The organism is Streptomyces sp. NPDC020958 (assembly GCF_055562175.1).
The window spans coordinates 410,439-468,109 of the sequence record NZ_JBVHFU010000001.1; the positions used below are offsets into that span (position 1 = coordinate 410,439).

A 57,671-nucleotide genomic window follows, 5' to 3' on the forward strand; every position below is an offset into this window, starting at 1 on the left:
TTTGCCCCCCCACCAAAAACCCAAAAAAAAAAAAAAAAAAAACCCCCCCCCCCCCCCCCCCGGGGGGGGCCCCCCCCCCGGGGGGGGCGGGCCCCCCCGACGGGGATTGGCTTCACCAGCGATGAGCAGCGTCAGTGTTGTGATCCCCTGCTACAAGTACGGCCACTTCCTCGCCGACTGCGTCAGCAGCGTCCTGGACGAGCAGGACGGCGTCGACGTCCGCGTGCTCATCATCGACGACGCCTCCCCCGACGACTCGGCCGAGGCCGCGCGCAAGCTGGCCGCCGCCGACCCGCGGATCGAGGTCCTCGTCCACGAGACGAACAAGGGACACATCGCCACCTACAACGAGGGCCTGATGGAGTGGGCCGACGGAGACTACGTGGCCCTCCTGTCCGCCGACGACCGGCTGGTGCCTGGTGCGCTGGTCCGCGCCGCCGCCCTCCTGGACGCCCACCCGCAGGCGGGGTTCGCCTACGGGCGCCCGCTGCGCTTCCAACACGGCGGGCCCCTGCCCAAGGCCCGTACACACAGCACCGGTTCGGTCGTCTACCCCGGCCAGTGGTGGCTGGAGCGCCGCTTCCGCGAGGGCACCGGCTGCATCACCTCCCCGGAGGTCGTCGTCCGCACCGACCTCCAGCGCAAGGTCGGCGGCTACGACCCGGCCCTGCCGCACGCCGGTGACATCGAGATGTGGATGCGGCTCGCCGCCCACGCCGACGTCGGCTACATACGCGGCGCCGACCAGGCCTACTACCGCGTGCACGGCAAGAACATGTCCACCGTCGACTTCGGCGGCCAGCTCGACGACCTGCGCCAGCGCCTCGTCGCCTTCGACTCGGTGCTCACCAAGTGCGGGGACCGGCTGCCGCACGCCGACCGCCTGGCCGAGCAGGTCCACACCCGCCTCGCCCGCTACGCCCTGCGCCGTGCCTACCGGGCCTACGACCGGGGCCGTACCGACGTCGTACCGGTCGAGGAGTGCGTGGCCTTCGCCGCGCAGTGCCTGCCGGGATACCGGGCGCTGCCCGAGTACCGCGCGCTGCGGCTGCGCAGACGGATCGGGCCGAAGGCGATGCCGTACCTTCAGCCCCTGGTGTGGTCGGCCGTGGCGGAACGCGGCCGGGAGGCGCTGTGGTGGGAGTCCTGGAAGCGCCGCGGCATCTGATGGACCACCAGCTCCGTTCAGCCCGCGACGGGGACCCGGCCGGCGGGGCGGACCGGCTCCGCGAGACCGCCCTTCCCGGCCCTGCGGCGCAGCGCGTACCGGTCGCACCAGAGGGCCACCACGATCCCGCCGACGCCGCCCAGCAGAGCGGTGCCGGCCAGGGCCCGGGTCCTGGTGCCCTGCACCGGCGTGGCGCTCGCGGCGACCAGGACCGAGGCGCTGATCCGCGCCTCGGGGGCGACGCCCTCGGCGGCCTGAAGAGCCGTCACGTGCCGGGTGTACACGTCGATGACCCGGCTCACCGCGGTGTCGGCGTCGACGGCGGAGGAGCGCTGCGCCTGCACCTGGACCGAGGGGATCAGATAGCGCGGTGTCGCGCTGGTACCGCTGTTGCGCGGGATCAGCTGGTACGTCCCGGCCACCCCGGCGGCGGCCAGCTCCCTGCGCCCGGCGGGCGACTCCAACTGCTGGATCACGCCGTACGACAGGGTGGCCAGCGGCGGTTGGAGGTTCGTCAGCTGGTTGGGCTGGTTGCCGGTCACGGGCGGTTTGAGCACGATCACCGCCGAACTCAGGTACCGCGGTGCGGGATGCAGCACCTGGTAGGCACCGGCCGCCGTCAGCACAAGCGCGAACAGCAGCACGTACCACCGGCGGAGCAGCGCTTCGGCGACCTCACGAGGCGACACGGGGATTCCTTCCGTCGCCACCGATCCTCGCAGGCGCCGGGGCGAACCGCCACCAAAAGGGAGATCTCATGAGCCTCGCCGACCTCCTGGCGATCATGCGCAGGCGCTGGTACTTCATGGTGCCCCTCACCCTGCTCAGCCTGCTCGCCGGCGGTTACCTGTACCGCACCATCCCGGTGTCCTACGCGTCGCAGAGCTCCGTCACACTCCTCGACTCCACGGCCATCGCCGACATGGCCCCCACCTTCGGCAACCCGATCTCGAACGCGGGCGGTTCGCTGGTCGTCACCGCCGACGTGCTGATCAGGACGCTCCAGTCCGGCGACTCCGCGAAGGAACTCCGCTCGCGCGGCGTGACGGACCCGTACACGGTCGGCTTCGCGGCGCAGTCCGACAGCCCGCTGCTCACCCTGGGCGTCACCGGGACCGACCGGGCGAAGGTGCTCCGTGAGACCACCACCCTCACCGACTTCGCCGGGGAGCAGCTCAAAGCCCTGCAGGCCGCCTCCCGGGTGCCGAAGGGGTACGCGGTGCAGACCGCGCCGGTCGTCCTGCCGCAGACCCCGGTCTCCCAGTCGAAGAGCCGCTACCAGAACATCGCGGCGGTCCTCATCGCCGGGATGGTCGGCGCGTTCCTGCTGTCCATCCTGGCCGAGGGCGTCGCGGTGGTACGCCGCCGCGGACGCGCCCTGGCCGGCTACGTGCCCCGGCGCCACCGTGCGAGCCCGCCCGAGCGGCCCAGGGGGCTGCTGGTGCGCAGACTGGACGCCACGACGATCCTCAGCGGCTACCTGGTGCTGGCCTTCTTCGTGCCCTCGAACCTCACCCTGCCCGCGCTCGGCGGCGTCGGCACCCCGGCCAACGTGTTCGCCCTGCTGGGACTCCTCTGGTACCTCGCGACCTGGCTCGGCGGCCGCATCCTGCCGGCCAGGGACACCAGGCTCCCGCGCGTGGCCATGTGCGTGCTCGCGGCGGCGGTCCTGCTGTCGTACCTCGCGGACGCGACCCGCGAGAGCTCGCACGAGGAGGTGCTGGGCGCCGACCGGGGCCTCATCGGACTCGGCGTGTGGACCGCGCTGGTGGTGCTCTCCTCGGCCGGCATCCAGGAGCGCAGCCGCCTGGACACGCTGATGCGCCGGGTCGTCGTGCTGGGCACGGTGGTGGCCCTCATCGGCTACTACGACTTCTTCGCGGCCACCAACATCGCGGACTCCATCCACATCCCGGGCCTGCACTCCAGCACGGCCGGCATCAGCACCATGGACCGCGGCTCGTTCACCCGGCCGCGCTCCACCACGTCCCATCCGCTGGAGTTCGGCGGCATGCTCGCCATCCTGGTCCCCTTCGCCGTCCACCAGGCCTTCGACCCGGTGCGCCGGCACGCGGGCGCGCTGCGCCGGTGGGGTCCGGTCGCGATCATGGCGGGCGCGCTGCCGCTGACGGTGTCCCGCACCTCCATCATCGGCGTCTTCATCGTGATCCTGGTGATGGTCCCGCGCTGGAAGCCGCAGCGCCGCTGGTCCGCGATCGGTCTGATCCTGGGCTCGGTGGCCGTCTTCAAGGTGATCATCCCGGGGCTGATCGGGACCATCACCGGTCTGTTCGCCAGCTTCCTGTCCAACTCCGACAGCAGCACCCAGGCACGCACCGTGAAGTACAGCGCGATCGTCCCCTACCTGAAGGAACACCCCTGGTTCGGGCGCGGGTTCGGCACCTTCACCCCCGACCTGTACTTCTTCACCGACAACCAGTACATGCTGACCCTGGCCGAGATGGGCGTCCTCGGACTGGTCGCGCTGCTCGTGCTGTTCGTCACCGGGATCCACCAGGGCGGTGCCATCCGCAGGCTCGCCCGCACCGAGTCGGACCGGGAACTCGGCCAGGCGTTCCTCGCCTCGGCCCTGGTCGCGCTGGTCATCAGCGCCACCTTCGACGCGCTGAGCTTCCCCATGTACGCCGGGATGTTCTTCCTGACCCTGGGCGCCGGCGGCAGCTACCTCGGTTTCATCCGGCGCGAGGCGGCCGGCGCCGTCCCCGTGCCCCGTGCGGCACCCGCAGGACCCGAAGCCGACCTTCCCCGACTTGTGGAGTCCCGATGAGCAGCGTCGCCGTCATCGTCGTCACCTGGAACAGCGCCCAGGTGCTGCCCGGGTTCCTCGCCGCGCTGCCGCACGGCATGGCCGGCCTCGACTGGCGGCTGGTCGTCGCCGACAACGACTCCGCCGACGACACCGTCGAGGTGCTGCGGACCCTGGCCCCGGACGCCACCGTCGTCGGGACCGGCCGCAACGCCGGGTACGCGGCCGGGGTCAACGCGGCGCTGCGGGCCGCCGGGGAGCACGACGCCGTATTGATCTGCAACCCCGACACCCGGATGCGGCCGGGCTGCGCCGCACGCCTCGTCGGCAGTCTCGGCGCCGGCGTCGGGATCGCCGTACCCCTGCTCTACGAGGAGGGCTCGGACACCCCGCACCGTTCCCTGCGCCGGGAGCCGACCGTGCTGCGGGCGCTCGGCGAGGCGTTGATCGGCAACACCAGGGCGGGGCGCTTCCCGGCCCTGAGCGAGCTGGTCACCGACCCCGGCGCCTACCGGCGTCCGACCCGCGCGGACTGGGCGACCGGCGCGCTGATGGCGGTCTCCGCCGAGTGCCTGGCCGCCTGCGGGCCCTGGGACGAGTCCTTCTTCCTCTACTCGGAGGAGACCGAGTTCTGCCTGCGGGCCCGCGACCTGGGCTACGCCACCCGTCTGGAGCCGACCGCCGACGCCGTCCACCTGGGCGGCGACTCCCGCGTCTCGCCCCGGCTGTGGACCCTGCTCACCCTCAACCGGGTCCGGTTGTACCGGCGCCGGCACGGCCCGCTGGCGACGGCCGCGTTCCGTACCGCGGTGCTGCTCCGCGAGACCTCACGTGCCGCCCTGGGCCGCCCGGCCAGCAGGGCGGCCGCGGCCGAACTGGCCCGCCCGGGCGCGCTGCGCGGGGTGCCGGGACCGTGATCCGGGCGGCGGTGCGCAGGCGCCGCCGTCCCCAGCGGCCCGCCGGACCGTCAGCGCGCCGGCCGCGTCCGCACCGCGATCAGCGACTTCGGCGCCCCGAGCACCCGCTCGCTCAGCAGCTCCGAGCGGGGGAAGAGGTAGCGCATCTCGGCGCGGGTCAGAAGTTCGATGTTGACGACGGCGTCCATCGCGGACTCGGGGCTGTCGGGGCGGCTGTGCACCAGCGGCCAGCGCCGCACCAGACGCGCCCGCGCGGCCAGCGGCAGGAACTGGAAGCCGGGGGCCACGAAGTGCGGCTCGACCGGAAAGTAGCGGTACGGCGTCTGGATCCAGTGCAGCGGGGCCAGCCGCTCCACGGCGGCGACGAACCTCCGCCGCTGGCTGTGGCCGCCGACGTGCTCGATGGTCGAGTTGGAGAACACCAGGTCGTAGCCGCCGTCGGCGCTCAGCGCGGCGGCGGTCTCCGGGTCGGTGACGTCGGCGTTCCCGGCGGTGATCCAGTCGGGCAGTTCGGCGGGGTGCGCCTCCAGGTTGATCAGGTGGACGTGCTTGGCGCGCACGGGGGCGCGCAGCCACATCTCCGCCGTGCCGCCCAGGTCCACCACGCTCATGTTCTCGATGCCGGGGAAGCAGCGCCGGAAGCGTTCCCAGCGGGCGATGCGGAGTTTCTCGCCCAGCGAGCCGGGGGCGTCGACGAACTTGTTCCTGAGGGCGCGGGACGGTGCCACGGGATCAACCACCTGGGATCGGAGGGGACGGAAGAGCGGGCCTCAACTGGGCCGGCGCCATTGGGTGTAGAAGCTGGCCGGGTTCATCAGGTACCGGACGGTGGGGTGCGGCACGTGGCGCACCCGGTGCCTGCGCGCGTACCGGCGGATCAGTTCCCAGTCCTCCCGGGGCAGCACCTCGGGGGTACGGCGCAGCCGGCTGAAGTACAGGGCGCGGGTGCGGCGGGCGACGAAGGCGTTGGTGTCCAGGAAGGCCTCGCGGGCCGCCCGGCGCCGGTCGTACGGGACCGACAGGACGTCGTTCTCGCTGCCGTCGGGCAGCACGCGGCGCAGCGCCGTGTACACGCCGTCGGGTCCGCCGGGGGCCTGAAGGACCGCCAACGCCCGCTCCAGGTGGTCGGGTTCCCACAGGTTGTCGTCGTCGAGGAACGCCACGTACCGGGAGCGGGTGAGGCGGATGCCGACGTTGCGCACCACGCCCGCGACCCCGGTGTTGCGGGCCAGCGAGACGGCGAACAGACGTGGATCGTGCGGCAGTTCGGGCAGCCCGGCGCCGTCGTCGACCACCATGACGACCTGGTCGCCCACCGTCTGGTCCAGGGCCGAGCGGACCGCGGCCCGCAGCGCCTCGGGCCGCCGGTGGGTGGCGATCACCGTGGCGACCAGGGCCGTGGGCGGCGCGGGCAGCGCGGTCGCCAGCCGCCGGGCCTCGGCCTCCTCCGTCCGGCGCAGCCGCACCGCGCCCGGGGCGAGCAGCACCTTGTTCCTGGCCTCGAACAGCACCAGCCAGCCGAACAGCGCCTTCAGCAGTGTCCAGGGCACGCGCGCGACGCGGCGCGCCACGGTCCCGGTCACGGGGACGGCTCCGGCCGCACCGGGCGGCCGTCGGACAGCCGGTTGCCGCGCCACTCGTTCCCGGCGCCGTCCGCGTTCCAGTGGGCGACCGTGCCGTAACCGCCGGACGCGGGGTGGTACTGGGTGGAGAACACGTTGTTCGTGACCTTGATCCCGGTGGCGCCGGTGGCACCGCCGTAGAGGGCGTAGGCGCCGCCCGCGATCCAGTTGCGGTCGACGGTGACGTTGCGGACGACCCCGGTGTCGGCGAACAGGCCGATGCTGCCCGAGGCCCCCTGCTTCAGACCGGTCGGGTTGAGCAGCGTGTTGTGGCGGATGACCAGGTGCCCGGTGTTGCCGCCGCCGCTGATCACCGCGTTGGTGTGCTGCCACTCGCCGCTCTGGTTCACGAACGGCGCGATGTCGTGGACGTAGTTGTCGTGGATGTCGCCCTGGCCCATGGACAGGGCGTCGCCGAACACCGAGACGTCGCACCAGCCGACCTCGACGGAGCTGGTCCCCATGTTCGACACCGCGTAGTCCACGCCGCCGTTGTCCGGTCCCCTGCCGGGGACGGCGGTGATGGTGGTGTGCAGGATCCGCAGCCCCTTGAAGCCGGGGCGCAGGTTGACGCCCCACCAGTTGGCGGAGGTGATCCTCGTGTCGATGACGGTGACGTCGTCGGCGTAGATGTCGAGGGAGCCGGTGATGTCCCAGCCCCGGATGACCGTGCCGTTCTCGCGGACGGACAGGTTGCCGGTCCTGTGCGGGGTGAGCGGGATGCGCGGTCCGGTGCTGCGGGCGTCGGGGAATCCACAGGCGGCGGGGGAGGCGCACGCGGCCTGCGGCGCCGGCGTCCCGGTGGCAGCGGTCGGCGAGGCGGTGCCCGCTGTTGCGGGCGTTCCCGGTGTCCCCGGTGTCCCCGGCGTTCCCGGAGTCCCCGTCGGTCCGCTCGCCGGGCAGGTCAGCGCGGAGTCCGGGCAGCCCGGCGGGGCGGACCCGGCCGATCCCGAGCAGGCGGTCAGGAGGACCGCGAGCAGTCCCGCGAGCAGTGGTCCCGCGACCCTGGCGAGGCCGGTACGTCGTGCCATGGGGTCACCTCGTGCCCTGGGGTGAGGAGCCGACGCGGGCGGCCGCCCGGGGGCGTTCCACCCCGCGCAGGAAGTCCCGGCTGGGCAGCACGCACACCGCGTAGCCGACCAGCGCGACGGTTCCGATGATGAGGAGCGCGAGCCGCCCGTCGCCGAGCGGGGCCCGCAGACCGAGGACGATCACGGTCATCACGGCCCCGCCCAGGAACGGCCAGGCACAGGCCCGTGCGATCCGGCCGAGGCCGATGCCGCCGCGGTGCAGGGCGGCCAGGAACACGGGCACCACCAGGCCGCCCGCGACCAGGACATGACCCTGGGAGACCCCCACGACGCCGTTCAGGTGCGCGGCCACCAGGAGCACCGGGACCAGGGCCGCCAGCCACAGACCCTGCACCAGGAAGAGCGAACGGCGTCGGCCGATCGCGACCAGGCAGTCGTAGGCCAGTTCGCCGCCGATGCGGATCAGGCCGAGCGCCATCAGCCAGGGCAGCGCGGCCGCCGCGGGGACCCACCGGCTGCCGTAGACCAGCCGGATGACCGGCTCCGCGAGGCCGGCCAGCAGCACGCACAGCGGGACGGTGCCGGTGATCAGCACGCCCAGGGCCCGGCTGAAGCCCTTGGCGAGCGCCTGCGGCGAGCCGGCCAGGCGGGAGAACCCGGCGAAGGAGACCCGGCGGGCGGCCTCGGAGATGATGCGCACGGGCCAGCCGGAGATGTTGAAGGCGAGCACGTAGAACCCGAGCGACACGTTGCCGAGGGTCGCGCCCACCACCATCGTGTCGACGTTGACCACCGCCAGGGCCAGCATGCTCGCCCCCGCCAGGGGCAGCCCGAAGCGCAGCAGCGCGCGGGCCTGTCCGGAGTCCCAGCCGAACCTCAGGGTGCCGGGGGCCGCCAGCGCGCAGCCGATCAGCGTGACGACGTTCCCGGCCACCGCGCCCCAGGCGAAGCTCATCGCGCCCCGGCCCGCGAAGGCCAGCAGCAGCGTCACCGCGGTGCTGATCACGAAGTTGAGCGCGTCGATGAGCATCCGCTTGCCCTGGGCGAACTCCCGGGTGAGGAAACCGGCGGGGACCTGGGCCACCCCGTCGATCAGCACGCACAGGCACATCACCCGCAGGACGCCCGCGGCGTGCGGCGAGCCCAGCAGGCCCGCCACCGCCGGCGCCGTCGCGAACAGCACCACGTACAGCAGCCCGCTGGAGAGGGTGCTCAGGGTCAGCACGGTCGGCGCGAACCGCCGGGCGTCCCCCTCCCAGCGCACGATGGCCAGGCCCACGCCCAGTTCGTTCGCGGACAGCAGGACCAGCAGGACGGTCTGGGCGATGCCGTACACGCCCCATTCCGCCGGGCCGAGGGCGAAGCGGGCCAGCAGGATGCCGGTCGCGAAGTTGCCCAGCCGCATCACGACGGTGTTGACCAGGCTCCACCGCGCCGCCGAACGCACCTTGCGGCCGAGGGAGGGAGCGGTGCCGGTCGCGGCGGCCGTCACCGGGTCGGGGGGAGCGGGCGCGTCGCTCGTCTCACCGGTCCCGCTGTCCGGTGCGCGGGCGATGTCCATGAGTCGACTCCTCGTCGAGTGGCTCGGCGGCGGACGCCACGGCCATGGCGGGCCGCGGCGGGTCGGGCTCTGCGGCGGCCGGGGCGGTGCCGGCGGACTGCGACCAGCTGGGCGGCTGCCGGATGGCGAGCGTCTCCTCGACGAGCGACTTCCCGGCCGGCGCCGTCGCGGCGGCCGGCCTCTCGTCGGGTCCGGCGGGTCCGGCGGGTCCGGCCTCCGCGGACGGCCTGTGCGGGCGCTTGCGCGCCTCCGCGTAGAAGGCGGCGGCCAGGGTCAGGACGAGCCCCAGGGCCCCGGCCATGACCATGTACTCCAGCCGCGTCTTGGTCTGGGCCGCCGGGTTCTGCGGCGGCACGATCGTCGTCATCCGGATCATGGCCTTGGGGGCGACCGACTGCTGCTTCTGGAACTGGTCGAGCCGTTCCTTGGCGTACGCGGTCAGGATCCTGTCGGAGGACAGCACCGCGGCCTTGTCGGTGCCGGTGACGGTGAGCCACAGCAGCGGCCCCTGCGCGTTGTCGGCGAGCTTGGCATCGACCGTGCCCTTGGCGCCGCGGGCCTTGAGGTCCCGCAGCGAGTCGTCGGAGTTGAGGTTGCGGGCCAGGCTGTCGGCCATGCCGGTGAGCGAGGTCTGGGTGCTGAGGAAGGGATTGCCGTCGTAGGCCAGCGTCGCCTTCTGGGAGTTCAGCAGCACCACGGTGCTCTGCGACCGGTACGTCACCGGGACCAGCACGGTCACCGCGAAGACCAGGCCGGCGGTCAGCAGCAGTCCCGGCAGCAGGACGTACCAGCGCCTGCGCAGCACCCGGGAGATCTCAGCGAGATCCATGACGGTCCCCCCTCGCGACCAGACGTTCGACGAGCATAGGTGGCAAGCGGATCATATGAGGAGGGTTCGATCCTTGGGTCGGGCCTTGGGTCGGGGCCGATCGGTCGGTCTCGGGCGGGAGTCGGCGGTGCCGCCGGTCAGCAGCACCTCGGCGATACGGTCGCTCGCGCGGCCGTCCCACAGGTCGGGCCTGCGCGGCGCGGGCGGCGCGTCCAGCACCGCGTGCACGGTGGCCGTGATCCGCGCGGGATCCCGGCCGGCCAGCACGTTGGTGCCCTGCTCGACGGTGACCGGCCGCTCGGTGTTGTCCCGCAGCGTCACGCACGGCACGCCCAGCGCGGTGGTCTCCTCCTGCACCCCGCCCGAATCGGTGAGGACGACCCGCGCGGCGTCCTGCAGCGCGATGAAGTCCAGATAGCCGGCGGCCGGTACGAGCCGTACACCCCCCGGCACGCCGATCTCGGCCAGCCGGCCGGCCGCCCGCGGGTGCACGGGCAGTACGAGCGGCAGGCGGTCGGCGATCTCGCCCAGGGCCTTCAGCAGCCCCGTGAGGACCTCCGGGTCGTCCACGTTGGCCGGCCGGTGCAGGGTGACCAGGCCGAATGCGCCCTCGGCCAGCCCGAACCGGTCCAGGACGTCCGAGGCGCGGGCCCGCTCCAGGTTGGCGAGGAGCGTGTCGATCATGACGTTGCCGACCAGGTGGATCTGGTCCTCCCGATAGCCCTCGGCGCGCAGGTTGTCGACGGCGTCGGGGGAGGGGGCCAGCAGGTAGTCGCTGACCCGGTCGGTGGCGACCCGGTTGACCTCCTCCGGCATGCTCCAGTCACGGCTGCGCAGCCCCGCCTCGACATGGGCCAGCAGCGGCCCGGCCTTGGCGGTGACCAGGGCGCAGGCCAGCGTGGAGTTGATGTCGCCGACCACCACGACGACGTCCGGGGCCACCTCGGCGAGCAGCGGCTCGAACGCGGTCATCACGCGGCCCGTCTGCTCGGCGTGGCTGCCGGAGCCGACGCCGAGGAAGCGGTCGGGCGGCCGGATGCCGAGGTCGGCGAAGAACACGTCGTTCATCGCCGGGTCGTAGTGCTGGCCGGTGTGGACGAGGAGCACCTCGGCGCCCCGGGCCTCCAGGGCGTCCATCACCGGTTTGATCTTCATGTAGTTGGGGCGGGCCCCGGCCACACAGACGACTCGCATGGTTCAGAGCACCTCGATGGTGGGTCCGGACGGCAGCCTGCGGCGGCAGTCCAGGACGAAGGGGGCGTGTTCGGCGACGAGTTCGTAGTCGAAGCCGTCGTGGTCGGTGAGGAGCACCACCACGTCGGCGTCCGCCAGCTCCCGCTGGGTCGGTTCGACCCGCACCAGTCGGCTGTCCACCGGCAGGCTCTCCACCACGTGCGGGTCGGCCGCCCTGACCTGCGCGCCCATGTCCAGCAGCAGCTGGGAGATGCGCAGCGCGGGCGACTCGCGGGCGTCGCCGGTGTTCTTCTTGTACGCGAGGCCCAGCAGCAGGATGCGCGAGCCGTTCACCGAGCGGCGCCTGTCGTTGAACAGCTCGCTGATGCGCCGTGTCACGTACTCGGGCATGTGGCTGTTGATGTCGTTGGCCAGCTCCACGAACCGGAAGCTCTGCCCGAGTTCGCGCTGCACCCGCCAGGACAGGTACGAGGGGTCGATCGGCAGGCAGTGCCCGCCGACACCCGGCCCGGGCGTGAACTTCATGAAGCCGAAGGGCTTGGTCGAGGCGGCGTCGATGGCCTGCCAGACGTCGATGCCCAGGTGGTGCGCGAACATCGCGATCTCGTTGACCAGCGCGATGTTCACGTGCCGGAACGTGTTCTCCAGGAGCTTGGCGAGCTCCGCCTCCTTGGGCGAGCCCACCGGCACGGTGGTGTCGACGAGTTGGGCGTAGAAGCCCTGAACGGCCTTCAGCGAGGCCTCGTTGACGCCGGAGACCACCTTCGGGGTCTCCTTAAAGCCCCACACCGTGTTGCCCGGGTCGATCCGCTCGGGGCTGTACCCCAGGTGGAAGTCGGAGCCCGCGGTCAGGCCCGACCCCTCCTCCAGGATCGGGGCGAACAGCTCCTGGGTGGTGCCGGGGTAGGTGGTCGACTCCAGGACGACCGTGGCCCCGGGGCGCAGGTAGCGGGCGAGGGTGACCGCCGACTCCCGGATGTAGCGCAGGTCGGGGGTGCCCTCGTGCAGCGGCGTCGGCACGGTCACCACGGCGATGTCGAAACCGCCGCAGTCCCGGGCCGCGTCGCTCGGGCGGTAGGTGCCGTTGTCCAGGGCCGCCCGGATCCGCTCGGAGGAGACGTCCTCGACGAAGGACTCACCGGCCGCCAGACTCTTGATCCGTCGGGTGTCGACGTCGTAGCCGATCACCTCGTGGCCGACCTCGGCGGCCCGGACGGCCAGCGGGAGGCCGACGTATCCCTGTCCCACCACGACGACACGCATCAGTGACTCCTGTTCGCGGGAGCGGCCGGCGGGGCGGGGCGGAACCGCTCGCGCGCCGTCATGAGGAGGAAGGCCACATTGGTGGTGAGGTAGCGGCGGCCCAGCCGGCGCGGTTCCTGGAGCGCGCGGTAGAGCCATTCCATGCCCAGCCGCTGCCAGGACCGCGGGGCGCGCTTGGTGACCCCGGCCAGGATGTCGAAGGAGCCGCCCACGCCGTGCACCACGCAGGCACCGGTGCGGGCGCCGTAGGCGGCGGTGAAGATCTCCTTCTTCGGCGAGGTCATGCCGAGGAACAGCAACTGGCCGCCGCTGCGGGCGATTCCGTCCGCTATCTGCTCCTGCTGGGAGTCGTCGAAGTAGCCGTTGCGGCTGCCGGCCACCTTCAGGCCGGGGAAGCGGTCGGCCACCCGGAGCAGCATCCGCTCCAGCACCTCCTGCCGCGCGCCGAGGAAGTACACCGAGATGCCCGCGGCCTCCGCCTCCGCCAGCAGCCGCAGGAACAGGTCGATCCCGGCCACCCGCTCCGGCAGCGGGGCGCGCAGCACCCGGCCGGCCCAGACCACGGCCTGTCCGTCGGCCAGCACCAGGTCGCAGCCGGCCACGGCCCTGGCGAGCCGTTCGTCCCGCCGCATGGTGACCAGCTTCGCGGCGTTGACCACGCCGATCTCCAGCTGGGCGCCGTCCCGGACCGCCGCCAGGCAGCGCGCCACGGTCTCGTCCATCGTCAGCGGGTCGAGTTCGACCCCGAACAGCGTTCTTCGCTCGCTCATATCCGGCCCCCCTGCCAGGCGTAGAGCATCCAGCCGAATTCGTACGGCCGGCATTCACGGTCCACGGCGACCGGCCGGTACACCCGGTCCAGGGCCTTCAGCCGAAGGCCCGGGGCGATGCGGGTGGACAGGCCCCGGGCCGCCCGTACGGCCTTCTTCGGGTCCCCCCGGTGGACCTTGCGCCAGGTGGCGCCGAGTTCGTCCAGGATCATCGGTTCCCGGTGCCCGGAGCCGGCCAGTTCGGGAACGTCCGTCATCCAGCGCAGGCCCCTGCGGATCGCCGCGCCGAAGTCGGAGCCGCCCGCGTCGGCCAGGTCGAACAGGGCCGTCGGTGCCATCGCGTGCTGGTGGACGCTGTAGACCGGGTAGCCCTCCACCACACCGCCGGTGCGCGCGTCGTAGTGCCACCACCACTGACCGCCCTCGCCCTGCAGCGCACAGATGCGCGCCGCGCAGGCGTCCGCCGCGGCCAGCGCCTGCGGATCGCCGTCCCCGTCGCCGCTGGCGTGGGCGCGGGCCAGGGCCTGCAACGGGTACGTCTGGTCGGCGAAGCAGCAGACGTGGGCCCGGTACCAGGGCAGCAGGCCGGGTCCGGTGGCGTGCGGGAAGAGCGGGCTGTCGCCGATCCGGGCCCGCAGCAGCCGGTCGCGAGCCGCGCTGAAACGTCTCTCCACATCGACCGTGTCACGCGCCGCCGCGAGGGCGGACAGCACCCAGGCGGCCTCGACGGTGTACTGCGGACGGTCCGGGTCGTCCAGCGCCTCGACCCGGGCCAGGGCGTCGGACAGCTTGGGGTGCCCGGTCTCCGCGGCGGCCCAGGCGATGAGCGCGGAGTCGCCCAGGTTGGTCACCGCGGGCAGCGACTCCACCAGCAGCCCGGCGAACTCCTGGGCGGTACGGCCGGCGAGCACCGCACGCTGGCGGCCCTCGGGCAGGTGCTGGGCGCCGAGCACGGTGATCGCCGCGTACCGGGTGCTGATCCCGCGCCGCTCCAGCGTCCAGCGGCCGTCGGGGTCCTGGTGCCCGGCCATGGTGAAGGCGAAGGCCTCACCGCCCGGCAGCAGCATCGACGGCAGCCCCGACTCGGCAACGGAGAGCAGCCGTTGGGCGAGCGCGAACAGCGGCGGGTCCGCGAGTTCGAGCGCTGCCAGGCGTGTCGTGGTCATGATCTGGGCACACCAACCCCCCTGTGGGTCCTTTATGCGCATGCTTGAGTACGCCTCGGCACAGCCGGCCGGGCGGGACGAAGAAGGCGGACGTCAGTGGTCAGCCGTCAGGATCGTCGTCGCTCCCGATGGGAGGCGTAGCTGTCCCCACCACGTAGTAACCCCCCCTGGGCACTTATGGTTTGTGCGCTCATTGTGCTTTGTCTGCACAGTTCGCGCACATGTTATGCCACTAGATGTTCGAGGAATTGCGTTTTGCGGGAAACAGCTGAAAACAGCCGTCATGCGCGTTCGACGAGCCCGCCGTCCTTCTCGTCGTGCAGCGCGCCCGTCTCGGGACACTCCCAGACGCCCGGCTCCGCGTCCCGCTCGACCAGTCGGGCGCCGGCCCGGCCCACCCAGCCGATCCGGCGCGCCGGAACCCCGGCCACGAGCGCGAAGTCCGGCACGTCCCGGGTCACCACCGCCCCCGCCGCCACCAGCGCCCAGCGGCCCACCCGCACCGGCGCCACACACACCGAACGGGCCCCCAGCGACGCCCCCTCGGCCACCACCACGGCCACGGCCTCCCAGTCGCCCCCGCGCTTGAGCCTGCCCCCGGGGTCCACCGAGCGCGGGAAGTAGTCGTTGGTGAGGACCGCGGCCGGGCCCACGAACACCCCGTCGCCGAGCACCGCGGGTTCGTAGACCAGCGCGTAGTTCTGCAACTTCACGTTGTCGCCGATCCGCACGCCCGGACCGACGTAGGCGCCCCGGCCCACGATGCAGTCGCTGCCCAGCCTCGCGTCCTCCCGGATCTGGGCCAGATCCCAGACCGTCGTTCCGTCGCCGACCGTGGCCCTGTCGTCGACCTGGGCGGTGGGCTGGACCTTGAAGTTCACCTGGTTGAACCTTTCTTCGCAGCGTGTCGCTCCACCGACGGACGGGTGAGGGGTGCAGACAACAGGCAACAGAAGTTGCCTTCATGCGCGTCACCCTACTTACGCCGGACACGCCGAAGGGGCGGAATCCGCACACTGTTGGTCATGTCCGGGACAGTCCGGTCGGCACCTCCCGCGCACCCGTGCGAGTGGCCGGTGCGGGCTCCCGGTGTCAGCCTGGGGTTCTCGGCGTGCGAGGGGCGGAAGCGGATGACCTCTGAGATCGGCGGGCCGGTCGTCGCCCGGGAGGAGTTCGACGCGTTGTTCGCGGCGCTCCGGACCTGGGGGTGCTGGCAGCGTGCCGACCGGGGAGCCTTCAACCGGGTGACCGCCGGACACGCCCGGCGGGCCGCCGCCCAGGTGCGGTCCGGGACGGTCGTGCCGACGGCGCTGCCCTGGAACACCCGCTCGGGACCGGACAACCCCACGCCGGCCCTGCACCACATGACGGACCTCGGCGACGTGGAGAGCCCGGAGCCGGCCACCCACAAGGACTTCCTCGCCGCCGACTACCACGGCAAGGGCGTCACCCACCTCGACGCCCTCAGCCACGTCGCCTACCGCGGGGAGCTGTACGACGGCCGGCGCGCCCGCGACCACATCGACGCCGCAGGCGCCCGCTTCGGCGCGGTGTCGGCGCTCGGGCCGCTCGTCACGACGGGCGTGCTGCTCGACATGCCCGCCGTCCTCGGCGTCGACTGGCTGGAACCGGGGCGGGCGGTCCGCGCGGCCGACGTCCTCACGGCCGAGCGGGCGCTCGGCGTGACCGTCGGCGAGGGCGACGCCGTACTGCTGCGCTCCGGCCACGCCAGGCGCCGCCGGGAACGCGGCGCCTGGGACTCGGCGGCGTCGAGCGCGGGCTTCCACGTGGACGCGCTGCCGCTGCTGGCGGAACGGGGCATCGCGCTGCTCGGCGGGGACGGCGACAGCGACGTGCGGCCCTCACCCGTGCCCGGGGTGCACTCGCCCGTGCACGCCCTGGCGGTGGCCGCGCTGGGGGTGCCGCTGCTCGACAACCTCGACCTGGAAGCGCTGTCCGCCGCTGCCGCCGAGGCCGGCCGGTACACCTTCATGCTGGTCGTGGCGCCGCTGGACATCCCGGGCGGGACCGGGTCGCCCGTCAACCCGGTCGCGGTCCTGTGACCGCCGTGGGCCCCGGGCGGGCGGGAGCCGGCGGGCTGTGACTCTCGCGGTCAATGTACGTATTGTCGTTTATGTCGCTTTCTTTGCGAAAAGCTGATTCTTGCGACGGCGAGCGAGGAGCAGAGTGATGCGGTCCGGCGGGCAACCAGTTTCGGCCAGGCGGCCGACGGGTGATGCGGGTCCCGTGCGTTTCCGTGAGCGGTTCCTGCAGGGCGAGCAGGTCGACAGCGGAGTACGGGCGCCGATCCTGGGCTCCTGGCTGCGCTGCCGGTCCCTCGGTCTCTCGCCCGACCGGGCCGACCTGCCCTTCCGCGAGGACTTCGACCCCGGCGGGCCGATCGTGCGGGCCGCGGTTCCCGTGCTCGACCGGCTCCAGGCCCGGTTCGCGGGCAGCCAGATCAACATCTCGCTCGCCGACGCGAGCGGCACCGTCCTGCTGCGCCGCTTCGGCGACCCGGCGCTGCCCCGCAGCCTGCCCGCGATCCAGGTGGAGCCCGGCTTCGTCTTCGCCGAACGGTTCGCCGGCACCAACGGGATCGGGCTCGCCCTCGCCGAGCGCGGCCTCGTCCGGGTCTTCGGCGCCGAGCACTTCGCGGAACGCGCCCAGGGCAACGCCTGCATCGCCGCGCCCGTCCGGGACCCGCTGAGCGGGCGCCTGGAGGGCGTGCTGTGCTTCGGCTACCACCGCAGCGCCGAGAGCCCGGTCCTGGGCGACATCATCCGCCGGGCGGTACGGGCCGTGGAGGGCGGGCTGCTACGGCAGAGTTCGGCCCGCGAACGGGTCCTGCTCAGGGCGTACGAGGCCGCCGCCGGCCTCCCCCTGGGGCTCTCCGTGGACGAACGGGTTCTGGACCTGCGCCCCGGTGACCGGGCCATCCTCATGGAGAAGGCGGCCGAACTCATCTCCCGCGGCCGGTACGCGGCCACGGGTGTCTCCCTCTCCGACGGCCGTCGCGTCACGCTCGTCAGCCGCCGGGTGACCGGTGCCTCCGGGGTGCAGGGTCTCGCCGTGGAGATGCTGCTGCCGGGCCTCGCGGCGAGGGCGCCCCTGGACGTCTCGCCTCATCACGTGAGGCTGGACGCGGCCTTCGGGGCCGTGGCGGGGGACGGGCTCGACGCCACGGGGGGTGCCCTCACGGCCGGTCTGCTGCGTTCCACCGCAGGTCATGCGGTGGCGGCGGGAAAGCCCGGCGGTGCGACCCGTAGGAACCCGGCCAGGTACCCGGACCGTTCCCCCGCAGGCCGCCCACCCGCCCTCCTCCTCGGCCACGCCCCCGCCCGGCCCGGGTCTCAGGAGGCCTCGGTCGTCGACAGGTCCGGGTCTCCGTGTCCCGCGGAGGCTGCGGTCGCCGCCTCGTCCGGGTCTCCCGCCGAGGGCTCCGGCGCCGCCCCGTCCGGGTCTCCCGCCGAGTCCTCCGTCGCCGTTCCGGCACGGCCGGCCCTGCGCCCCGCGGTCCCGCCGCTGTCGACCGGGCCGGTCCCCGAGGGTGCCGCCCGCACCGGTGCGGCCGTCCCGGGTCCCGAATCTCCCGGTGCCCCGCGGCGGCTCGTCCTCTTCGGTGAGCCCGAGGTCGGCGCCTACGCGCTGGCGGCGCGCCGCAGGCTGGAGTTGTTGTCCGAGGCCAGCACACGGATCGGGACGACGCTCGACGTCCGCCGTACCGCCGAGGAGATGGCGCTGACGGCCGTCCCGAGGCTCGCCGACCACGTGACCGTCGACCTGCCCGACGCGGTACTGCGCGGCGAGGAGGCCGACGACCCGCTCGGCGACCTGCGCCGGACGGTGGTGCACGGCGTCCGGGACGGACTGCCCTTCACCCCGGTCGGCAAGCGGATCGAATTCGGTCCCGCCACCCCCCAGCTGCGCTGTCTCAGCAACGGCCGGGCCGAGCTGGAGCCCGACCTCCAGGCCGCCGCAGGCTGGCTCGCCCAGGATCCCGAGCACACCGAACGGCTGCTCGCCGAGGTGCACTCGCTCATCGCGGTACCGCTGGTGGCCCGGGGCGTCGTCCTGGGCATCGCCAGCTTCTACCGCGGGCGGGGCTCCGCCCCCTTCGGCGACGACGACCGCTCGCTGGCCCTGGAACTGGCCAGCAGGGCCGCCCTCTCCATCGACAACGCCCGCCGGTACACCCACGAACGTTCGATGGTCCTGGCCCTCCAGCGCAGACTGCTCCCGCACGGGCTTCCCGACCAGGACGCCGTGGAGATCGCCCACCGCTACCTGCCCGCCGAGTCGGACGTGGGCGGCGACTGGTACGACGTCATCCCGCTGTCCGGCACCCGGATCGGCCTGCTCGTCGGTGACGTCGTGGGACACGGCATGCTGTCGGCGGCCACGATGGGCCGGCTGCGCACCGCCGCCCGCAGCTTCGCCGAACTGGACTTCCCGCCGGACGAGGTGCTCACCCACCTGGACAACCTGGTCGGCCGGCTGGACCGCGACGACCCCGACGGCGAGGGCTCCGGCATCATCGGCGCGACCTGCCTGTACGCCGTCTACGACCCCACCGCGCAACGCTGCGTCATGGCCCGCGCCGGCCACCCGCCGCCCGCCCTGGTCAGCCCCGACGGCAGCGTCCGCTACCCCGACCTGCCCGCGGGACCCCCGCTCGGTCTCGGCGGGCTGCCCTTCGACGCCGTCGAGGTCGACCTGCCGGAGGGCAGTCAGCTGGTCCTCTACACCGACGGCCTCATCGAGGACCGCCATCGCGACGTGGACGCCGTGCTCGAACAGCTGCGCGGCGCCCTGGCCGGCCACCCGGAGCGCACGCCCGAGGAGACCTGCCGGGCCATCCTGGACCGGGTGGCACCCGCCCACCCCTGCGACGACATCGCCCTGCTCGTGGTCCGCACCCACGCGCTGGCCGCCGACCGCATCGCCACCTGGGAACTGGCGCCCGACCCGGCCCTGGTGGGCGAGGTCCGTGCCGCCGCCCTCGGCAAGCTCACCGAATGGGGCCTGGACGACTCCGCGTTCGCCATGGAGCTGATCCTGAGCGAACTGGTCACCAACGCCATCCGGCACGGCACCGGCCCCATCCGGGTACGGCTGCTGCACCACCGCACCGTGATCTGCGAGGTCGTCGACACCAGCAACACCGCCCCGCACCTGCGCCGGGCGGCCAGCACCGACGAGGGCGGCCGCGGCCTGTTCCTGGTCGCCCAGCTCGCCCGGGCCTGGGGCACCCGGCATCTGTCCCAGGGCAAGGTCATCTGGGCCGAATGCGGACTCGACGGCGTGTGAGCGGAAGACACCTGCCCGATATCGTATGGATTGATGTAATTTTCTATCGTGTGTGACGCTCCCGGTCAGGACGCGGCTCGCCCCGTCGCGCCGGAACCCGTGCTCGCCGTCCGCGGGCTCGTCAAACGGTTCGGCGGCACCCTCGCACTGGACGGCGTCGACCTCGACGTCCACGCCGGCGGCGTCCTCGCCCTGCTCGGGCCCAACGGTGCCGGGAAGTCCACGCTCATCAAGGTGCTCGCCGGCGTCCACCGTCCGGACGCGGGCCGGATCGCCGTCGCCGGACAGCCCCTCGGCAGCCGTGCCGCCACCCGCGCGATGTCCTTCATCCACCAGGACCTGGGACTCGTGGACTGGATGACGGTCGCCGAGAACGTAGCCCTGGTCGGCGGATATCCACGCCGCGCCGGCCTGATCTCCTGGCGCCGCACCCGCGAGCGCTGTGCCGAGGCCCTGCGGACCGTCGCCGCCCACCTCGACCCCGACGAGCCCCTCGCCGGGCTCGCCCCCGCCGAGCGCTCCCTGGTCGCCCTCGCGCGGGCCCTCGCGGTCGACGCGCGGCTCATCGTCCTCGACGAGCCCACCGCCCGCCTGCCGGCCGCCGACTGCGCCCGGCTCTTCCAGGTCCTGCACGACCTGCGCGACCAGGGCCGCGCGATCCTCTACGTCAGCCACCGCCTCGACGAGGTCCACCAGGTCGCCGACACCTTCGCCGTGCTGCGCGACGGCCGGCTGGTCAGCCACGGCCGACTCGCCGGGTACGGGGCCGCCCGGCTCGTCCACGACATCATCGGCGAGCAGCCCCCCGGCAGGCGTCCCACCGCTGCCGGTGGTGCGCCGGGTGCGGTCGTCCTCACCCTCGACGGCTTCCGCACCACCGGCACGGGCCCGGTGAGCCTGACACTGCGGGCAGGCGAGTCCGTGGGCCTCGTCGGTCTCTCCGGTGCCGGACACGTCGAACTCGGCCGTGCGCTCGCGGGCGCCCTGCCCGTCCTCGGCGGCACGGCCACGCTCGACGGCCGGCCCTACCGCCCCGGCACGGTCGCCGACGCCGTCGCCCGCGGGGTCGGCCTGGTCCCCGGCGACCGCCTCCGCGAGGGCCTGCTCCCGCGGCTGACCGTGCGCGAGAACCTGCTCGCCAACCCCCGGGCCGACGGCGTCTCGGCGCTCGCCCGGATCGGCCCGCGCCGGGAACGGGCCGAGGCCGCCGCACTGATCAGGGCACTCGCGGTGCGTCCCGGCGACCCCGAGGCGCCCGTCGCCACCCTCTCCGGCGGCAACCAGCAGAAGGTCATGATCGGCCGCTGGCTGCGGGTCGGGCCCCGGCTGCTGATCCTGGAGGAACCCACCGCGAGCGTCGACATCGGCGCCAAGGACGCGATCCACCGGCTCCTCGACGACGCCCTCGCCCGGGGGCTCGCCATCCTGCTGGTCTCCACCGACTTCGACGAGGTCGCCGACGTCTGCCGGCGCGCCCTGGTCCTGGTCCGCGGCTCGGTGACGGCCGAGCCCGGCGGCGGCGCCCTCACCGCCGCGGCGCTCACCCGGGCCGCCTCGGCCGTGCCCCCGTCCGGAACCGGGGGCGGCCGATGACCGGCCGCGCGCCCCGCCCCGCCGGCCACCTGATCGGCTCCTACGGCCTGCCCGCTCTCACCGTCCTGCTCGTCCTGGTCTTCTCGCTCGCGCTGCCCCGGACCTTCCCCACTCTCGACACCGCCGACTCGATCCTGTCCACCCAGTCCATCCCGGCCGTCCTCGCCCTCGCCGCCATGGTCCCCATCGTCACCGGCTCGTTCGACCTCTCCCTCGGCTACGGCCTCGGTCTCGCCCACGTCCTGGTGCTGAAGCTGATCGTCGACGAGGGCTGGCCCTGGCCGCTCGCCTGCCTCGCCGTGGTCGTGGGCGGCGCCGCCGGCGGGGTCCTCAACGGGGTCGTCGTGGAGTTCGGACGGATCGACTCCTTCATCGCCACCCTCGGCACCGGCAGCATGATGTACGCGATCACCGGCTGGGTCACCGGCGGCAGCCGGGTCGTGCCGGGCCCCCAGGGCCTGCCGCCCGCCTTCACCGACCTCTACGACGCCCGGTTCCTCGGCCTGCCGGTCCCCGCCTTCTACGTCCTCGGCCTCGCCGCCGTCCTCTGGCTGGTGCTGGAGCGGCTGCCGCTCGGCCGGTACCTGTACGTCGTCGGCTCCAACCCGCGCGCGGCCGAACTGGTCGGCGTCCGGACCCGTACCTGCACGGTGTACGCGTTCACCGCGGCGGGACTGCTGGTCGGCCTGGCCGGGGTGCTGCTCGCCGCCCAGCAGCAACAGGGCAACCCCAGCGTCGGCCTCGACTACCTGCTGCCCGCCTTCACCGGGGCCCTCCTCGGCTCGACGGCGATCCGGCCCGGCCGCCCGAACGTGCTCGGCACGGTCGTCGCCGTCGCGGTGCTCGCCGTCGGCCTCACCGGCATCGGCCAGCTGGGCGCCGACTTCTGGACCGTGCCCCTCTTCTACGGCGGCACCCTGCTGATCGCCGTGGGCCTCGCCGGCTACGCGTCCCGGCGCCGTCTGCGCGCCGGCCCCGGCCTCCCGCCCGGCCCGCCGGAGCCGGCGGAGGGCGGCACCGAATGAGCCCCGGCACGCCGCGCGCCGCCACCCCCGCCCCGGAAGGGCGACCCGGGAGCCGGTCCGGCCGGTTCGCCAGGGGCGCGGTCGCCCTGCTGGCGGCCGCGGGCCTGCTCACCGGCTGTGCACACGGGCCGGCGCGGCACGTCCCGGGGGAGTCGGCCACCGGTCCGAGCGGCTGCCCCGCCGCCTACAAGGCCGCCCGCGCCGCCGTCGCGCGCGCGGAACACACCGACGTCCCCTGGAACGGCCCCACCACCGGGCCGCGCGCGGTGACCGGCAAGTCCCTCGTCTACGTGGCCCAGACCATGACCAACCCCGGGGTCGCCGGGGCCGAGCAGGGCGTCCGGGAGGCGGCGCGGATCGTCGGCTGGAACGTCCGGGTGATCGACGGCGGCGGCACCCCGGCCGGCATCCAGGCGGCGATGGGCCAGGCGGTCGCGCTCAGGCCCTCCGGCATCGTCGTCGGCGGCTTCGACCCCGGCACCACCTCGCAGCAGGTCGCCCGGGCCGCCGCCCGGCACATCCCGCTGGTCGGCTGGCACGCGGTCGCCGCCCCCGGTCCCAGCCGACGGCCCCCGCTCTTCACCAACGTCACCACACACGTCCAGGACGTCGCCCGGATCAGCGCCCGGTGGATCATCCAGAACTCGCGCGGGCGGGCGGGTGCCGTGATCTTCACCGACGACTCCATCCCGTTCGCCCGCACCAAGTCCCGGCTGATCGCGGCGGAACTCGCGACCTGCGCGGGCGTGCACGTCCTCGCGTACGAGAACATCCCCATCCCGGACGCGAGCACCCGGACCCCGCGCGAGGTGGCCTCCCTCCTGTCCCGGTTCGGCGCCCGCTGGACGCACTCCGTCGCCATCAACGACCTCTACTTCGCCGACGCCGCCCCCGCCCTGCGCGCGGCCGGCGCACCGGGTGCGGGACCGCCGTACAACATCGGGGCGGGGGACGGCGATCCCTCGGCCTTCCAGCGCATCAACAGCGGCCAGTACCAGTCCGCCACCGTCCCGGAGCCGCTGACCCAGCAGGGCTGGCAGATCGTCGACGAGTTCAACCGCGCCTTCTCGCACGCCCGGCCCAGCGGATACGCGGCCCCCGTGCACATCGCCACCGCGGGCGACTCGCACGGGGCGACCACCTGGGACCCGGCGGGCTACCGGGAGGCGTACCGGAAGATCTGGCGCGGGTGACGACCGGACGGGTCCAACCGTCGACAGGTCGATCGGCCGGTCCAGGTCGCGGGGGCGCAGGACGCGCAGGATCGCCTCGGGTCCCCCGCCGCGCAGTCGGCGCGCTGTATCGTGCCCGCGGCACCACACGCACCACCGGCCCACAGCGTCAACCGCCCTACCGGCAGGTCGACTTCACCGAACGACCGACATCTTCGCCGCCGACGGCATGTGGGCGAAGCGCGACCTCACCACGCTGTTCGCGACCCCGGACACCTTCGCCGGCGACGACGGCCCCAACCCCTACGGCGCCAAGTGCGGCGCGGGGGGGGTGCCTCTATGTCTTTCGTCAAGCGAGGCGTGGGGTTCTGGGTTCGTAGAAGGTGCCGTCGCGGAGCATCGCGAACAGCACGTTGATCCGTTGTCGGGCCAGGCGGAGCAGTGCCTGGGTGTGGGTCTTTCCTCTGGCCCGGCATTTGTCGTAGTAGGTGCGGGAGGCGGGATCGTGCAGGGCTGCGAACGCGGACAGGAACATCGCCCGCTTGAGCTGCCGGTTGCCGCCGCGGGGTGCGTGTTCGCCGTGGATCGAGGTCCCGGAGGATTTGGTCGTGGGGGCGAGGCCGGCGTAAGAGGCCAGGTGAGCGGCGGTGGGGAAGCTGGTGCCGTCGCCGACGGTGACCAGCAGTGTGGCGGCGGTCCTGACGCCGACGCCGGGCAGCGACGTCAGGACCTTGGAAAGAGGGTGATCCTCCAGCAGGGCCTCGATCTGGGCTTCGAGTGCCCGTCGCTGTTCGTGGACGGCTCCGAGAGAGCGGGCCAGCGAGGGGATGACGATGTCGAGGGTGCCGGTGCCGGGAACGACGACGGTCTGTTCGTCGAGGGCGTCGAAGACGTCGTCGATCAGCCGGGTGGCCATGCGCGGGGCCTTGGGCCGTATGACCTCGACGAGTTTGCGGCGTCCGGCCTTTCGCAGGGCGGCGGGGGATCCGTAGCGTTCCAGCAGCCAGGTGACGGCCTGGTGGTCGAGCCGGGGGCCAAGGACGCGCTCCAGGCTGGGGTGGAACTGGGTGAGCAGGCCGCGTATCCGGTTGCTGGTGCGGGTGGCCTCGGCCGCCAGGTCCTGGTCGAAGCCGACCAGCACGGTCAGTTCGGCGGTGATCTCGTCGGTCAGTTCCAGCGAGCGCAGGGTGTGCGGCATCGTCCGGGCGGCGTCGGCGATCACGGCTGCGTCGCGGGCGTCGGTCTTCGCCTCGCCCGGATACAGGTCGGCGATCCGGCGCATGGCCAGGCCAGGCAGGTAGGCGACCTGGCAGCCCGCGTCCCGGGCGACCGTGAGCGGGAGGGCTCCGATCGAGGCGGGCTGGTCCACGATGACCAGCACGGTGCCGAACTTGGTCTTCAGCTTGGTGGAGACCTCCCGCAGTTTGGGTTCGGTGTTGGGCAGCTGCTTGTCGAAGACCTTCTTGCCGGCCGGGGTGAGCCCGTGCCCGTGATGGTTCGTCTTGCCGACGTCCAGGCCCAGGAAGACGCCTATCTCGTCGCTGTCGTACAAGCCGTCCTCCCGAACGGATGTCGTGCGTGCTGGCCGGGGCATTGGCGTCGTGCGCGCATCCACGTTATGCAGACCTGCCGCCCGCAAGCGGCCGGGCGTTGCGCCAGGCCGGGCGGTAGTCGGACCTCTCATCAGCGTCTCCAACGGCGCCTCTCGGACCCGGTGGCACCACCCCCCAGGTCATCCGTTCGACAGGGGGGAACAGCCATGCCGGGCCCGGAGGCCAGCGGCCCTCTTGCAGGACCGCGAAGAACATAACGGGGGGTACTCGGCCCGGCCGACGGCGCCTGCGACACCGACGCGGCCAACCCGCCGTGGGCCTGGGACGACGCCGACGACCTGCCCGGCCGGGGCCACCTCGCCACGCACCCCGCCGAACTCGTCTGGGACTACTTCTCCTGGCCGGGCCGGCCCGCCGCACCCGACCTCGCCTACACCTGGAACCAGTACCAGGGCATCACCTCGTGATCACGGCTCGGCGCGCGTGATCGGTCCGGAGCTGGTGTGCTGGGGGAGGGGCGGACCGTTTCCGTCGTACCCGCTCCGGGAGAGGCGTCATGAGTACCTACCGAGTCGCGCAGGTGTCCGCCGCGGGCGGGTCGTTCGAGATCGTCGAGCGGGAGGTGCCCCGGCCAGGACCGCGCCATGTGCGGATCGCGGTGGAGGCCTGCGGCATCTGCCACAGCGACACCCTCTTCGTGGACGCGGTCGTCCCGGGCATCACCTTCCCCGTGGTGCCCGGGCACGAGATCGCCGGGCGGATCGAGGAGATCGGCGAGGGCATCGAGGACTGGGGCTGGGCCGTCGGCGACCGGGTGGCGGTCGGCTGGTTCGGCGGCAGCTGCGGCCACTGCAAGCCCTGCCGGCAGGGCGACTTCGTCGTGTGCGAGACCATGAGGACGCCCGGCTGGGCCTACGACGGCGGCTTCGGCACGAAGGTCATCGCGCCGGTCGACGCCCTGGCCCGGATCCCCGACGGGCTGACCGCGGCCGACGCCGGACCCATGGCCTGTGCGGGCGTGACCACCTTCAACGGCCTCAGGCGCAGCCCCGCCCAACCCGGTGACCTGGTCGCGATCGTCGGCCTCGGCGGGCTCGGCCACCTCGGCGTGAAGTACGCGGTTGCCATGGGCTTCGAGACGGTGGCCGTCGCCCGCGGCCCCGAGAAGGCCGACCTCGCCAAGCAGCTCGGCGCCCACCACTACGTCGACTCCACGGCCGCGACCCCCGTCGCGGAGGCCCTCCGGTCGCTCGGCGCCGCCAAGGTGGTCCTCGCCACCGCGGGCAACTCCCAGGCCATCACGGCGGCCGTGGACGGGCTGGCGCCCCGCGGTGAACTGGTGGTGATCGGCGCCGACCCCGAGCCCCTCGGCATCACCCCGTTCCACCTGATCATGCCCGGCCGGGTGGTCCGCGGCCACCCCTCCGGCACGGCGCAGGACGTGCAGGACACCATGGAGTTCAGCGCCCTGCACGGGATCCGCCCGACGATCGAGACCGTACCGCTGGAGCAGGCGGACGAGGCCTACCGGAAGATGCTCACCGGGGCCGCGCGCTTCCGCATGGTGCTCACCTACGACTGACCGCCCGATCACGTGCGCACGGCGCGGGCCGCGAGGAGCGCGATGTCGTCCTCCGAACCGGCGGCGAGGCGGGTCAGGACGGTGTCGACGATCTCGTCCAGCGGATCGGTGGGGGACAGCGGCAGCGTCGTCAGCCGTGCCAGACCGCGGTCGATGTCCTCCCCGCGCCGCTCCACCAGCCCGTCGGTGTACAGCAGCAGCACACCCCCGCGCTCCGGGGTGACCCGCTGCTCGTACCGGCCGAGCCCGCTGCCCAGCGGCGGGCCGACCGGCACCGGCACCAGCTGCATCGTGCCCTCGGGGGTCAGCCAGGCCGGCGGCAGGTGCCCGGCGCTCGCGTAGGTGAGCGTGGCGACGTCCGCGTCACCGAGGGCCAGGAAGCAGGTGGCCACCCGTTCGAAGCCGGAGTCGGCGACCATGCGGTCCGCGTGCTGCAGGATGTGGCGCGGCGGGAGCCCCGCCAGGGCCAGGGCGCGCAGCGTCGAACGGTAGTGGCTCATGGCCACGGCCGCGTCGACGCCGTGGCCCATCACGTCCCCGATGACCAGCATCGTCCGGCCGCCGGGCAGCGCCACGACGTCGTACCAGTCACCGCCGATCAGCGAACCGTCGTCGGCCGGCCGGTAGCGCGCGGTCGTCTCCACACCGGCGTGCCGCTGCAACTGGCCCGGCTCGGAGAGCAGGGCGCGTTGCAGCTCCAGGGCCATGGTGTGCTCGCGCTGGAAGCGGACCGCCCGGTCCAGGGCACGGGCCGCGCGTGCGGCGAGTTCGCGGGCCACCGTGGCGTCCTCGGTCGAGAACGGCGCCGACTCCCCGGCCCGGGCCAGCAGCAGGATGCCGAGCACCCGGCCGTCCGCGACCACCGGTGCCAGCAGTACCGAGTGGACGCCCGCGGTCAGGCAGGCCAGGGCGGGCGGCCAGCGCGGGACCAGCGACCGCCACTGCGCCTCGGTGATCGCGTTGCGCCGCCACACGCGGCCCGCCGCCAGGTTCCGCCGGGTGCCGGTGCCGCGGGGCCAGCCGACCAGCTCACCGCGCGCGTCCAGCGCGGCCAGGCCCGTGGCCAGCCCGGGACGCGTCGCGTACGCCGCGAGCCGGGTCGGTGCCCGCCGCGCCGCCACGGTGTCCGGCGGGGTCAGCTCCACGCCGGCCGCGTCCGCCAGCTCCGGTACGACGAACTCGGCCAGTTCCCGGCAGGTCCCGGCGACATCGGTGCCGGTGCCGATCCGGGACGCGGCGGCGTCCAGCAGTGCCAGCCGCCGGTGGGCGCGCTCCAGCTCGTACACGTACTGCTGCGGCTCACTGATCTCCAGGCCCACCCCGGCGACTCCCACCACCCGGCCCGCGCTGTCCACGAGCCGGTGGTACACACAGCGCCACTCCCGGACCTGGTACGGCGAGTCCACCCAGGTCCGCCCGGTGACGACCAGCTCGCGCGGCCGTCCGTCGCGCAGGACGTCCCGCAGCACCTGCTCGGAGCGCTGGATGTGCGGCAGCACCTCGGCCAGCCGGTGCCCGAGGTAGGCGGCGGCGGGCAGCCCCGTCATCCGCGCCATGTGCGGATTGACGTACAGGTAGCGCAGCTCGGTGTCGAGGACGGCGAAACCGGCGCCGGAGTCCTCGACGATGCCGCGCAGCATCTCGACGTAGGCGATACCGGCGGGCGGCGCGGCCGGCGCCGGGGAGGCGGCGGCTGCCGGGGAGGCGGCCGGTGCGGTGCCGGTGGCCGCTCGTCGTGAGGAGGTGTCCCTGTCCACCCGGTCCTCCTCGCCTGCCCCCTCCCGCACCGCCCCCATCGTCCATCAGGTCGTCGGGACGCGCATCTCGTACGCGTCCGCTCACATCGCCGTGCACGGGTCTGTGCGGCGGGCTTAACCCCCGTCGATCGGGAGCGGTGACGCCCGCGTAATCAGCGGTCCATACGGTCGAGCCCGAAACCGAAGAGGCCGACCAGCAGGAACAGGGGGCGCCCGTGGCCGCGCCGGACTCGCGCAGCACCGGCACCGACCGGGTGCGGACGGTCTGCTCGTACTGCGGGGTGGGCTGCGGCATGGTCCTGGACATCGGCCGGGGCCCGGACGGCCGCCGTACCGTCCTGAAGGCGTCCGGGGACAAGGAGCACCCCGCGAACCTCGGGCGGCTGTGCACCAAGGGGGCCACCACCGCCGACATGCTCGCCGCGCCCGGCCGGCTGACCACTGCCCTGCTGCGGCCCGAGCGGGGTGAGGAGGCCGTACCCACCGCCGTGGACGCGGCGGTCGCCGAGACCGCGCGGCGGCTGCGCGCGCTCGTCGACGAGCACGGCCCGGACGCGGTCGCCCTCTACGTCTCGGGGCAGCTGAGCCTCGAAGCGCAGTACCTCGCGAACAAGCTCACCAAGGGCTATCTGCGCACCAACAACATCGAGTCGAACTCCCGGCTGTGCATGGCGAGCGCGGGCACCGGCTACAAGCTCTCCCTCGGCGCCGACGGGCCGCCCGGCTCCTACGAGGACCTCGACAAGGCGGACGTCTTCCTGGTCGTCGGCTCCAACATGGCCGACTGCCACCCCGTCCTCTTCCTGCGGGTGATGGACCGGGTGAAGGCGGGCGCGAAGCTGATCGTCGTCGACCCGCGCCGCACCGCCACCGCCGCCAAGGCCGACCTCTTCCTCCAGGTCAGACCCGGCACCGACCTCGCCCTCCTGAACGGCCTGCTGCACCTCCTGCACGCGAACGGGCACACCGACCCCGACTTCGTCGCCGCGTACACCGAGGGCTGGGAGGCGATGCCGGAGTTCCTGGCCGACTACCCGCCCGCCGCCGTCGCCGAGATCACCGGTGTCCCCGAGGCCGACCTGCGCACGGCGGCCCGGATGATCGGCGAGGCGGGGGAGTGGACCAGCTGCTGGACCATGGGCCTCAACCAGTCCACGCACGGCACCTGGAACACCAACGCCCTGATCAACCTGCACCTCGCGACCGGGAAGATCTGCCGTCCCGGCAGCGGCCCGTTCTCGCTGACCGGGCAGCCCAACGCCATGGGCGGCCGGGAAATGGGGTACATGGGCCCCGGACTGCCCGGCCAGCGGTCGGTCCTGGCCGACGCCGACCGCGCCTTCGTCGAGGAGGTCTGGGGTCTCGAGCCCGGCACGATCCGGGCCGACGGCGTCGGCAGGGGCACCGTCGAGATGTTCCGGAAGATGGCCGACGGCGAGATCAAGGCCTGCTGGATCATCTGCACCAACCCGGTCGCCTCCGTCGGCAACCGCAGGACCGTCATCGAGGGCCTGGAGGCCGCCGAGTTCGTCGTCACCCAGGACGTCTTCGCCGACACCGAGACCAACGCCTACGCCGATGTGGTCCTGCCCGGCGCCCTGTGGACGGAGACCGAGGGCGTCCTCATCAACAGCGAACGCAACCTCACCCTCGCCCGGCCCGCCGCCGACCCACCGGGCGAGGCCGTCGCCGACTGGCGGCTGATCGCGGCGGTCGCCCGTGCGATGGGCTACGAGGACGGCTTCCGCTACGACAGCGCGGAGGAGGTCTTCGAGGAGATCAAGCGCTTCCACAACCCGGGGACCGGCTACGACCTGCGCGGCGTGACCTACGACCGGCTCCGCGAGGGCCCTGTCCAGTGGCCCGCCGCCCCCGGCGGCCCCGACCGCAACCCCGTCCGGTACGTCGCCGCCGACGGGTCCCTCACCTTCGCCACCGCCTCCGGCCGCGCCGTCTTCCACGCCCGCCCGCACCTGGCACCCGCCGAGATGCCCGACGACGACTACCCGTTCGTCCTGAACACCGGACGGCTCCAGCACCAGTGGCACACCCTCACCAAGACCGCGAAGGTCGCCAAGCTGAACAAGCTCGACCCGGGCCCCTTCGTGGAGATCCACCCGGCGGACGCGACCGCGCTCGGCATCGCCGCAGGCGACTCCGTCGAGGTGGCCTCGCGGCGCGGCCGGGCGGTGCTGCCGGCGGTCGTCACCGACCGGGTGCGGCCCGGCTCCTGCTTTGCGCCCTTCCACTGGAACGACCTGTTCGGCGAGTACCTCAGCGTCAACGCGGTGACCAGCGACGCCGTCGACCCGCTGTCCTTCCAGCCCGAGTTGAAGGTGTGCGCGGTCTCGCTGACCAAGGTGTCCACCCCGGTGACCGTGCAGGTGCCGGACACCGAGCGGACCCCCGCCACCGTCCTCGCGCCCACCGCCGTGCCGCCCGCCGCCGCCTCGGTCTTCGGGCTGGCCCCCGCCCCGCCGCCGGTCCTCACCGAGACCGAACGGCACTACCTGGTCGGATTCCTCGCGGGCATTCCGGTCGGCGCTCCCGGCGTCCCCGTGCTGCCGCCCGACGCGCCCTTCAGCCCCGAGCACGCCCTGTGGGTCAACGGCACCCTCGCCGGCATGTACTCCCGCTCGTCGGCACCCGCCGACCCGGCGCCCGCACCGGCCTCCCGCCAGGTGGTGATCCTGTGGGCCTCGCAGACCGGCAACGCCGAGGACTTCGCCGCGACCACCGCCGAGCGGCTCACCTCCCGCGGCCACACCGCCTCCCTCGTCGCCATGGACGAGGCCGACCCGGCGGCCCTGCCCAGCGGCGCGGACCTGCTGCTGATCACCAGTACCTTCGGCGACGGCGACGCCCCCGACAACGGGGCCGGCTTCTGGGACGGCCTGGCCGCCCTCGACGCCGGCCGCCTCACCGGACGCCGGTTCGCCGTCCTGGCCTTCGGTGACTCCAGCTACGACGACTTCTGCGGGCACGGGCGACGCCTGGACAGCCGTATGGACGAACTCGGCGCGGTCCGGCTCGCCCCGCGCACCGACTGCGAACCCGACTACGAGCCCCAGGCGGAGGCCTGGCTCGACCAGGTGCTCACGGCACTCAAGGACGCGCCCCCCACGCCTTCCCCCACCCCCACGCCTTCCTCCACGCTCACGCCTTCCTCCACGCCCGCGGTCATCTCCCTGCCCGCGGTCGCCGCCCCGCCCGCGGTCGCCGCTCCGCCCGCGTCGGCCGGGTCGCGGCGCCCCGCCCCCACCGCCGCCCGCCTCGTCGGCAACCGGCTGCTCAGCCTGCCCGGCGCCGGGAAGGAGGTCCGCAGGTTCACCTTCGACATCGGCGACGGCGCGGCCCCGCTCGTATACGAGGCGGGCGACGCGCTGAGCGTGCGGCCCCTCAACTCGGCCCCCCTCGTGCAGGAGTGGCTGGACGTCACCGGGCTCGACGCCGCAACCGCCGTGGAGATCAGCGGAGTCGGCGAAATGCCCCTCTCCGAAGCGCTGTTGCGGCACCTGGACATCACCCGGATCACCCCCGGCCTGTTGCGCTTCGTCGCCGACCGCGCCCGTGACCCGCGCGAGCTGCGGAAACTGCTGCGTCCCGACAACAAGGACGAGCTGGCCAAGTGGTCCTGGGGGCGGCAGGCGGTCGACGTCGTCGCCGAGTTCGGGATCAGGGCCGGAGCCGGGGACTGGGCGGGCGTCCTCGGCAGGCTGCAACCGCGGCTGTACTCCATCTCCTCCAGCCCGCTGACCGACCCCCGCCAGGTCTCGCTCACCGTCTCCGTGGTCCGGTACGAGAACCTGCACGGCACCCCCCGGCAGGGAGTCTGCTCCCCGTTCCTCGCCGACGCCGAGCCCGGCACACCGGTCCCGGTGCACGTCCAGCGCGCCCCGCACTTCAGGCCGCCCGCCGACGCGGCGACCCCCATGGTGATGGTCGGCCCCGGCACCGGCGTGGCGCCCTTCCTAGGCTTCCTGGAGGAGCGCCGGGCCCGCGGTCACCGGGCTCCCAACTGGCTCTTCTTCGGCGAACAGCACCGGGCCACCGACTTCTACTACGAGGAGGAGCTCACGGCGCTGCGCGCGGAGGGCACCCTGAGCCGCCTCGACACCGCCTTCTCCCGCGACCAGCGCGCCAAGGTCTACGTCCAGGACCGGATGCGCGAGCACGGCCCGCAACTGTGGTCCTGGCTCCAGGACGGCGCCCACTTCTACGTCTGCGGCGACGCCTCCCGGATGGCCAAGGACGTCGATCGCGCCCTGCGGGACGTCGCGGCCGTGCACGGCGGACTCACCGAGGACGAGGCGACGGCGTACGTCAAACAACTGGCGGCGGAGAAGCGCTACGTCCGGGACGTCTACTGACCGCGCGCAGGGGCCGGAGCTCGGCTCCGGCCCCTGCGGTGCGTGCGGGAGGTGCGTCAGGCGGCCACGCCCACGTTGCCGTGCAGGCGCGCGACGACCTCGGTGAGCTGCGCGGCCACCTCGGCGTCGTCGGCCGGGTGGGTCTCGGCGAAGCGGACCACGGAGCCGGGGATGGACAGCTTGACGTCCTCCAGCACCTTGCCACCGGCGATGCCGACGGCCTTGCGGGTCTCGTCCTGCGCCCACACGCCGCCGAACTGGCCGAAGGCGGTGCCGACGACGGCGACCGGCTTGCCGCCGAAGGCGCCGGCGCCGTACGGGCGGGACAGCCAGTCGATGGCGTTCTTCAGGACGGCCGGGATGGTGCCGTTGTACTCGGGGGAGAAGAGCAGGAACGCGTCGGCGGCCTGGGCGGCCTCGCGCAGCTTCGCGGCGGCGGCCGGGACGCTGCCCTCGACGTCGATGTCCTCGTTGTAGAACGGGATGTCGGCAAGGCCCTCGAAGACCTCGACCTCGGCACCCTCGGGGGCGAGCTTGACGGCCGCCTCGGCGAGCTGGCGGTTGTGCGAACCGGCGCGGAGGCTGCCGACGAGAGCAAGGATGCGGACAGACATGGGGGAACTCCAAGGGGGGCTGAAACACTGCTGTCACATAACCGGACCAAGGTCCGGTTATTTCTAACATCCCAAACGGACCACGGTCCAGTTATGTTCCCGATGCTTTACGCTGTCTTCATGTCCAGCGTCCTGCCGCCCTTCCCGCAGCCCCAGGAGCCCTTCGACATCCCCGAGTTGCTCGAAGTGGGGCCCGCCCCGGAAGAGCCCTGCCTGCGCGCGGACGCTGCCCGCAACCGCGCCAGGCTACTGGAGGCCGCCGCCCGGCTGATCGCCGAGCACGGGGTGGCCGGCGTCACCATGGAGGCCGTGGCCGCGGCCGCCGAGGTGGGCAAGGGCACGGTCTTCCGGCGCTTCGGCGACCGCACGGGACTGCTCATGGCGCTGCTCGACCATTCCTCACGGCAGCTCCAGGCGGACTTCCTCGGCGGCCCGCCGCCCCTGGGCCCCGGCGCCCCGCCGGTGGACCGGCTGCGGGCGTTCGGCATCGCCGTGCTGTACCGCACGGCCGAACAACTGGACCTCAGGCTGGCCGCCGAGCAGGAGCCCACCCGGCGCTACTCTCACCCCTCGCTGCGGGCCCTGCGCACGCACGTCATGATGCTGCTGCGGCAGATCCAGCCGGACGCCGACTGCGAACTGCTCACCCAGACGCTGCTCGGCTACCTGGACCCCGCCCAGATCCACCATCTGACCAGGCAGTGCGGGATGTCGATGGAGCGCCTGGAAGCCGGTTGGACCGACCTGGTCGCCCGGGTCACCCGCACGGACCCGCCCCGCTGACCGCCGCCTCCGGGCCGCCGCGCGCCGACCCGCCCGGCCCGGTGGTTGGCCCCCAGTTCGTCCAACGGTGAATCACCTCGCCCCGCGCGTCCCCCGGCGCAGGCCTTCTGCCACTATGCCGTACGTCATGGTGCAGATACCGAAACCGCCCTCGGCGGCGTCGCCGACACCGCGCTCGGTCCCCACGAGCGCCGATGTGGCCCGCCTGGCCGGCGTCTCCCGCGCGACCGTCTCCTACGTCCTCAACAACACCAGAGCCGTCCGGATCAGCGAACCCACCCGCCACCGGGTCCACCAGGCCGCGAAGGAACTGGGGTACGTCCCCCACGCGGCCGCCCGCACCCTGCGCGCCGGCCACAGCCGCATGGTCCTGATGCCCGCCCCCGCCATCCCCGTGGGTCCGCTGTACGGCCAGTTCATCAACGATCTCCAGTGGGCCCTCAGCCGCCTCGACTACACGGTCGTCCAGTACGGCACCGCGGGCGTCCGCGGCGACGAAGCCGCCCGCTCCTGGGCCGAGCTGAGACCGGTGGCGGTACTGGTGCCCGGCTCGGGACTCGGCCCGGAGGGGGTCGCTGTCCTCAAGCGGGCGGGCGCCCGGGCCGTGGTGACCCTCGGCCCCGAACGCGTCCACGGTGCCCACGCCCTGCTGATGGACCACGGCGTCGTGGGCCACTGCGCCGGCGCCCACCTCTACGCCCGCGGCCGGCGGCGGATCGGCGTGGTCGTCCCGGACGACGCCGGCCTGGACTCCTTCTCCCGGCCCCGGCTCGAAGGCGTCCGCCAGGCCCTGCGTGGCACCGACGCGACGGTGACCGAGTTGCCGCTCGGCTACACCGAGCGCTCGGCGGCCGCCCTCGCCGCCAGATGGCCGGAGCTGGGCATCGACGGGGTGTTCGCCTACAACGACGAGTACGCCATGCTGTTCATGCGCGCCCTGCAGGACGCGGGCGTGCGCATCCCCGACGAGACGGCCGTGGTCGGCGCCGACGACCTGATGCTCGGCCGGCTGCTGCGCCCCCGCCTCTCCACGGTCCGCATCGACCTGCCGTCCGGCCGCGAACTCGCCGAACTGGTCGACCGCGTGGTGCGCGACCGCGGCGACGAGCCGGAGACGCACAGAGTCCTCGGCGCCTCGGTGGTGCGGCGCGAGTCCAGCTGATGGCCCACCCTGGTCGGGGGCGGTGCGTTTCCGGGCCTCCGCACTAGGATGTTGCGCGCTCAACCAACGGTCCGCGGACGTCGTGGGCCGCGCCACCCCGGCGAACGAACGGAGAGCCGTCATGCCGTTGCTCGACCCGAAGGCCTGGCAGGCGAGCGCCCTGTCCGGCGCGCAGTACGACGTCACCGAGCCCGCCACCGGCGACGCGCTCGGCACGGTCACCCTCGCCGCCCCCGCCGATGTCTCCCCGGCGGCCACGGCCGCCCACGCCGGGCACCGTGCCTGGGCCCGCGCACCGCACTTCGTGCGCGCCCAGGTCCTGCGCAGGGCGGGCGACCTGTTCACGGAGCACGCCGCCGAACTGCGCGAGTGGATCGTCCGCGAGTCCGGCTCCATACCGGGCAAGGCCGACTTCGAACTGCACGTCGCCGCCCAGGAGTGCTACGAGGCCGCCGCCCTCGCCTCCCGGCCGGCCGGCCAGGTACTGCCCAGCGAGGCGCCGAGGCTGTCGTACACGCGCCGGGTGCCGGTCGGCGTGGTCGGGGTGATCGCCCCGTTCAACGCGCCGCTGATCCTCTCCATCCGCTCGGTGGCGCCCGCCCTCGCCCTCGGCAACGGCGTGGTGCTCAAGCCGGATCCGCGCACCGCCGTCTGCGGCGGGCTCTCGCTCGCCGCGGTGTTCGCCGAGGCCGGGCTGCCGGAGGGGCTGCTGCACGTGCTGCCCGGCGGCGCCGACGTCGGTGCGGCGCTGGTGGCGGACCCCCGGGTGCCGGTGATCTCCTTCACCGGCTCCACGGCGGCCGGTCGCGCGGTCGGCGAGGCCGCCGGCCGCCACCTCAAGCGTGCCCATCTCGAACTCGGCGGCAACTCCGCCCTGATCGTCCTGGAGGACGCCGACCTCGACGCGGTGATCTCCACGGCCGCCTGGGGATCCTTCTTCCACCAGGGCCAGATCTGCATGACCACCGGACGGCACCTGGTGCACAGCTCGCTGGCCGAGGAGTACGTCGAACGCCTCGCCGCGAAGGCCGACTCCCTCGCCGTCGGCGACCCGCACCGCGAGCAGGTCCACCTCGGCCCGATCATCGACGCCGCCCAACTCGCCAAGATCCACGGCCTGGTGGAGTCGAGCACCGCCCAGGGCGCGCGACTGGCCGCCGGCGGCACCCACGAGCACCTCTTCTACCGGCCCACGGTCCTGGCCGGCGTCGACGACCGCACGCCCGCCTACGCCGAGGAGGTCTTCGGACCGGTCGCGCCCGTCCGCGCCTTCGCCGACGCGGAGGAGGCCGCCGCCCTCGCGGCCGACAGCTCCTACGGACTCTCGCTCGGCATCGTCACCCGCGACACCGCCCGCGGCCTGGACCTCGCGGAGCGTATCCCGACCGGCATCGTCCACATCAACGACCAGACCGTGAACGACGAGGCGGTGGCCCCCTTCGGCGGAGTCGCCGCGTCCGGCACCGGAGCCCGGTTCGGCGGCGACGCCAACCTGGAGGCGTTCACGAACGTGCGGTGGACGACCGTACGCGGTGACGTGGCACCTTACCCCTTCTGACGTCCGTCAGAGGCTGTCACTCACCCTGGGAGTCGCCCTGCTGTGCGGCGATGCTCTTGCGGACCTCGTCCATGTCGAGCTTGCGGGCCTGGCCGATGACGTCCGCCAGGGCCGCCTCCGGCAGGGCGCCCGGCTGGGCGAACACGGCGACCTGGTCGCGGACGATCATCAGGGTCGGGATCGACTGGATGTCGAAGGCCTGCGCCAGCTCCGGCTGCGCCTCGGTGTCGACCTTGGCGAACACCAGGTCGGGGTTGGCCTGCGCAGCCTTCTCGTAGACCGGGGCGAACATCCGGCACGGGCCGCACCACGACGCCCAGAAGTCGATGAGGACGAACTCGTTCTCGGTGACCGTCTGGTCGAAGTTCTCCTTGGTGAGCTCCACGGTGCTGCTCATGTGTGCTTCCCTCTTCCTGATGTGGGGGCGCCCCGGTGCGGGGCGGAACCGCTCGCCACAACGTGCCCGACCGGGCGGGTATTCCGGCCCCCTACCCATGTGGCCCGAGCGCACACCACCCGCGAGACTGACCCCATGACGGAAACGGAATCCATCGCTTACGACGTCGTGGTGCTCGGGGCCGGGCCCGTGGGGGAGAACGTGGCCGACCGCACCCGTGCGGCCGGTCTCTCCACCGCGGTCGTGGAGAGCGAACTCGTCGGCGGCGAATGCTCGTACTGGGCCTGTATGCCCAGCAAGGCCCTGCTGCGGCCGGTCATCGCCCAGGCCGACGCCCGCCGCCTGCCCGGCCTCGCCCAGGCGGTCCAGGGCCCCCTCGACACCCCCGCGGTCCTCGCCCGCCGCAACTACTTCACCTCGAACTGGAAGGACGACGGCCAGGTCGCCTGGCTGGACGGCATCGACGCCGCCCTGTACCGCGGCCACGGCCGGCTCGCCGGACCCCGTACGGTCACCGTGACCGGACCCGACGGCACCGTGACCACCCTGACCGCCCGGCACGCCGTGGCCGTCGCCACCGGCACCCGCGCCCAGCTGCCCGGCCTGCCGGGGCTCGCCGAGGTCAGGCCCTGGACCAGCCGCGAGGCCACCAGCGCACAGGAGGCGCCCGGCCGGCTGATCGTGGTCGGCGGCGGTGTCGTGGCCACGGAGATGGCCACCGCCTGGCAGGCCCTGGGCTCCCGGGTCACCCTCCTGGTGCGCGGCAAGGGCCTGCTCAACCGGATGGAGCCGTTCGCCGGCGAACTCGTCGCCGAGGCGCTCGCGGAAGCCGGCGTCGACGTCCGCACCGGGACCTCCGTCGCGTCGGTGACCCGCGAGAACGGCACCGTGGTCGCCGTGACCGACGCGGGGGACCGTGTCGAGGCCGACGAGATCCTGTTCGCCACCGGACGCGCCCCGGGCACCGACGACATCGGACTCGACACCGTCGGCCTCGCGCCGGGCTCCTGGCTGTCGGTCGACGACACCCTGCTGGTCGAGGGCACCGACTGGCTCTACGCCGTGGGGGACGTCAACCACCGGGCACTCCTCACCCACCAGGGCAAGTACCAGGCCCGGATCGCGGGCGACACCATCGCCGCGCGCGCCGCGGGCACGCCGCTGCCGGAGGGACCGTGGAGCGCGCACGCGGCCACCGCCGACCACCACGCGGTACCGCAGGTCGTCTTCACCGACCCCGAGGCGGCGGCCGTCGGACTCTCCCTCGCCGAGGCGGAGCAGGCGGGACACCGGGTCCGGGCCGTCGACGTCGAGTTCTCGTCCGTGGCCGGAGCGGGGCTGTACGCCGAGGGGTACAAGGGCCGCGCGCGGATGGTCGTCGACCTGGACGAGGAGATCCTGCGCGGGGTCACCTTCGTGGGGCCGGGGGTCGGCGAGCTGATCCACTCCGCGACGGTCGCCGTGGCCGGACAGGTCCCGGTCAGCCGCCTGTGGCACGCGGTCCCGTCCTACCCGACGCTGAGCGAGGTGTGGTTGCGCCTGCTGGAGGCGTACCGCGGCTGAGGCCGAGGGGGGCCGTGCCGGGCCGGGGCGGCCCGCCGCTCCCCGGCCCCTGCGGCACGGTGAGCCCGGTCCCGCCCCACCCGGCGGGGGCCGCACGTCGCGGTGCGGCCCCCGCGTCCCGCGAGGTGCCGTCGGCCCGTCTCCTGGCGGGGCGTCGGCGGCTACGGCAGGTCGAAGCCCAGTGCCTCGGCCGCCGTCGCCGGAGTCGGTCCGGCCCAGCGCCGCGCCACCTCCTCGTTCGACGAAAGCGAGCGCAGCTCCGCCCTGTCCAGGTACAGCGTGCCGTCGAGGTGGTCGGTCTCGTGCTGGACGATGCGCGCCGGCCACCCCGTGAAGACCTCGTCCACCGGGTGCCCGTGCTCGTCCGCGCCGGTCAGCCGCACGCTCGCCGCCCGGGCCACCACCGCCTGCCAGCCGGGCACGCTCAGGCACCCCTCGAAGAACGCGGCGCGGACGGCGCCGACGGGCTCGTAGACCGGGTTGACCAGCACCCGGAACGGCTGTGGGACCCGGCCGCGGGCGACGGCCACCTCCTGCGGCACCGGTGCAGGATCCTCGATGACGGCGATCCGCAGCGGGACCCCGACCTGGGGCGCGGCCAGCCCCACGCCCGGTGCCGCGTGCATGGTGACGCGCAGCGCCTCGACGAACCGTGCCAGCAGTGCCGGGGCCAACTGGCCGTCGTACCGCTCGGTTCCGCGCCGCAGGACCGGGTCGCCGGCCGCGACGATGGGCAACGGGCCGCCGGCGGCGAGGAGTTCCTCGACCCGTTCGGCAAGGGGTGCGCGATCACTGGGAGATGCCATCGCGCCAGCATGCCACGCCGAGACATGTGACACGGGTCACTTCGACTGTCTGGAACCCGGTCCGGTCGCGCTCCGACTACTGGACCGTCCCCACCCCGCACCGCCAGTCCCCGGAGCAGCCCACGATGTCCAGCGCCCCCTCGACCTCCCCCGGCTTCGGCTCCGCTCCATCGGAGGGACTCCCGGCGGACGGACCCCCGCAGCCCACGGTCCCCGCCGCGTCCTCGAGCCGCTGGGCCCCGCTGCGCCCCCTCGTCCTGCGCCTGCACTTCTACGCCGGCGTCCTGGTCGCCCCCTTCCTGCTCCTCGCCGCCACGACCGGCCTGCTGTACGCGTTCTCCTTCCAGGCCGAGAAGCTCGTGTACGCCCATGAGCTGACCGTCCCGGTCGGCAGCGCCGAGCTGCCGATCTCGAGGCAGGTCGCCGCCGCCCGCACGGCCCACCCCGAGGGCACCGTCTCCGCGATACGCCCGTCCCCCGAGCCGGGCGCGACCACCAGGGTGCTGCTCTCGGGCGTCCCGGGCGTCGGTGCGGACCACACCCTCGCGGTGTTCGTCGACCCGTACACCGGCAAGGTGCGCGGCGCGCTCGAACAGTACGGCTCCACCGGCGCGCTCCCGCTGCGCACCTGGATCGACGAACTCCACCGCGATCTGCACCTCGGCGACACCGGCAGGCTCTACAGCGAGTTCGCGGCGAGCTGGCTGTGGGTGATCTCGGGCGGCGGCCTCGTGCTGTGGTTCTCCAGGCGGCGGGCGCTGCGCAAGCTGCGCGGCACCGGTGGGCGGCGGCGCACCCTCGGATTGCACGGCACCGTCGGCGTCTGGGCCGCGGCCGGTTTCGTCTTCCTGTCGGCGACCGGCCTGACCTGGTCCACCTACGCCGGCGCCCGCATCGACGAACTGCGCACCTCCCTCGGCCAGGCCACCCCCTCCGTCTCGGCGGTCGCGAGCGGCGGCGAACACGCGGGCCACGACACGGCGTCCGCTGCCGGCGGTGGCGCCGGGCACGGCGTCGGCCTGGACAAGGTGCTCGCCGCGGCCCGCGCCGAAGGGCTCGGCAACCCCGTCGAGATCGTGCCGCCCGCCGACGCGAACAGCGCCTACGTCGTCCGTCAGGTCCAGCGCAGCTGGCCAGAGAAGCAGGACGCGGTCGCCGTCGACCCGGGCACCGGCGAGGTGACCGACGTACTGCGCTTCGACGGCTACCCGGTGCTCGCCAAGCTCACCCGCTGGGGCATCGACCTGCACACCGGGATCCTCTTCGGCCTCGTCAACCAGCTGGACCTCGCCCTGCTCGCCCTCGCCCTGGTCCTGCTGATCCTGTGGGGCTACCGCATGTGGTGGCAACGCGGCCGCGGCTCCGCCTTCGGCCGGCCGATCCCGCGCGGGGCGTGGGCGGAGGTCCCGCCCCACCTGCTGGTGCCGGCGATGGCGGTGGTCGCGGTGCTCGGCTGCTTCGTGCCCCTGCTGGGCGTCCCGCTCGCCGCCTTCCTCGCCGTCGACATCGTGCTCGGCGAGCTCGCGCACCGGCGCGGGCAGCGGACCTACGGGGGCGGGCCCGCCGTGAAGTAGCGTGGTCGGACACGCCGGCACCGCAGGGGCGAGCCTGCCGGACGGGCCCGCCGGTGCCCTGAGGCCACCTGTGCGGAGCCCGGAAAGGGGTGACGGGACCATGGGCCGGACCCGGCGCGGGCAGGGGGAGCTGGAGGGGCAGGTGCTCGGCGCGCTCAGGGAGGCCGGAGGTCCCGTCACGGCGGCCTGGGTGCGGGAGCGGCTCGGCGGCGACCTCGCCCACACCACCGTCGTGACCATCCTGACCCGGCTGCTCGCCAAGGAGGTCGTCGCCCGCGAGCGGCAGGGCCGGTCCTTCCTGTGGACGCCGACCGCCGACGTGGCCCGGCTCGCCGCCCTGCGGATGCGCCGCCTGCTCGACGGAGAACAGGACCGGGAGGCCGTCCTCGCCAGCTTCGTCACCGCCCTGCCGCCCGGCGACGAACAGGTCCTACGGGCCCTCCTGGACGCCGCCGGACCGCCCCGGCCCGACCCCCGCCGCGGCACCCGCGCGCACCACGACGACACCTCGGCCTGACCACCCCGGCCCCGTCACGGATGCCGAAGGGCCCCTCGAACACGCCGGTCCGGGGGCCCTTCGGGGATCAGTCACGGTCACTCACTCCTGCGGGAAGTCCCCGGCCAGCGCCGAGGCGATCCGCAGGTGCGGCTCCGCCTCCGTGTGCCGGGCCTGCCGCTGGAGGGTGCGCCCCAGCATCAGCCGGGCGTAGTGCTCCACCGGGTCCCGCTCGACGATCGTGCGCAGCTCCGCCTCGGCGCGGCTCAGCTGCGCCGAGTGGTAGTAGGAGCGTGCCAGCAGCAGCCGGGGGCCGGTCTGCTCCGGCACCTCCTCGACCAGCCCCGCGAGCACCCGCGCGGCGCCGGCGTAGTCCTTGGCGTCGAAGAACAGCTGCGCCCGCTCCCAGCGCTCCGCCGCGGTTCCCTGGTCGTAGTACGTGGTGTCCACCGTGACCTCCTTCGAGGGCACCAACGGACAGGGGTTGTTGAATATTCCACTACGTGACGGGGCCCGGGAACCGGCCGGTCGTGGGCGATCCCGCGCGCGGGTGGCGGCGATGGGCCGCGCCGCCCGCCATGACGGCCGGCGCCAGGCAGGAGATCAACGCCGGCGCCAGGCCGGCGCAGAAGATCGCCAGCGGGCCCAGGGGGGCGATGTGGTGATCGAGTACGGACACCGTGCAGCCCGGGCCGCCGGACAGGTTGCAGGCGACGGCCGGGGCGACGAAGGCGACGGTGGCCGTGAGCAGGAGGCGGATTGCACGGCCTCGGCGCGTTCCCGCGCCGTTCCCTCCCACCGACAATTTCGATTTCCTTGACAATTTTAATTGTCGGTCAGATCCTGGAGCTGCGAAGCCAGCTCCCCCACGGACACCGGACGGCGAGGAAACCCCGATGCGTACCCTGATCAGCACTGCCTTCATCTCGCTCGACGGCGTCGTCGAGGCTCCGGGCGGCGAGCCCGGCTACCGGAACTCCGGCTGGACCTTCAAGTACGTCGAGTTCGTGCCCGAGGCCTTCGAGATCAAGGGCCGCGAACAGGAGGAGTCGACCGCCATGCTGCTCGGCCGGGTCAGCTACGAGGCCTTCAGTCCGGTCTGGCCCGGCATGGCGGAGTTCGCGCACTACAGGACGGTGCCGAAGTACGTCGTCTCCACCACCCTCGCCGAGGGTGACCTGGTCTCCGACTGGGGCGAGACCACGATCCTGCGCTCGCTCGCCGAGGTCGCCGCCCTCAAGGAGACCGACGGCGGCCCGATCATCGTGCACGGCAGTGCCGAGCTGAACCACACGCTGTCCGACGCCGGCCTGATCGACCGCTACCACCTGCTCGTCTTCCCGCTGCTGCTCGGCGCGGGCAAGCGGTTGTTCAGCACCGCCGACAAGGATGCCCGGCGGCTGCGGCTGGTGGAGCACGAGGCCTACTCCAACGGCCTCCAGAAGAACGTCTTCGACGTGATCCGCTGACCCGGCCCCGGGCGCCGCATGATCTCCGCCCCGAACGGGCATTCGGACACCATGGGAGGCGCGCCTGTGATCGTGCAGCCGCCGGGCCCCGACGGTGGCCGGCGGGTCAGCATCCGCGGGGAGTACGTCGGCACCGCGCACCACCTGCTGGACGTGGTCGAGTTCCTGCGCCGGGCGGGCCTGCCCGAGGCCAGTACGACGGTCGACGACCCCGAGCTGATCGAGTGGCAGGGCATCGGGCCGAGCGCCTGGACGGCCGCGGACTGAGCCGCACGCGCCCCATGGGTTGCCCGGGAATTGCCTGGGAGTTGCCTGGGATTTGTTCGACCCTACGAACTTCTGTGTGACGGGTACACAACATCGGCCATCACTGATAGGAAACCTTCCTATCGATGAGTGTCGATGACCGACCCCTCACCCCCCGCAGGAGCCCCCGTGAGGCATCCGAACCACGCCACGACCAACCCCGTCCTGACCTCCCGCCGGGCGCTGCTCGCGATGCTCGGCGCCGCCACCGCCGGAGCCGTGCTGCTGCGCCCCGCGCACGCCTCCGCCGCCGTCGCCGCGAGCTGCGTCGGCCTGGACGACCCGGCGAAGAAGGAGATCGCCATGAAGCTGGTGTCGAGCGCGGAGAACTCCTCGCTCGACTGGAAGGCGCAGTACAAGTACATCGAGGACATCGGCGACGGCCGCGGCTACACCGCCGGGATCATCGGCTTCTGCTCCGGCACCGGTGACATGCTCGACCTCGTCCAGCTCTACACCGACCGCAAGCCCGGCAACGTCCTCGCCAAGTACCTCCCGGCCCTGCGCCGGGTGAACGGCAGCGACTCGCACGCGGGCCTGGACCCGAACTTCCCCGCCGACTGGCGCAAGGCCGCCCAGGACAGCGCCTTCCAGCAGGCGCAGAACGACGAGCGCGACCGCGTGTACTTCAACCCGGCCGTCCAGCAGGGCAAGACCGACGGCCTGGGCACGCTCGGGCAGTTCACCTACTACGACGCCATCGTCATGCACGGCGACGGCGACGACGCCACCAGCTTCCGCAACATACGCAAGCGCGCCCTCGGCCACGCCAAGCCGCCGGCCCAGGGCGGCAACGAGACGACGTATCTCAACGCCTTCCTCGACGCCCGCGTCTGGGCCATGAAGCAGGAGGAGGCGCACAGCGACACCACCCGGGTCGACACCGAGCAGCGGGTCTTCCTGCGCAACGGCAACCTGTGCCTCGACACCCCGCTGAACTGGAAGGTGTACGGCGACAGCTACCACATCGGCTGACACCCCCGGGCTGTCGTACCGCACCCCCATGCGGTACGACAGCCCAGGGGCCCTTCCCCCCTCGCAGTGGCCCTACGGCTTGATGCCCACCCCGGTCCACAGGCTGACCTCCGCGTCGGTGGCGGTCGGCTCGTGGTCCGGACGCCAGCGGTGGCCCACCGAGACGCCGGGGTCGAGCAGGTCGAGCCCGTCGAAGAACCGCGTCACGTCCGCGCGTGAGCGGAACTGCACCGGCGTGCCGGCGTTGGTGTAGATGTCGGTGACCTTCTGCCAGGTCGCGGGGTCGAAGTCGGGCGTGCAGTGGCTCAGCGCCAGCGCGCTGCCCGAGGGGAGGACGTCCAGCAGCCGGCTCACGATGCCGTACGGGTCCTGCGCGTCCGTCACGAAGTGCATCAGGGCGTTGAGGGACAGGGCCACCGGCTGCCCGAGGTCCAGGATCTCCGCGAGTTCGGGGGCGTCGAGCAGCGTCTGCGGGTCGTTGACGTCCGCCTCTATGTACGTCGTCCGGCCCTCCGCCGTGCTGCGCATCAGCCGCTCGGCGTACTTGAGGACCAGCGGGTCGTTGTCGGCGTACACCACCCGGGCGTCGGGGACCACGGACTGGGCGACCTGGTGCAGGTTGGGCTCGGTGGGGATGCCGGTGCCGATGTCGAGCCACTGCCGGATGCCGTGCTCGCGGGCGAGGACACGGGTGGCGCGGTGCATGAAGGCACGGTTCTCCCGGGCGCAGACGAAGATGCCCGGGTAGGCGGACGCCACCGTCTCGGCCGCCACCTTGTCGACGTCGAAGTGGTCCTTGCCGCCCAGGTAGTAGTCGTACATGCGGGCGGAGTGGGGCCTGCTGGTGTCGATGTCCCGCGCCGCGGGCGAGTTGCTCATCATGAACCTTTCCAGGGGGTTGCGTGGGGGAGGGGTCAGCCAGTGGTCAGATGGTCCGCGAGGCCCCGTTTGACCCCCGCGACGAACGCGGTGATCTCCTCCGGGGTGTAGATCAGCGCGGGCCCCGCGGGATCGGTCGACTGCCGCAGCGCGATCCTGCCGTCGGCGAGCTGCTTCGTCTGCACGCACTGGCCGCCGTTGGGGCCGCTCCAGGGCGACTCCCAGCCCTGCTCGCCGAGGTCCGATGCGGGCATGCCGTTGTACACGTCGTGGGCGCTGCCGTCGATGATGGTCATGAGTACTCCTTGCGCATGCGGTTCAGGAGCGCCCTGCTCTGCGCGTCGGAAGTGAGCAGGGACATGCGGTTGTGCGCCTCCAGGTGCGCCACGACGTCGGAGCGCTGGTCCAGGTACATCGCGCCGGAGAGGATCTCGCTGTAGACGACGTCCGGCAGTTCGGGCTCCGCGAACCGGAAGTAGGTGAACGGGGCGCACGCGCCCATGTGGGCGCCGGCGGTGAACGGGACGACGTCGACGCTGACGTGCTTCAGTTCGGAGACCTCCAGGAGCCGTTCGATCTGCTCCCGCATCACCTCGGGGCCGCCGACCACCCGGTGCAGGACGGCCTCCTCCATCACCACCCACAGGGTGGGCGCGTCGGGCCGCTCCAGCAGGGCCTGTCGGCGCAGCCGCAGGTTCACCCGCCGTGCCAGGTCCTCGTCGCTCTCGTGGGGAAAGCCGCCACTGAGCACGTGGCGTGCGTAGGCGTGGGTCTGCAGCAGCCCCGTGACGTACTGCGGCTCGTAGGTGCGCAGGGTCGACGCCCCGGTCTCCAGGCTCACGTAGGCGCTGAACCAGGTGGGCAGTACGTCACGGTAGGTGTGCCACCAGCCGGGCTCGTTCGCCCGCTCGGCGAAGGCGACGAACTCGTCCAGCTCCTGCCGGTCGGCACCGTAGGTCTGGAGCAGCTTCTCGACGTACAGGGGCTTGAGGGCGACCTCCGCCTTCTCCAGGCGGCGGATGGTCAGCGGGGTGACCCGAAGCGCCCGCGCGGCGTCCTCCAGTGACACGCCGGCGCCCTGACGCCGCTCCTGGAGCCTCCGGCCCAGGATCATGCGCAGAACGGTGGGCGCACTGGCGCTGCCCGCGTTCGAACGGCCTTCGCTCACGCCCTTACCTCCTGAGGAACCGTCAATGCGTCGAGTGTGACAGGCACTTGGTGCAGCGACCAGACCGATACCGGCATTCTGAAATTATCAGGGAGTCGGTTGCAGCCTGAACTCGGATGCGCGCATAGTTACTTGAGCCACTCGCGTCCACTGCACGGGCAACGCCCCGCTCCCGTGCGGACGTTGCTCCGCACTGCCCGCTCCTCGTCGCGCACCCCCGCCTTACGGAAGGCAGCCACCGTGTCCCCCCACACGACCTCCCCCCGTGACCTGCTGGACATCGCCGCCCCCGATCAGGCGCACTGGATCGAGTTGCCCTCGCACCGCTCCAGCGTCAGGGTCGCCCGCCGCTCCATGAGGACCCGCCTGAGCGAGTGGGGGCTCTCCCGGGACCTCTGCGAGAACGCGGTGCTGCTCGTGTCCGAACTGGCCACCAACGCCGTCATCCACACGCTCAGTGTGCGGATCCTGTGCGGCATGGGCCTGGTGTCCGAGGGGTGCCTGCGGCTCGAGGTCCACGACCACGACTACTCGCGCCGGAGCCTGCCCCGTCGTGAGCCCGGTCCCGACGACGAGGGCGGCCGGGGGCTGCTGCTCGTCGAGCAGCTCGCCGACTCCTGGGGGGTCGACCGGTCGCGGCTCACCAGCGGCCACGCGGTGTGGGCGACACTGACGGCCTGACACCGGGCTTCCCGTGCTCCGAACCAGGCAGGACGGAGCGGGACTTGACGATTTCGCGGGGTGCGCGGTGCTGCATATGATCTTGGTCGTGACTGTGCAGAACTCTGACAAGACGCTTTCCCGCAAGCAGCGACTCCAGGAGAAGCAGCGCCGCCAGCTGACGGTGGTGGACACCGTGGACAAGGCCGAGGGCAAGGTCCGCAAGGCGGAGGCCGAACTGGCGGTCGCCGTCGCCGAGGCGGTGCAGGTGTTCGGTGACGAGCGCGCCGCCTCCGAGGGCCTCGACATGCCCGTGGAGGCCATCCGCCGGTTCGTCGCCATCGCGGCGGCCGAGACCGCCGCCACCGACACCACCGCCGTGTGAGGCGACGCGTCGGCGCCGGACGACCCCGGCGCCGACGCGTGCCGGGCACCGCCCGGGGGGCCGCCGATCGGGTGATTCGCGCGTTCCCCGTCCGGGCGGGAAAGCAGGGAAATACAGGCCTGACGGCTCCTTCACGGCGCCTTCCCCCCTCAATGCGACAAGTGGCAGGCAAAGCCGCTATCCGGACAAACTGAATCCGCCGGTTCGTGATCAGGAACATTGACGTTCTTCAGGAGATCGCATGGTGGAGCAGTCCTCCGAGGTCGTGTCGGAGCCGGACGAACCTGCCGTCGCCCTGACCGACACGCGCCCCGGCCGAGCCCCGATCGAGCAGCGCCTCGCGCAGGCCCTGGCCGACCTCCTCGACACCGGGCATGTCCCCGTCGACGACCACTTCTTCACCGACCTGGGTGCCAACTCCCTGGTCATGGCCCAGTTCTGCGCGCGCATACGCAAGCAGCCGGACATGCCGTCGCCGACCATGAAGGACATCTACCGGCACCCCACCGTCCGGAGCCTGGCAGCCGCTCTCGGCGCGACCGTGCCCACCGACGCGCCACCGGCCCCGCCGGCCCCCGAGCCGGCCCCGGACCCCGGCCCGCGCCGCAGGCGCTGGGACCACCTGCTGTGCGGAACCCTCCAGCTGCTGGCCTTCCTCGGCTACTCCCTCGTCTCCGGGTACGTCACCGCCACCGGCTACGAGTGGATAGCCAGCGGCAAGGGCCTCGCCGACGTCTACCTGCGGTCGCTGCTCTTCGGAAGCGTCGCGTTCGCGGCGCTGTGCGCATTCCCGATCGCCGCGAAATGGCTGCTCGTCGGCCGCTGGCGACCCGCCGAGTTCCCCGTGTGGAGCCTGACGTACCTGCGCTTCTGGCTCGTCAAGGTACTGATCCACGCGAACCCCATGGTCTTCCTCACCGGGACCCCGCTGTACGTGCTGTACCTGCGGGCCCTCGGCGCCCGGATCGGCAAGGGCGTCACGATCCTCACCCACTCCGTCCCGGTCTGCACCGACCTGCTGACGATCGGCGCGGGCACCGTCATCCGCAAGGACTCCTTCCTCCTCGGCTACCGGGCGCGCGCGGGACACATCCAGACCGGCCGGATCACCCTCGGCACGGACGTCTTCGTCGGGGAGAAGACCGTCCTCGACATCGACACGGCGATGGGCCACGGAGCCCAGCTCGGTCACTCGTCCGCGCTGCACCGCGGCCAGGCCGTCCCGGACGGCGAGCACTGGCACGGCTCACCCGCGGAGCCGACGGCGACCGACTACGTCAGGGCCGCACCTGCCGACTGCGGCACCGCGCGCCGCTTCTGGTTCGGCCTGAGCACCCTGGTGCAGCTGTTCGTCCTGTACATCCCGCTGGCCGTCGGCGGCATCTACATGCTGTTCACCCAGGTACCGGCGATCGGCAAGCGACTCGACCCCACCACGACCGCGCTGTCCTGGCCGGAACTGCTCTCCGACGCCCTGCTGCTCTCCCTCGCGCTGTTCTTCGGGTTCGTCGTCCTCGGGCTGCTGGCCCTGTACACGCTCCCGCGCCTGCTCGGCCTGGTCGTCAGACCCGACCGGACCTACCCGCTCTACGGTCTGCACTACGCGCTGCACCGTGCCACCGCCCGGATGACGAACGTCAAGTTCTTCGCCTGGCTCTTCGGCGACAGCTCCTACATCGTGTTCTACCTCCGCGGTCTCGGATACGACCTGTCGCGGGTCGAGCAGACCGGGTCGAACTTCGGTACCGAGGTACAGCACGAGACACCCCTGCTGGTCACCGTCGGCAGCGGCACGATGGTGGCCGACGGCCTCTCCATCCTCAACGCCGACTTCTCCAGCACGTCCTTCCGGCTGTCGAGGGTCTCGATCGGACCGCACAACTTCCTGGGCAACAACATCGCCTACCCGGCGGGCGGCCGGACGGGCGACAACTGCCTGCTCGCGACCAAGGTGATGATCCCCCTCGACGGCGAGGTCCGGGAAGGCGTGGGACTGCTCGGCTCCCCGTGCTTCGAGATCCCCCGCTCGGTGGACCGCGACACCCGCTTCGACCACTTCAGGACCGGCGACACCCTGCGACGCCGGCTCGCCGCGAAGAACCGCTACAACCTGCGCTCCATGGCCCTCATGCTGTTCGTTCGCTGGCTGCACACCTTCTGGCTCACCCTGTTCGGACTCGCCTCCGTGGACCTGTACGGCGTGGTCGGCCATGTGGTGATCGCCGGATACCTGGCGTTCACGCTCGTCTTCTCCACCGCCTACTACATCCTCGTGGAGCGCTACCTCGCCTCCTTCCGGGCGCTGCGCCCCCGGCTGTGCTCCATCTACGAGCCGTACTTCTGGTGGCACGAGCGGCTGTGGAAGGTACCCGACCACTTCCTCAACATCTTCAACGGCACCCCCTACAAGAGCCTGGTGTGGCGGCTGCTCGGCGTGCGCATCGGCAGCAGGGTCTTCGACGACGGCTGCTACCTGACCGAGCGGACCCTCACCACCATCGGCGACGAGTGCACCCTCAACGCCGGCAGCAAGATCCAGTGCCACTCCCAGGAGGACGGCACCTTCAAGTCCGACGGCACCACCCTGGGCGCCCGCTGCACGCTGGGCGTCGCCGCCCACGTGCACTACGGCGTGACCATGGGCGACGGCTCCGTCCTGGCACCCGACGCCTTCCTGATGAAGGGCGAGGAAGTCCCCCCGAACGCCCGGTGGGGCGGCAATCCCGCGGTCGACCTGCCCGAGACCGACAGCCGGCCCGCCGGCCCGGGCCGGGCGAAGCCGACCACCGACGCCGCCGCGGCGACCGTGAGTTGAGGAAGGCCATTCGATGCGAACGCGCGTGGAGACCGACCGGGAGTTCTGGAGCCGGGCACTGACCGCCGGCGGTGTCACCACCGTGCCCCGGTGGACCGCGGAACCGGCGCCGGGCACGGCCGGGCACGGGACACCCGCCCCGGGAACGGACGAGCACGAGATACCGGTGCCTGACGACCTGACCGCGCGGCTGCGGGCGCTGGCCGCGCACCGCGAACTGCCGGTCGGCACCCTGCTGCTGGCCGCGCATCTCAAGGTGCTGGCCGTACTGTCCGGCGAGCCGGAGGTGGTCACCGGTCACAGCACCGGCACATCCGCCGAACCGCTGCCCTGCCGGACGTCCGTACCCGCCGGCTCCTGGCACACCCTGCTGACCGCCGCCCGGTCGGCCGAGACCGAGGTGCTGACCCACCGGGACTTCCCGGTCGAGAAGCTGCGCCGGGAACTGGGGCTGACCGAACCACCGTACGAGATCGTGTCCGGCCCCCTCGAAACCGACGCGGCCCACGCCGACACCGGCTCCCTGCACGTGCGCTGGTCCGACCGGGCCGGACGGCTCACCCTGCGCCTGCGGCACCGCACCGACGTACTGGACACCGCGGCGGCGGCCCGGATCGGCGGCTACCACCTGGCGGCCCTGCGCCTGATGACCGCCGACCCGGACGCCGACCACACCCGGCAGAGTCTGCTGTCCGCCGAGGAACGGCGCGAGCAGCTCGACGGCATGGCGGGTCCGTACCGGCCGCTGCCGGACGCCCGGGCCCACGAACTGTTCGAACAGCGGGTACGGGCGCACCCACAGGCGGTGGCGGCCGTACACGGCGGGCGGGAGTGGACGTACGACGAACTCAACCGGCGGGCCAACCGGCTGGCGCGGGCGCTGCTGGCGCGGGGCCTGGACCGGGAGGGCGTGGTCGCCGTCGTCACCGAGCGCACCCTCGACTGGTCGGCGGCGGTGCTCGCGGTGTTCAAGGCCGGCGGTGTCTACCTGCCGATCGAACCGCACTTCCCGGCCGGCCGGATCGCCGCGACCCTCTCCCGGGCCGGCTGCCGGCTGGTCCTGACCGGGACCGGCCCCACCGACACCCTCGACGAGGCCCTGGCCGGCCTGCCGGGGACCCGGAAACTGCCGGTCGAGGAGGCGTACGCCGAACCGCACGCCGACGACGACCCCGGCATCCCGGTCGACCCCGGCCAACTCGCCTACATCTACTTCACCTCCGGCTCCACCGGCGAGCCGAAGGGCGCGATGTGCGAGCACGCGGGCATGCTCAACCACCTCCACGCCAAGATCGACGACCTGGCGATCGGAGAGGGGTGCGTCGTCGCCCAGACCGCCCCGCAGTGCTTCGACATCTCCCTGTGGCAGCTCCTCGCCCCGCTCCTGGTGGGCGGCCGGACCCTGCTGGTCGAGCAGGACGTGATCACGGACGTGGCGCGGTTCGTCGACACCCTGGAGAGCGGCCGGGTCGGCGTGGCGCAGCTGGTGCCGTCGTACCTGGAGGTCGTGGTCTCCTACCTGGAACGCACCCCGCGCCCGCTGCCCGACCTGCGCTGCGTGTCGGTGACCGGCGAGGCGCTCAAACGCGAGCTGGTCCAGCGCTGGCTCGCCGTCCAGCCCGGCATCGGGCTGCTCAACGCCTACGGGCTGACGGAGACGTCCGACGACACCAACCACGAGCTGCTCCGCGAGGTGCCCGACCGGGTGCTGCTCGGCCGGCCCGTCGGCAACGTCCGGGTCTACGTCGTGGACGAGCACCTGTCGCTGCTGCCGCTGGGCGCCCCGGGACTGATCGCGTTCTCCGGCGTCTGCGTGGGCCGCGGATACGTCAACGACCCCGAGCGCACCCGGGAGGCCTACCGGACCGACCCCTACCGGCCCGGTGAACGGCTCTACCTGGGCGGCGACTGGGGGCGCTGGCACCCCGGCGGCAAACTGGAGTTCCTCGGCCGCCGGGACAGCCAGGTCAAGATCCGCGGCTTCCGGATCGAGATCGGCGAGATCGAGAACGCGCTGCTGCGCGTGGCCGGAGTACGGGACGGCGCGGTGGTCGTCGCCGAACGCGGCGGAGGCGGCAAGCACCTGATCGCCTTCCACAGCGGCGAACAGCGGCCCGCGGAGCGGCTGCGGGAGGCGCTCGCCGCCACCCTGCCCGACTACATGGTGCCCTCGGCCTTCCACTGGCGGCAGAGCCTGCCGCTGACCCCCAACGGCAAGATCGACCGCAAGGCCCTGACAAGGCAGGCCGAGGAGGCGTCCCGGCCCGCCGAGCCGTCCGCGGGCGACCTGAGCCCGGCCGAACGGCGGCTGGCCGCGGTCTGGGCCGAACTGCTCGGCGTCCCCGCGGAGCGGATCGGCCGCACGGACCACTTCTTCGACTCCGGCGGCACCTCCCTCACCGCGGTCAAGCTCAGCCTCGCGCTGGACCGCGCGGTCTCCCTCAAGGACATCACCCGGCACCCCGTCCTCGCCGACCTGGCCGCCCTGCTGGAAGGCACGGCGGACCGGCCCCAGCAGGAACTGCTGCTCTCCCTCTCGGGCGGGAGCGGGGGACCGGACAACGCCCTGGTGTGCTTCCCGTACGCGGGCGGCAACGCGGTCAACTACCAGCCGATGGCGAGCGCGCTGGCCGACAGCGGCCTCGCGGTACTCGCCGTGGACCTGCCCGGCCACAACCTGGCCGCACCCCCCGAACCCTTCGCCCCGATCGAGGAGGTGGCCGAACGGGTCGCCGCGGAGATCGCGGCACGCGGCCCGACCCGGGTCATGCTGTGGGGACACTCGTCGGGAGCCGCGCCCGCCGTGGAGACGGCCAGGCGGCTCCAGCAGCGGGGCGTACAGGTGGCACGGGTCTTCCTCGGCGCCCACCTGCTCGGCACCGCGGCCGAGCGGCAGGCCGCCGTCGCCGAACTGACGGCCCGCAGCGACCGCGAGATCGCGGCGCGACTGGCCGCCGACGGCGGCCACGCCGAACTCGCCGAGCTGACCCCCCGGCACGCCGAGCACATCGCCGCCGCCTACCGTCACGACTGCCTCTCGGCGCACCGCTACTTCCACGCGGCTCTCCAGGCGCCGCCACCGGTCAGGCTGTCCGCACCGGTGACGGTGGTCGTCGCCGCCGACGACCCGCACACCGCGGGCCACGACCGCCGGCACCGGGACTGGCAGCTCCTCGCCGACCACGTCGAGCTCCACGAACTCGCCGACGGCGGGCACCACTTCACCCGTACCCGGCCCGCCGAGGCGGCACGGGCCGTCCTGGACACCGTCCTGCCCCTCGCCTCCTCCTGACCGACGTCCGACGTCCCGACCCGTCACACCCCAGGCGGTCGACCGAAAGGAACCCGAGATGCCGTCCTCCTCCCTGGCATCACCCCTCGACGTGGAGCTGCGGCCCGACAGACCCGCACTGCTGCGCGTCGAACCGCCCGACGACGCCCCGAAGTGGGCGGCCGAGCACCGCGACGCGCTCCGCGCCCAGGTCACCGAACACGGCGCGCTGCTCGTGCGCGGCCTCGGGCTGCGGGACGCCGGCCGGACGGGCGCCGTCTTCACGGGGCTGGCCGGTGAACTCATGACGGAGCACGAGGCCTTCGCCCCCCGCGAGGCGCACGGCCGGGGGCTCTACTCCTCCACGCCCTGGCCGGCCAACCAGCCGATGTGCATGCACCAGGAACTGAGCTACGCGCTCCAGGTGCCCGGCCTGATGCTGTTCGCCTGCCTCACCGCGCCCGAGCAGGGCGGGGCGACGGCCCTGGCCGACGCCGAGGAGGTGCTGCGGGCACTGCCCAGCGGCCTCACCGAACGGTTCGAGCGGGAGGGCTGGATCCTGACCCGCACCTACAACGACGAGATCGGCGCGAGCCTCACGGAGTCCTTCGGCACCGGCGACCGCGCCGAGATCGAACGCTACTGCCGGGCGAACGCCATCGACTTCACCTGGCAGCCCGACGGCACGCTGCGCACCGAGCAGCGCCGCAACGCCGTCGTCCGGCACCCGGTCACCGGCCGGCGCTGCTGGTTCAACCAGATCGCCTTCCTCAACGAGTGGACGCTCGCCCCCGAGGTGCGCGAATACCTCGTGGACGTCTACGGCGCCGACGGACTGCCCTTCAACACCCGCCACGGCGACGGCTCCCCGATCCCCGAGGACGTCGTCACGACCATCAACGCCACCTACGAGGCGCACACCCGGCGCGACCCCTGGCAGCCCGGCGACCTGCTGCTGGTGGACAACATCCGCACCGCGCACAGCCGCGAGGCGTTCAGCGGAGACCGGCAGGTCCTCGTCGGCATGGGCGAGCCCGTACGGCCGGCCGAGGACTGCCCTGCCCTGGAGGCGAGCGAGCGATGACCGACACACTGCCGACGGCCACGGCCGCCGGACCCGCACCGGGGCACCTGCCGACCTTCGCCGTGATCACCGGTGAACAGGTGCAACAGGCGCTGAACGGGCGTGAGAAACAGCTCGTGGAACTGGTCGAGGCCGCCTACCGACTGCACGACGCCGGCGACTCCGTCAACCCGCCGTCGTACTTCCTGCGCTTCCCCGACCGGCCCAGCTCGCGGATCATCGCGCTGCCGGCCTCCCTGGGCGGCCAGGTCCAGGTGGACGGGCTGAAGTGGATCTCCAGCTTCCCGGACAACGTGAGCGCCGGACTGCCGCGGGCGTCCGCGGTGCTCATCCTCAACGAGCACGACACCGGGTACCCGTTCGCCTGCCTGGAGAGCTCCATCATCAGCGCCACCAGGACGGCCGCCTCCGCGGCCCTGGCCGCCGACTGGCTCAGCCGCGGCCGCTCCCGCCCCACCCGGGTCGGCTTCTTCGGCACGGGCCTGATCGCCCGTTACATCCACACCTTCCTGGCCGGTACCGGCTGGGACTTCGACGAGGTCGGCGTGCACGACCTGTCCGCCGACAGCGCCGCCGGCTTCAGCGGCTACCTGCGGGGGACCGGCAGCGCCGCCCGGATCACCGTCCACGACAGCGCCGAGGACCTCGTCCGCGGCAGCGACCTCGTGGTCTTCGCCACCATCGCGGGCCGGCCCCATGTCACCGACCCCGCCTGGTTCACCCACAACCCGCTGGTCCTGCACGTCTCGCTGCGCGACCTCGCCCCCGAAATCCTGCTGGGCGCGGCCAACTTCGTCGACGACGTCGACCACTGCCTGAAGGCCGACACGTCGCCCCATCTGGCCGAACAGCTCACCGGCGACCGGGACTTCCTGAACGGGACCCTCGGCGACGTCATGTCCGGCCGGGCCGCCCCGCCGCCCGACCGCCCGGTGATCTTCTCGCCCTTCGGACTCGGCGTCCTCGACCTCGCCGTCGGCAAGTACGTCTACGACGAGGTGTCCCGGTCGGGAGACCTGCGTCTCATCGATGACTTCTTCCACGAACTGCGCCGGTACGGCTGAGACCGTCGTCCTCGGCCCGGCACCAGGAGGCCCGCCGTGCCTGTCATCTCCGCTCCCCACGCCTTCAACGAGGGCGATCTCTTCGTCGACCTGGAGTCCATCTGCGGACACGCGCTCTATCTGAAGTGCGAGGCCTTCAACTTCGCCGGATCCATCAAACTGAAGGCCGCGAACGAGATGGTGGAGAGCGCCGAACGCGACGGACTCCTGAAGGCTGACTCCGTCCTCGTCGAGTCCTCGTCCGGGAACCTGGGAGTCGCGCTCAGCATGATCGCCGCGAGCAAGGGCTACCGGTTCCTGTGCGTGACGGACTCCCGCTGCAACCTGTCGACCAGGCTCCTCATGGAGGCACTCGGCAGCGATGTGCACATCGTGGCCGACCAGGACTCCAACGGCGGCTTCCTGGGCACCCGCATCGAGTACGTCCGCAACCTGTGCGCCTCCGACGACAGATACGTCTGGCTCAGCCAGTACACCAACCCCGGCAACTGGTCGGCGCACTACCGCACCACGGCGCCGGAGATCGCCCGCCGGTTCCCGGAACTGGACGTCCTGTTCGTCGGGGCGGGCACCACCGGAACCCTGATGGGCTGCGCCCGCTACTTCCGGGAGTGGCACCGGCCGGTGCGGATCGTCGCCGTGGACGCGGTGGGTTCGGTGGCGTTCGGCGGCGAGGCGGGCCGCCGGATGATCCCGGGCCTCGGCATGAGCATGCGTCCGCCGCTGCTCGACGAGTCCTTCGTGGACGAGGTGATCCGCGTCGAGGAGCCGGACACCATCCGGATGTGCCACCGCATGGCCAGGCACGGCTTCCTGTTCGGCGGCTCCACCGGCACGGTGGTCAGCGGCGCGACGGACTGGCTGTCCCGCCACGGCACCTCCGACCTCACCGCGGTGGCCATCGCACCGGACCTCGGCGAGCGCTACCTCGACACCATCTACCAGAGCAACTGGCTGCAGGACCTCTACGGCGACCACGTGCTCGACACCGAGGACACCGAGGACACCGCACGGCCCGGGGCGGAGCGCAAACACCTGCCCCGAGAGCCCAAGTCCGCCTCACGCGCCCCGGCGCGCCGCCGCAGCCCCTGACCCCGCCCGGCGGACCGCACCGCACGGAGCCCCTCGAAGCCGCCTCCGCGGCGGCCCCGAGGGGCTCCGGCGCACCCGCCCGCCACCCGCCCGGCACCCGCCCGGCCGCACTCGCGCCGCGCCCGCGTCAGCGCCGCACCGGTGGAGTGTCGGTATTCGAGAGTCACAGTGTTCGGCGGCCTTGGAACTTGCTTGCCACCGCGCGGTCCGGGAACAGGTCCGCGATCTGCTGTACCGGTTCCACCGCCGATTCGCCGACGCCGACCTTCTAATTTCGTTGAGCCCGCACCCTGCGATCGTGTTGGCTGGCGGCACCGGACTGTCAGTACCGCAGGTGTCCGCTTGGCTGTAGCAGGGAGTTGAACGTGCAGGACAGTGTTGTCGACCCCGCTGCCCACAATCGGGCGGCGTGGGACAAGTATGTCCAAGAGGGCAACGAGTGGTCGAGGCCAGTGAGCGCTGAGGATGTCGAACGCGCCCGCACGGGCGACTGGTCGATTGTTCTCATCGGGCATGAGCCGGTCGACCGCTCCTGGCTACCGAGGGACCTGACCGGCAAGGACGTGTTGTGCCTGGCTTCCGGCGGTGGCCAGCAGGGTCCGATCCTCGCCGCCGCAGGGGCGCGGGTCACCGTATTCGACAACTCACCCCGCCAGCTCGGCCAGGACCAGATGGTGGCGGCGCGCGACGGACTCGAGCTGCGCACCGTCCTGGGCGACATGCGCGACCTCAGCCCCTTCGGCGACGCAACATTCGACGTCGTATTCCATCCGGTCTCCAACCTGTTCGTACCAGACGTGGCACCGGTGTGGCGTGAGTGCTTCCGCGTCCTGCGACCGGGCGGAACACTGCTCGCGGGCTTTCTCAACCCTGATGCGTACTTGTTCGACCACGAGGCGC

48 protein-coding genes (1 of these 48 only partly in view) are annotated in these 57,671 nt (G+C 72.7%); 27 read left to right on the forward strand and 21 right to left on the reverse strand.

What is annotated here, in order from left to right:
• Positions 1-121: 121 nt before the first annotated feature.
• The gene (locus ACZ3KP_RS01895) at positions 122-1,168 is read left to right on the forward strand and encodes a glycosyltransferase family 2 protein (RefSeq protein ID WP_467495569.1); all 1,047 of its coding nucleotides are present in this window, start codon (positions 122-124) and stop codon (positions 1,166-1,168) included.
• 17 nt (positions 1,169-1,185) lie between these two features.
• On the opposite strand, the gene ACZ3KP_RS01900 is transcribed toward ACZ3KP_RS01895, so the two are convergent.
• The gene (locus ACZ3KP_RS01900) at positions 1,186-1,857 is read right to left on the reverse strand and encodes a YveK family protein (protein WP_467495571.1); all 672 of its coding nucleotides are present in this window, start codon (positions 1,855-1,857) and stop codon (positions 1,186-1,188) included.
• A 68-nt stretch (positions 1,858-1,925) separates the two neighbouring features.
• Between ACZ3KP_RS01900 and ACZ3KP_RS01905 the strand changes: the two genes are divergently transcribed.
• Both ACZ3KP_RS01905 and ACZ3KP_RS01910 read left to right on the forward strand, forming a co-directional pair.
• Entirely contained in the window at positions 1,926-3,956 is a 2,031-nt protein-coding gene (locus tag ACZ3KP_RS01905; protein WP_467495573.1) for an O-antigen ligase family protein, read from the forward strand.
• Positions 3,953-4,852: a glycosyltransferase family 2 protein gene (locus ACZ3KP_RS01910; protein WP_467495575.1), complete on the forward strand. Its 900-nt coding sequence runs from the start codon at positions 3,953-3,955 to the stop codon at positions 4,850-4,852. Before ACZ3KP_RS01905 ends, ACZ3KP_RS01910 begins: the two co-directional genes overlap by 4 nt.
• Positions 4,853-4,902: 50 nt before the next feature.
• On the opposite strand, the gene ACZ3KP_RS01915 is transcribed toward ACZ3KP_RS01910, so the two are convergent.
• The 10 genes from ACZ3KP_RS01915 to ACZ3KP_RS01960 all read right to left on the reverse strand — a co-directional run bounded on the left by ACZ3KP_RS01915 (position 4,903) and on the right by ACZ3KP_RS01960 (position 15,169).
• The gene (locus tag ACZ3KP_RS01915; protein ID WP_467495577.1) at positions 4,903-5,580 is read right to left on the reverse strand and encodes a class I SAM-dependent methyltransferase; all 678 of its coding nucleotides are present in this window, start codon (positions 5,578-5,580) and stop codon (positions 4,903-4,905) included.
• 42 nt (positions 5,581-5,622) lie between these two features.
• Complete coding sequence (locus ACZ3KP_RS01920) at positions 5,623-6,435, reverse strand: glycosyltransferase family 2 protein (RefSeq protein WP_467495579.1); 813 nt, start codon at positions 6,433-6,435, stop codon at positions 5,623-5,625.
• Entirely contained in the window at positions 6,432-7,505 is a 1,074-nt protein-coding gene (locus tag ACZ3KP_RS01925; protein WP_467495581.1) for a right-handed parallel beta-helix repeat-containing protein, read from the reverse strand. Before ACZ3KP_RS01925 ends, ACZ3KP_RS01920 begins: the two co-directional genes overlap by 4 nt.
• 4 nt (positions 7,506-7,509) lie before the next feature.
• A complete protein-coding gene (locus ACZ3KP_RS01930; protein WP_467495583.1) occupies positions 7,510-9,066 on the reverse strand; it encodes a lipopolysaccharide biosynthesis protein in 1,557 nt (518 codons plus the stop codon).
• Entirely contained in the window at positions 9,029-9,895 is an 867-nt protein-coding gene (locus tag ACZ3KP_RS01935; protein WP_467495585.1) for a YveK family protein, read from the reverse strand. The genes ACZ3KP_RS01930 and ACZ3KP_RS01935 overlap by 38 nt, the downstream gene beginning before the upstream one ends.
• A gap of 51 nt (positions 9,896-9,946) precedes the next feature.
• On the reverse strand, positions 9,947-11,089 hold the full coding sequence (wecB, locus tag ACZ3KP_RS01940) for a non-hydrolyzing UDP-N-acetylglucosamine 2-epimerase (RefSeq protein WP_467495587.1): 1,143 nt from the start codon (positions 11,087-11,089) through the stop codon (positions 9,947-9,949).
• A gap of 3 nt (positions 11,090-11,092) precedes the next feature.
• Positions 11,093-12,352, reverse strand: coding sequence for a nucleotide sugar dehydrogenase (locus ACZ3KP_RS01945; RefSeq protein ID WP_467495589.1), 1,260 nt, complete (start codon positions 12,350-12,352; stop codon positions 11,093-11,095).
• Positions 12,352-13,122 (reverse strand): WecB/TagA/CpsF family glycosyltransferase, encoded by a 771-nt coding sequence (locus ACZ3KP_RS01950; protein ID WP_467495590.1) that lies wholly within the window; start codon positions 13,120-13,122, stop codon positions 12,352-12,354. The genes ACZ3KP_RS01945 and ACZ3KP_RS01950 overlap by 1 nt, the downstream gene beginning before the upstream one ends.
• A complete protein-coding gene (locus ACZ3KP_RS01955) occupies positions 13,119-14,288 on the reverse strand; it encodes a hypothetical protein (RefSeq protein ID WP_467495592.1) in 1,170 nt (389 codons plus the stop codon). Before ACZ3KP_RS01955 ends, ACZ3KP_RS01950 begins: the two co-directional genes overlap by 4 nt.
• A 281-nt stretch (positions 14,289-14,569) precedes the next feature.
• Complete coding sequence (locus ACZ3KP_RS01960; protein WP_467495594.1) at positions 14,570-15,169, reverse strand: acyltransferase; 600 nt, start codon at positions 15,167-15,169, stop codon at positions 14,570-14,572.
• Between the two features lie 249 nt (positions 15,170-15,418).
• On the opposite strand from ACZ3KP_RS01960, the gene ACZ3KP_RS01965 reads away from it, so the two are divergent.
• The 5 genes from ACZ3KP_RS01965 (at position 15,419) to ACZ3KP_RS01985 (ending at position 23,409) form a co-directional block, all read left to right on the forward strand.
• Positions 15,419-16,351: a cyclase family protein gene (locus tag ACZ3KP_RS01965; protein ID WP_467495596.1), complete on the forward strand. Its 933-nt coding sequence runs from the start codon at positions 15,419-15,421 to the stop codon at positions 16,349-16,351.
• Between the two features lie 124 nt (positions 16,352-16,475).
• Positions 16,476-19,598, forward strand: coding sequence for a SpoIIE family protein phosphatase (locus ACZ3KP_RS01970; protein ID WP_467495598.1), 3,123 nt, complete (start codon positions 16,476-16,478; stop codon positions 19,596-19,598).
• A 48-nt stretch (positions 19,599-19,646) separates the two neighbouring features.
• Entirely contained in the window at positions 19,647-21,191 is a 1,545-nt protein-coding gene (locus ACZ3KP_RS01975) for a sugar ABC transporter ATP-binding protein (protein WP_467495600.1), read from the forward strand.
• Positions 21,188-22,216, forward strand: coding sequence for an ABC transporter permease (locus tag ACZ3KP_RS01980; RefSeq protein WP_467495602.1), 1,029 nt, complete (start codon positions 21,188-21,190; stop codon positions 22,214-22,216). Before ACZ3KP_RS01975 ends, ACZ3KP_RS01980 begins: the two co-directional genes overlap by 4 nt.
• Positions 22,213-23,409, forward strand: coding sequence for a substrate-binding domain-containing protein (locus tag ACZ3KP_RS01985; protein WP_467495604.1), 1,197 nt, complete (start codon positions 22,213-22,215; stop codon positions 23,407-23,409). Before ACZ3KP_RS01980 ends, ACZ3KP_RS01985 begins: the two co-directional genes overlap by 4 nt.
• Before the next feature lie 328 nt (positions 23,410-23,737).
• Here the strand turns inward: ACZ3KP_RS01985 and ACZ3KP_RS01990 are convergent, their stop codons facing one another.
• The gene (locus ACZ3KP_RS01990; RefSeq protein WP_467495606.1) at positions 23,738-24,940 is read right to left on the reverse strand and encodes an IS110 family RNA-guided transposase; all 1,203 of its coding nucleotides are present in this window, start codon (positions 24,938-24,940) and stop codon (positions 23,738-23,740) included.
• 557 nt (positions 24,941-25,497) lie between these two features.
• Here ACZ3KP_RS01990 and ACZ3KP_RS01995 point away from each other — a divergent pair.
• Positions 25,498-26,523: an alcohol dehydrogenase gene (locus ACZ3KP_RS01995; protein WP_467495608.1), complete on the forward strand. Its 1,026-nt coding sequence runs from the start codon at positions 25,498-25,500 to the stop codon at positions 26,521-26,523.
• 8 nt (positions 26,524-26,531) lie between these two features.
• Here the strand turns inward: ACZ3KP_RS01995 and ACZ3KP_RS02000 are convergent, their stop codons facing one another.
• A complete protein-coding gene (locus ACZ3KP_RS02000) occupies positions 26,532-28,280 on the reverse strand; it encodes a SpoIIE family protein phosphatase (protein ID WP_467495610.1) in 1,749 nt (582 codons plus the stop codon).
• 293 nt (positions 28,281-28,573) lie between these two features.
• Here ACZ3KP_RS02000 and ACZ3KP_RS02005 point away from each other — a divergent pair, with 293 nt between their 5' ends.
• Positions 28,574-32,650 (forward strand): molybdopterin-dependent oxidoreductase, encoded by a 4,077-nt coding sequence (locus ACZ3KP_RS02005; protein WP_467496746.1) that lies wholly within the window; start codon positions 28,574-28,576, stop codon positions 32,648-32,650.
• A 56-nt stretch (positions 32,651-32,706) separates the two neighbouring features.
• On the opposite strand, the gene ACZ3KP_RS02010 is transcribed toward ACZ3KP_RS02005, so the two are convergent.
• Positions 32,707-33,264, reverse strand: coding sequence for an NAD(P)H-dependent oxidoreductase (locus ACZ3KP_RS02010; protein WP_366890330.1), 558 nt, complete (start codon positions 33,262-33,264; stop codon positions 32,707-32,709).
• A gap of 102 nt (positions 33,265-33,366) precedes the next feature.
• On the opposite strand from ACZ3KP_RS02010, the gene ACZ3KP_RS02015 reads away from it, so the two are divergent.
• The 3 genes from ACZ3KP_RS02015 to ACZ3KP_RS02025 all read left to right on the forward strand — a co-directional run bounded on the left by ACZ3KP_RS02015 (position 33,367) and on the right by ACZ3KP_RS02025 (position 36,767).
• Positions 33,367-34,047 (forward strand): TetR/AcrR family transcriptional regulator, encoded by a 681-nt coding sequence (locus ACZ3KP_RS02015; protein WP_467496748.1) that lies wholly within the window; start codon positions 33,367-33,369, stop codon positions 34,045-34,047.
• A gap of 115 nt (positions 34,048-34,162) precedes the next feature.
• Positions 34,163-35,209 (forward strand): LacI family DNA-binding transcriptional regulator, encoded by a 1,047-nt coding sequence (locus ACZ3KP_RS02020; RefSeq protein ID WP_467495613.1) that lies wholly within the window; start codon positions 34,163-34,165, stop codon positions 35,207-35,209.
• Positions 35,210-35,330: 121 nt separating this feature from the next.
• Entirely contained in the window at positions 35,331-36,767 is a 1,437-nt protein-coding gene (locus ACZ3KP_RS02025; RefSeq protein WP_467495615.1) for an aldehyde dehydrogenase family protein, read from the forward strand.
• 16 nt (positions 36,768-36,783) lie between these two features.
• On the opposite strand, the gene trxA is transcribed toward ACZ3KP_RS02025, so the two are convergent.
• Entirely contained in the window at positions 36,784-37,164 is a 381-nt protein-coding gene (gene trxA / locus ACZ3KP_RS02030) for a thioredoxin (RefSeq protein ID WP_358983964.1), read from the reverse strand.
• Positions 37,165-37,299: 135 nt separating this feature from the next.
• Here trxA and ACZ3KP_RS02035 point away from each other — a divergent pair, with 135 nt between their 5' ends.
• A complete protein-coding gene (locus ACZ3KP_RS02035; RefSeq protein ID WP_467495618.1) occupies positions 37,300-38,727 on the forward strand; it encodes a dihydrolipoyl dehydrogenase family protein in 1,428 nt (475 codons plus the stop codon).
• Positions 38,728-38,888: 161 nt separating this feature from the next.
• Here the strand turns inward: ACZ3KP_RS02035 and ACZ3KP_RS02040 are convergent, their stop codons facing one another.
• The gene (locus tag ACZ3KP_RS02040; RefSeq protein WP_467495620.1) at positions 38,889-39,533 is read right to left on the reverse strand and encodes a peptide deformylase; all 645 of its coding nucleotides are present in this window, start codon (positions 39,531-39,533) and stop codon (positions 38,889-38,891) included.
• A 125-nt stretch (positions 39,534-39,658) separates the two neighbouring features.
• Between ACZ3KP_RS02040 and ACZ3KP_RS02045 the strand changes: the two genes are divergently transcribed.
• Together ACZ3KP_RS02045 and ACZ3KP_RS02050 are read left to right on the forward strand one after the other, a co-directional pair.
• Positions 39,659-41,107 carry a PepSY-associated TM helix domain-containing protein gene (locus ACZ3KP_RS02045; RefSeq protein ID WP_467496749.1) on the forward strand — a complete coding sequence of 483 codons (1,449 nt, stop codon included), beginning with the start codon at positions 39,659-39,661 and terminating at the stop codon, positions 41,105-41,107.
• 100 nt (positions 41,108-41,207) lie between these two features.
• Entirely contained in the window at positions 41,208-41,624 is a 417-nt protein-coding gene (locus ACZ3KP_RS02050; protein ID WP_467495622.1) for a BlaI/MecI/CopY family transcriptional regulator, read from the forward strand.
• An 81-nt stretch (positions 41,625-41,705) separates the two neighbouring features.
• Here ACZ3KP_RS02050 and ACZ3KP_RS02055 read toward each other — a convergent pair whose 3' ends face one another.
• Positions 41,706-42,053, reverse strand: coding sequence for a tetratricopeptide repeat protein (locus ACZ3KP_RS02055; RefSeq protein ID WP_358983949.1), 348 nt, complete (start codon positions 42,051-42,053; stop codon positions 41,706-41,708).
• Positions 42,054-42,102: 49 nt separating this feature from the next.
• On the reverse strand, positions 42,103-42,402 hold the full coding sequence (locus ACZ3KP_RS02060; RefSeq protein ID WP_467496751.1) for a hypothetical protein: 300 nt from the start codon (positions 42,400-42,402) through the stop codon (positions 42,103-42,105).
• Between the two features lie 97 nt (positions 42,403-42,499).
• Between ACZ3KP_RS02060 and ACZ3KP_RS02065 the strand changes: the two genes are divergently transcribed.
• From ACZ3KP_RS02065 to ACZ3KP_RS02075, 3 genes are all read left to right on the forward strand, one after another.
• Complete coding sequence (locus tag ACZ3KP_RS02065; RefSeq protein WP_467495624.1) at positions 42,500-43,072, forward strand: dihydrofolate reductase family protein; 573 nt, start codon at positions 42,500-42,502, stop codon at positions 43,070-43,072.
• Positions 43,073-43,123: 51 nt separating this feature from the next.
• Positions 43,124-43,339: a hypothetical protein gene (locus ACZ3KP_RS02070; protein ID WP_132888064.1), complete on the forward strand. Its 216-nt coding sequence runs from the start codon at positions 43,124-43,126 to the stop codon at positions 43,337-43,339.
• A 231-nt stretch (positions 43,340-43,570) separates the two neighbouring features.
• Positions 43,571-44,353, forward strand: coding sequence for a chitosanase (locus ACZ3KP_RS02075; RefSeq protein WP_467496752.1), 783 nt, complete (start codon positions 43,571-43,573; stop codon positions 44,351-44,353).
• A gap of 72 nt (positions 44,354-44,425) precedes the next feature.
• Here ACZ3KP_RS02075 and ACZ3KP_RS02080 read toward each other — a convergent pair whose 3' ends face one another.
• From ACZ3KP_RS02080 to ACZ3KP_RS02090, 3 genes are read right to left on the reverse strand one after another with little or no spacing between them, the layout of a single operon-like run.
• Positions 44,426-45,232 (reverse strand): SAM-dependent methyltransferase, encoded by an 807-nt coding sequence (locus tag ACZ3KP_RS02080; protein WP_467495626.1) that lies wholly within the window; start codon positions 45,230-45,232, stop codon positions 44,426-44,428.
• Positions 45,233-45,267: 35 nt separating this feature from the next.
• On the reverse strand, positions 45,268-45,528 hold the full coding sequence (locus tag ACZ3KP_RS02085) for a DUF397 domain-containing protein (protein WP_132888066.1): 261 nt from the start codon (positions 45,526-45,528) through the stop codon (positions 45,268-45,270).
• Positions 45,525-46,400 carry a helix-turn-helix domain-containing protein gene (locus tag ACZ3KP_RS02090; protein ID WP_132888067.1) on the reverse strand — a complete coding sequence of 292 codons (876 nt, stop codon included), beginning with the start codon at positions 46,398-46,400 and terminating at the stop codon, positions 45,525-45,527. The genes ACZ3KP_RS02085 and ACZ3KP_RS02090 overlap by 4 nt, the downstream gene beginning before the upstream one ends.
• A 240-nt stretch (positions 46,401-46,640) precedes the next feature.
• Here ACZ3KP_RS02090 and ACZ3KP_RS02095 point away from each other — a divergent pair, with 240 nt between their 5' ends.
• The 8 genes from ACZ3KP_RS02095 to ACZ3KP_RS02130 form a co-directional block, all read left to right on the forward strand.
• Entirely contained in the window at positions 46,641-47,081 is a 441-nt protein-coding gene (locus tag ACZ3KP_RS02095) for an ATP-binding protein (protein WP_467495629.1), read from the forward strand.
• Between the two features lie 88 nt (positions 47,082-47,169).
• On the forward strand, positions 47,170-47,445 hold the full coding sequence (locus tag ACZ3KP_RS02100) for a hypothetical protein (RefSeq protein WP_467495631.1): 276 nt from the start codon (positions 47,170-47,172) through the stop codon (positions 47,443-47,445).
• A gap of 241 nt (positions 47,446-47,686) precedes the next feature.
• Positions 47,687-50,260: a Pls/PosA family non-ribosomal peptide synthetase gene (locus tag ACZ3KP_RS02105; RefSeq protein WP_467495633.1), complete on the forward strand. Its 2,574-nt coding sequence runs from the start codon at positions 47,687-47,689 to the stop codon at positions 50,258-50,260.
• 13 nt (positions 50,261-50,273) lie between these two features.
• Positions 50,274-53,552: a non-ribosomal peptide synthetase gene (locus ACZ3KP_RS02110; RefSeq protein WP_467495635.1), complete on the forward strand. Its 3,279-nt coding sequence runs from the start codon at positions 50,274-50,276 to the stop codon at positions 53,550-53,552.
• 58 nt (positions 53,553-53,610) lie between these two features.
• The gene (locus tag ACZ3KP_RS02115; RefSeq protein WP_467495637.1) at positions 53,611-54,615 is read left to right on the forward strand and encodes a TauD/TfdA family dioxygenase; all 1,005 of its coding nucleotides are present in this window, start codon (positions 53,611-53,613) and stop codon (positions 54,613-54,615) included.
• On the forward strand, positions 54,612-55,679 hold the full coding sequence (sbnB, locus tag ACZ3KP_RS02120) for a 2,3-diaminopropionate biosynthesis protein SbnB (RefSeq protein ID WP_467495639.1): 1,068 nt from the start codon (positions 54,612-54,614) through the stop codon (positions 55,677-55,679). Before ACZ3KP_RS02115 ends, sbnB begins: the two co-directional genes overlap by 4 nt.
• Before the next feature lie 36 nt (positions 55,680-55,715).
• Positions 55,716-56,771, forward strand: coding sequence for a 2,3-diaminopropionate biosynthesis protein SbnA (gene sbnA, locus ACZ3KP_RS02125; protein WP_467495641.1), 1,056 nt, complete (start codon positions 55,716-55,718; stop codon positions 56,769-56,771).
• A gap of 365 nt (positions 56,772-57,136) precedes the next feature.
• Positions 57,137-57,671: the 5' portion of a class I SAM-dependent methyltransferase gene (locus tag ACZ3KP_RS02130; protein ID WP_467495643.1), read on the forward strand. Its footprint extends 257 nt past the window's final position; only the first 535 of its 792 coding nucleotides appear in the window; the start codon lies at positions 57,137-57,139; its stop codon lies beyond the right edge, outside the window.

Coding starts and splice junctions, on each gene's coding strand:
- ACZ3KP_RS01895 (WP_467495569.1), top strand. CDS start 122: ATGAGCAGCGTCAGTGTTGTGATCCCCTGCTACAAGTACGGCCACTTC.
- ACZ3KP_RS01905 (WP_467495573.1), top strand. CDS start 1,926: ATGAGCCTCGCCGACCTCCTGGCGATCATGCGCAGGCGCTGGTACTTC.
- ACZ3KP_RS01910 (WP_467495575.1), top strand. CDS start 3,953: ATGAGCAGCGTCGCCGTCATCGTCGTCACCTGGAACAGCGCCCAGGTG.
- ACZ3KP_RS01925 (WP_467495581.1), bottom strand. CDS start 7,505: ATGGCACGACGTACCGGCCTCGCCAGGGTCGCGGGACCACTGCTCGCG.
- ACZ3KP_RS01930 (WP_467495583.1), bottom strand. CDS start 9,066: ATGGACATCGCCCGCGCACCGGACAGCGGGACCGGTGAGACGAGCGAC.
- ACZ3KP_RS01935 (WP_467495585.1), bottom strand. CDS start 9,895: ATGGATCTCGCTGAGATCTCCCGGGTGCTGCGCAGGCGCTGGTACGTC.
- wecB (WP_467495587.1), bottom strand. CDS start 11,089: ATGCGAGTCGTCTGTGTGGCCGGGGCCCGCCCCAACTACATGAAGATC.
- ACZ3KP_RS01945 (WP_467495589.1), bottom strand. CDS start 12,352: ATGCGTGTCGTCGTGGTGGGACAGGGATACGTCGGCCTCCCGCTGGCC.
- ACZ3KP_RS01950 (WP_467495590.1), bottom strand. CDS start 13,122: ATGAGCGAGCGAAGAACGCTGTTCGGGGTCGAACTCGACCCGCTGACG.
- ACZ3KP_RS01955 (WP_467495592.1), bottom strand. CDS start 14,288: ATGACCACGACACGCCTGGCAGCGCTCGAACTCGCGGACCCGCCGCTG.
- ACZ3KP_RS01965 (WP_467495596.1), top strand. CDS start 15,419: ATGACCTCTGAGATCGGCGGGCCGGTCGTCGCCCGGGAGGAGTTCGAC.
- ACZ3KP_RS01980 (WP_467495602.1), top strand. CDS start 21,188: ATGACCGGCCGCGCGCCCCGCCCCGCCGGCCACCTGATCGGCTCCTAC.
- ACZ3KP_RS01985 (WP_467495604.1), top strand. CDS start 22,213: ATGAGCCCCGGCACGCCGCGCGCCGCCACCCCCGCCCCGGAAGGGCGA.
- ACZ3KP_RS01995 (WP_467495608.1), top strand. CDS start 25,498: ATGAGTACCTACCGAGTCGCGCAGGTGTCCGCCGCGGGCGGGTCGTTC.
- ACZ3KP_RS02005 (WP_467496746.1), top strand. CDS start 28,574: ATGGTCCTGGACATCGGCCGGGGCCCGGACGGCCGCCGTACCGTCCTG.
- ACZ3KP_RS02010 (WP_366890330.1), bottom strand. CDS start 33,264: ATGTCTGTCCGCATCCTTGCTCTCGTCGGCAGCCTCCGCGCCGGTTCG.
- ACZ3KP_RS02015 (WP_467496748.1), top strand. CDS start 33,367: ATGCTTTACGCTGTCTTCATGTCCAGCGTCCTGCCGCCCTTCCCGCAG.
- ACZ3KP_RS02020 (WP_467495613.1), top strand. CDS start 34,163: ATGCCGTACGTCATGGTGCAGATACCGAAACCGCCCTCGGCGGCGTCG.
- ACZ3KP_RS02025 (WP_467495615.1), top strand. CDS start 35,331: ATGCCGTTGCTCGACCCGAAGGCCTGGCAGGCGAGCGCCCTGTCCGGC.
- trxA (WP_358983964.1), bottom strand. CDS start 37,164: ATGAGCAGCACCGTGGAGCTCACCAAGGAGAACTTCGACCAGACGGTC.
- ACZ3KP_RS02035 (WP_467495618.1), top strand. CDS start 37,300: ATGACGGAAACGGAATCCATCGCTTACGACGTCGTGGTGCTCGGGGCC.
- ACZ3KP_RS02040 (WP_467495620.1), bottom strand. CDS start 39,533: ATGGCATCTCCCAGTGATCGCGCACCCCTTGCCGAACGGGTCGAGGAA.
- ACZ3KP_RS02045 (WP_467496749.1), top strand. CDS start 39,659: ATGTCCAGCGCCCCCTCGACCTCCCCCGGCTTCGGCTCCGCTCCATCG.
- ACZ3KP_RS02050 (WP_467495622.1), top strand. CDS start 41,208: ATGGGCCGGACCCGGCGCGGGCAGGGGGAGCTGGAGGGGCAGGTGCTC.
- ACZ3KP_RS02065 (WP_467495624.1), top strand. CDS start 42,500: ATGCGTACCCTGATCAGCACTGCCTTCATCTCGCTCGACGGCGTCGTC.
- ACZ3KP_RS02070 (WP_132888064.1), top strand. CDS start 43,124: ATGGGAGGCGCGCCTGTGATCGTGCAGCCGCCGGGCCCCGACGGTGGC.
- ACZ3KP_RS02075 (WP_467496752.1), top strand. CDS start 43,571: ATGCTCGGCGCCGCCACCGCCGGAGCCGTGCTGCTGCGCCCCGCGCAC.
- ACZ3KP_RS02080 (WP_467495626.1), bottom strand. CDS start 45,232: ATGAGCAACTCGCCCGCGGCGCGGGACATCGACACCAGCAGGCCCCAC.
- ACZ3KP_RS02085 (WP_132888066.1), bottom strand. CDS start 45,528: ATGACCATCATCGACGGCAGCGCCCACGACGTGTACAACGGCATGCCC.
- ACZ3KP_RS02105 (WP_467495633.1), top strand. CDS start 47,687: ATGGTGGAGCAGTCCTCCGAGGTCGTGTCGGAGCCGGACGAACCTGCC.
- ACZ3KP_RS02110 (WP_467495635.1), top strand. CDS start 50,274: ATGCGAACGCGCGTGGAGACCGACCGGGAGTTCTGGAGCCGGGCACTG.
- ACZ3KP_RS02115 (WP_467495637.1), top strand. CDS start 53,611: ATGCCGTCCTCCTCCCTGGCATCACCCCTCGACGTGGAGCTGCGGCCC.
- sbnB (WP_467495639.1), top strand. CDS start 54,612: ATGACCGACACACTGCCGACGGCCACGGCCGCCGGACCCGCACCGGGG.